This is a genomic window from Streptomyces sp. CNH189 (assembly GCF_000527195.1).
Genome location: NZ_AZUS01000005.1, coordinates 222,620 through 279,499, shown reverse-complemented (window position 1 = coordinate 279,499; position 56,880 = coordinate 222,620). Strand labels below are relative to the sequence as shown.

Genomic DNA, 56,880 nt, shown 5'->3' with positions numbered 1-56,880 from the left:
CCGGCGCTGTCCCTGGAGGACCTGGTCGGCACCCGGGTGCGGGCGCTGGCGGACCGGGGGCTGCCCCGTGACCTGGTGGACGTGCACGCGGCCGCGGACCGGTGGAGCCCGCCGGAGCTGGAGGAACTGGGCCGCCGTCACGCCCCCGACACCTTCGACCTGACCGAGCTGCAGTCCCGGCTGACCGGCACGGAGTGGCTGGACGCCCGTGAGTTCCGCGCGCACGGCCTCGACGCCCCGGCGATCGAGGACCTGCGGCGCTGGGCGCAGGCGTGGGCGGACGACATCGCGGAGCGGCTGGCGGAGGGCGAGGACCCGGAAGAACAGGGCGACGGCCCGGAGGGGTAGCGGGAGGCCTCGGGGCGACGGTTTCCCGTCGCCCCCCTCCGGTGGCGCCGGGCGCCGCGGCTAGGGTCGGCCCATGACGACTACCGAGAACAACAGCGCCGCGCCGCTCGACATCGAGATCGGCGCCCTGAACGGCGGTTCCGCCGACCTCTCGCAGTACGCGGGCCGTGCCGTGCTCGTCGTGAACGTGGCCTCCAAGTGCGGGCTGACCCCGCAGTACGCCGGTCTGGAGCGGCTGCACGAGCGGTACGCGGAGCAGGGCTTCACCGTGCTCGGCGTGCCCTGCAACCAGTTCCTCGGGCAGGAGCCGGGCTCCGCGGAGGAGATCGCCGAGTTCTGCTCGGCGACGTACGGGGTGACCTTCCCGATGACCGAGAAGGTCGAGGTGAACGGTGAGGGGCGGCACGCCCTCTACGAGCGCCTGGTCGGCGTCGCCGACGCCGAGGGGCACAGCGGGGACGTCCGCTGGAACTTCGAGAAGTTCCTGATCGGCCGGGACGGGTCGGTCGTGGCCCGCTTCTCGCCGCAGACCGAGCCGGAGTCGGCGGAGGTCGTGGCGGCCGTGGAGAAGGCGCTCGGCTGACCGTTGACCTTGCCCCTGGGTCAGGGGTCAGGGTCTGCGTCACCGGGCGGACGGACCGCCCGGTGACGGAGAATGCCGGCGTGGACGAGGAACTGCTCCCCATCGGGGTGTTCGCGGCCCGCACCCGGCTGTCGGCCAAGGCTCTGCGGTTGTACGACCGGCTGGGGCTGCTGGTGCCGGCCCGGGTCGACGTGGACACCGGCTACCGGTTCCACCGGGCCGCCCAGGTCGAACGGGCTCGTCTCGCGGACTGGGACGCCGCCGGGCCGCAGGACCCGGTGTGCGACGTCGCGTTCCCGGTGGCCGGCCCGGCGGACTGAGCGGGCCGGGCGGTCGAACGGGCCCTCCCGGCGACCGGGCGGGGGCCAGTCGGTCGGGCGGGCACCCCGGCGACGGCCGGGCCGGGGACGAACGGGGCTCCCGGCGACCGGGCGGGCCGAGAGTAGAGAGCCTCCCGGCGACGGGGCCGGTGGCCTCGGCCGTGGCCGTCGACCGGGTCGGGGGCCTCGACCACGGAAGTCGAGTGGGTCTTCCGGCGATCGGGCTGGGGCCTCGGCCCGTCGGACGGGCCTTCCGGCCGCTGAGCCGGAGGCGTCCACGGCTGATTCCGGGCGTTCCCGCCCCTGCGCCGGGCAGGTCCGCAGCTACGCCCGGGCCGCCGGCGGCCGAGCCCGGGGGCCTCTGCGGCTCTGCCCGGGTCTTGTGCGGCTGCGCCTGGAAGCCTCCGCGGCTGCGCCCAGAGCTTCTGCGGGCTGCACCGCAGTTGGTCGGCCGTCGTGCGGTGTCGCGCCGCCCGGCCGGGCGGGCCGGGCGTCCGCCGTCGGGGCCGACGGGCACGAGCCGAGCCCCCTCGGCAAGGACGGCGAACTCGTCGAGAGGGCCCTGTCGGTGGTGCGTGCGCCCGTGTGCCGGGTGTCAGGACCTGACCGAAGCCACGAAGGCACTCCACGCGTCCACCGGGAACGCCAGCTTCGGTCCCTCGGGGACCTTGGTGTCCCCGAGCTCCAGCGCTTCCTCGGTGGTCGACCTGACCATCACGCACGCGCCGTTGTTGTTGGTGTAGGAGGACGTCGTCCACGTTTCCGTGGCGCCCAGACGAATTGCCATGTTCGCTCCGTAGCCAGATGCTGAGTTGCTGTCACCGCCTGCGTGTTCCGGCGTGGACCCGCAGAACGGAATTGCGCCAACCTCCGCTGCTGGTTGGCGTGATCGACGCTACTCGCCACCCTCATCTTCCGGAGCGGTCGTTCACTCGACCGGATGGCATGTACCGGGTAGAGCTTCCAGTCGTACGTGTCGCCCGTGTATCATCCGGCCTCTTGCTGAACGGAGTTCAGCGTGCGTAGTCCTTGGCGAGGCGCTCCATGAGCTGCCGGGACTGTTCCACGTTCAGCGACTGGGCCCGCAGGTGCTCGTACATCACCGTGTACTTCTGCACGTCGTGCGGCTTCTCCAGGTACAGGTCGCTGGTGACGCCCTCGATGTACACCACGCTGGAGTCGGCCGCGTCGGCGAACTCCAGGATGGAGTACTGGCCGTTGATGCCCGCGTGCGCGCCCACCTCGAACGGCAGCACCTGCACGGTGACGTGCGGCAGCTGGCTGAGCTCCATGACGTGCTCGAGCTGTTCGCGCATCACCTGGCGGCTGCCGACCACCCGGTGCAGGGCGGCCTCGTCGAGCACCACCCACAGCCGCAGCGGGTCCTGTTCGGCGGTGATCCGGCTCTGCCGGCGCAACCGCACCTCCACCCGCTTGTCGTTCTCCTGCTCGCTGGACTCCGGCGAACCGCCCTGGACGATCGCCTCGGCGTAGGCGCGTGTCTGCAGCAGCCCGGTGATGATCTGCGGCTCGTACACCCGCAGCGACTCCGCGTCCGTCTCCAGGCCGATGTACACGCTGTACGGGATGTCGCCGAAGGCGTGCCACCAGCCCTGCTGGCGGGAGTCCTTGGCCATCTGCATCAGCGAGTCGACGATCCGCTGGTCCTCGACCTCGTACACCCCGCACAGGTCGCGGACGTCACGCTGGCTGATGCTGCGCCGGCCGTTCTCCAGCCGGCTGATCTTCGACTGCGACACCAGCAGTCGCTCCGCGACTTCCTCGGCCGTCATGCCCTTCAGCTCACGGAGCCTGCGCAGCTCCTGGCCGAGCCGGCGCCGCCGGACGGTGGGATTGACATTGGACGCCACGGGACGTGCACCTCCGGCTGCGTGCCTCGTACTTGCACTGTCTTGCACTGCGTAACTGCAGTGCGTACTTGCACTTCGTACGTGCCACTTCGTACTTGCCACTTTGTGTGTCTGCTCGATGAGCAGACTGCCACCAAGGCACGTACTGCCGCTGGGAAATGGTGGATATACGACGGGTACACAACTGTGCGGGACCCGGCGGCCGGGAGCGGTGCCGCGTCGGGCACGCCGAGCGGGGCGGAGAGAGCCCGTGCGTTCTCTCCGCCCCGCTCGGACAGCGGCTCCCGTGACCGGGTCTGCGGTGCCGTGGATCCGTGGTGCCGTGCCGAGCCTGGGGACGTACGGCTCAGTGGGCCACGGCGCGTGCCATGGATCCGTGGCGTGGTTGCGCCGGAACACCTCGGGCGGGTTCCGGCGCGCCCCTGCCGCCGGGGGCCTGCCGGCCCGCCGGTGCGGAGTTGCGGCGCGGCTGGGCCGCGGCGCCGTTCTGGACGTCCATCACCGCGTGCGCGACGAGTCCGCCCATCGGGTCGTGCCGGATCAGGTCCCGCAACCGGGAGCGCGAGGAGCGACCCTCGTTCCCCGGGTACAGGTGCTTGCCGAGGCCGACCGCGTGCGCCAGTGCGGCGAGCGCCGCGGTCCGCGGGTCCGGCGGGACGCCGGTGCGGATCGCGGAGTCCAGCCGGGCCCTGATCTCCCGGCTGATCTCGGTGTCCGTCGCCTGGTAGCGAGTCGTCGGCAGCACCCCGCACATCTGGCCGGCCACGGCGTGCACCATGCCGCACCGCTCCAGATGCGAGAGGTAGGTCTGGCGGAGCCCGAGACGCGGCCCGCCGATCCAGTGGACCGCCCGCACCGGAGCGCCGCGCCTTCGCAGCAACTCCAACGCGCAGTCCAGTGTTGGGTCTCCAGTCGGCCGTGGCACCACCACGGCGATACGATCCCCGTCTGGGGCTATCCGTCCGGCCAGCGCCAGCTCCACTAGCTGCGCTCCGGCCAGACCGAGGTCGAGCGACTGCGGCTGTGCGGTGGTACCCGTGGTCGGGTCCAGCGCCAGCAACAGAAGCTCCTCCGGAATTGTTCTGCGGCTCCTGCCCATCCATGCCTCCCCGCGTGGATGAATGACAGGGTGACCCCTCTCACATTGGTCTGTCGAGAGCGCGTGACCGGTTCGTAGTGGAACCAGTAGGTATGTCGTTCTCGTCTACCGCGTGGGGTAAGCCCGCACACAGGACACTGGTACATGGTTCGGACAGCGCTGCTCGGCGATGTCACGGGCGGGCGGTTCACGGTTCGGTTGGCGCACGCGGGGCGTGCGGCACATGGAGGAGGCATCGGTGGCGGGCGAGTCCCCCGACAGGTCGAAGCAGCGCGAGTCGTCGGCAGAACAGACGTCGGGGAGCGCCGGCCCGGTTCCCGAGAAGCAGGACCCCCGCCTGGCGGTGGCACGGGGGCCGGAGTCCTCCGCGAGTGAGAAGCGGGCCTCCGGTGAGGGGCGGGGCAGCGGGGACACGGCGACCCGTGTGCTGTCCGTGCGGGAGGAGTCCGCGGCCGCGGAGAAGTCCGCGGAGGACTCGGACGCCACGGACACCGCCGCGCCCGAGGACGCCGACGAGTCGTCGGCCTCCGAGGCGCCCGAGGCCACCGAGGCCCCCGAAGGCGGCTCCACGGCGACGGACGGCGACGGACGCCTGCGGGAGGCGGTCGCGGCCTGGGTCCGCTCGGCGGAGCCGGCCGAGAGCGCGGGCAAGGACGCCCCGGCGGCGGAGGCGAAGGATGCCTCGCCGGACGACGCTACGGCGGACGACGCGAAGGCCGACGCCGAGGACACCGACGACACCAAGGACACCGAGGCCGCTTCGGCGGACGACGACACGAAGGCCGACGCCGAGGAGGGTGACGGCCCGGCGGCCGGTACGACCGTGAAGGCCACCGAGGACGCCGAGGACGACGCGTCCGACGCCGACACGGGCGCCGGCGAGGCGGACGACGCCCCCAAGGGCGCCGACAGCGAGGCCGCTACGGCCGACAGGAAGCCCTCGGCCCCCCAAGCGGACGCCGACGGCCCCGAGGACGCCGAGGCGGCCCCTCGTGACACCGAAGCCGACACCGAGATCGGAGCCGACACCGACGCCCCGTCCGCCGACAACGAGGGCGCCACCGACGACTCCGCCGAAGGCGACGACGCCGACGAGGACCAGGGCAAGGGCGACGCCCCGACCCCCGGCACTCCCGGCTCCGCCAAGACCGGTGCCGCTGCCTCCGAGGACTCCGTCGACCAGCCCACCGCCGTCTTCCGGGCCCCGCGCCCCTCCGCACCGTCCGTCGACCAGCCCACCACCATGCTGAAGCTGGGTGACGCGGCGGCAGCACGCAAGAAGGCCGGCGCCGCCGCCGAGACCCGCGGCGCCGAGGCCGAGGCCGAGCGGACCAGCAAGTTCGTCGCGCTGAAGCAGCTCGACGACCCCGCCGTGCGGCAGCCCCCGCGCCAGGGCGGTCCCGCCCCGGCCGAGTCGACGACGTTCCTGCCCCAGGTCGGCCCGGAGCGGACGACCCAGCAACCGCTGCCGCCCAAGCCGCCGCTGGACCTGCTGGCCGAGCTGACCAACACCCCGCCGCCCCCGCAGACCCCGCTGCGGACGGCAGTGCGGCGGGTCAAGATCTGGACGCCGCTGGTCATCCTGCTGGTGATCGCCTTCGCGGTCGTGCAGAACGTCCGGCCGCTGCCGACGCCCACGCTCGTGCTGACCGCCGAGGACAGCTACACCTTCAAGGGCGGCAAGCCGGACATCCCGTGGCCGGAGAACGGCCAGGCCGCGCTGGACGTCGACGGCATCGGCACCTTCGGCTCCTCCGGTGAGCAGAAGCCCGTACCGATCGCCAGTGTGGCCAAGGTCATGACCGCGTACGTGATCCTGCGCGACCACCCGCTCAAGAGCGGCGCCGAGGGCCCGAAGATCCCGATCGACGCGCTCGCCGAGGAGCAGTCCGACGCCGGCCAGGAGTCCACCGTCAATGTCACCGAGGGCGACGAGATCTCCCAGCGGGAGGCGATCGAGGCCATCCTGATCGCGTCCGCGAACAACGTGGCGCGGCTGCTGGCCCGGTGGGACGCGGGGTCGGAGGAAGCGTTCGTCGAGAAGATGAACAAGGCCGCCGAGGACCTCGGCATGGCCGACACGACGTACACCGACCCCTCGGGTCTGAACAACACCACCGTGAGCACGGCCGTGGACCAGGTGAAGCTGGCCCGGGCCGCGATGCAGTTCCCCTCCTTCCGGGAGGTCGCCGCGATGATGTCGTACGTCGACTACAAGGGCGACAGGCACGACAACTGGAACCGGCTCGTCGGCCACGACGACGTCGTCGGCATCAAGACCGGCACCACCACCTCCGCGCTCGGCAACCTCAGCTTCGCGGCGAAGAAGGACATCGACGGCGAGGTGCAGCGGATCGTCGGCGCGGTGCTGCGCCAGCCCGAGGGCGGCGAGGACAACACCATCCTGTCCGGCGCCCTGGAGGCCGGCCGCAACCTCGTCCTGGCCGGTCAGGACGCACTCCGCGCCGAGACCATCCTGAGGAAGGGCGACGTCGTCGGGTACGCGGACGACGGTCTCGGCGGGCGGACGCCGGTCGCCGTGACGGAGGACGTCAAGGCCGTCGGCTGGGCGGGGCTCTCGGTGAAGCTGACGTTCGCCGGGACCGAACTGCCGCAGACGGCGAAGGCCGGGACCAAGGTCGGCACGCTCACCGTGGGTGACGGCAAGAACGGCGCCGTCAAGGTGCCGGTCGCCCTGCAGGAGGACCTCGTGGAGCCGGGCTTCACGGACAAGCTGACCCGTCTCACCTGATCCGGAGCCGGGACGCAGCCGGTTCGCCGGCGAACCGGCACGGCCGCACCCCGCGGACCGCCGCCCACCCGGGCGACGGTCCGCGGGGTGCGTGCTAGCGTCACGAAACGGGCAGGAAACGGGCCAGGAACGGGATACGGGGAGTGCCTTCAGGTGGCGACAGCGGAGCCGACACGCGCCGACGACGCAGACCCGGGTCCGGGGGCAGACCCGCGAATACCCGCACCCGAAGCGGAACGCTCTTCGGGGACCGCGGACGTGGTCCCGGGACCCGCTGACGGGCCCGCCGGACGTACCGAGGACGCCCCGGAGGCCGGACACGCCCCGCGGTCGCCCGGCGCCGGTGACGGCGGAGCGGGAGATTCGGGCCGCGCCAAGGCCGCCGTGTTCGCCGTGCGTGCCCGCATGCTGCGCCACCCGGTGCTGTCCGTCACCGCGCTCGCCGGTCTGCTGCACGTCGTCTGGTTCTTCACCTTCGCGAACAGCGGCGGCGACCTCGCCGCGCAGGACGCGTGGGCCGAGTTCGTCGGCCGGCACCCCGCCTCCGCGTACAACCTCGCCTGGTACGGCGGGATGCACCCGGTGTCGTACAGCGTGGTGTCGCCGTACCTGATGTCGCTGCTCGGCGTGCGGACCACGATGATGATCGCGGGCACCGTCTCGGCCGGTCTGCTGACGCTGGTGCTGATGCGCAGCAGGTCCGTGCGCAATCCCCTGTGGGCGGCGCTCGCGGGCGTGTTCGCGCTGCTGTGCAACGCCGCCTCGGGCCGGGTGACGTACGGGCTGGGCACGATGTTCGCGCTCGGTGCCGTCGCGGTCGTCTTCTGCTGGCCCTACCGCTGGCGCTACAAGCGGTGGGCGAAGGCCCTGTGCGCGGCCCCGCTGGCCGCCCTGGCGACCATGGCCTCGCCGGTCGCGGGCCTGTTCGTGGGGCTGGTGGCGGTGGCGCTGTTCCTGCAGAAGCGCCGGCCGGGCGCGTGGGCGCTGGGGCTCGCGCCCAGCGCGGTGGTCTCGGTGTCGGCCTGGCTGTTCCCGTTCTCGGGCACCCAGCCGATGGGCTTCGGCTCGGTGATCCTGCCGCTGGTGTACTCGGTCCTGGTGTACCTGCTGGTGCCCGAGGACTGGAAGACGGTCCGCATCACGGCCGCGGTGTACGGGCTCGGGGTGGTGCTGGTCTGGCTGATCAGCTCGCAGATCGGCTCCAACATGACGCGGCTGGCGATGCTGTTCGGCGGTGTGGTGCTGGTGGCGGCGCTGCCGTTCGCCGTGCCCCGGACCCTCAAGTGGTACGCGCTGGTCGTCGCCGTGGTCGGCTTCAACTGCTGGGTCGGCTTCAAGTCGGTGGACGACGTCGTGCACACCACGCCCACCGCGTCCTGGGCGCGCGAGCTGGCGCCGCTGGTGAACGAGCTCCAGGAGGTGGGCGCCGAGCGTGGCCGCGTCGAGGTCGTCCCGGCCCGCTCGCACCGCGAGGCGTCCGCTCTGGCGCCGTACGTGAACCTGGCGCGGGGCTGGAACCGGCAGGCCGACATGGAGCGCAACCCGCTCTTCTACGACGACACCCTCAACTCGGCGAACTACCACGAGTGGCTGAAGCGCTGGGGCGTGCACTTCGTGGTGCTGCCGAAGGACGAACCGGACGGTGACGGCGGCCAGCGGGAGCGGGACCTGGTGCAGGGCGGGCTGCCGTACCTGAAGCAGATCTGGGGCGACGCGAACTGGCAGCTGTTCGAGGTGCAGGGTCCGACCCCGCTGGCCGAGCCGAACACGGTCGTGGAGCGCGCCGAGCAGGGCGAGTGGACGCTGCGGGTGGAGAAGCCGGGGCGGATCCTGATCCGGGTGCCGTACTCACCGTGGCTGGGCCTCGTCGACGCCGAGGGCAAGGCGCTGGACCCGCCGCGGGAGACGGAGGAGTCCGAGAACCGTCCGGAGGGCGAGCCGGCGACGTTCGAGAACGTCCACGGGTGCCTGATGGAGACGGAGGAGGACACCAACGGCGACCAGTGGACGGTGCTGCTGGCGCCGGAGGCGGGGACCTACCGCCTGGCGGCTCCGTACAAGTGGGGTGAGCGGGGGACGCCCTGCCCGGACGAGCTGCGCTGAGTCAGGCCCCGGGGAAGGTTCCCCGGGGCATTCTCTTGTATGCGATGCGTTCAAATGAGTGAACGTCGGTCAGCGCGACGAACGTTTTTGCGTGGTCTTGACTTTCCGCTTTCTTGTCGTGCTCCCGCCATAGCGCCCACGATGAGCGGGCACTTCGCGCCCTGCCCCGTCCCTACCCCGCCCAGGCGAAGTGCCAACCAGCTGAGCGGAGTTCACAAGACGGACCCTGGAAGGGGGGACATGAACGGTCTCGACTGGGCGGTCCTCATCGGCTACTTCGCCGTGATGGTCGGCATCGGTGTCTGGTCGCACAAGCGGGTGGACAACGTCAGCGACTTCTTCACGGCCGGCGGCAAGATGCCCTGGTGGCTCTCCGGCATCTCCCACCACATGTCGGGCTACAGCGCGGTGATGTTCACCGGGTACGCCGGCATCGCCTACACCTACGGCGTGACGTCGTTCGTCACCTGGTCCTTCCCCATCGCCCTCGGCATCGCCATCGGGTCCAGGCTGTTCGCCCCGCGGATCAACCGGCTGCGCTCGCGGCTGCATGTGGCCTCACCGCTCGAGTACCTCAAGAACCGTTACGACCTGCGCACCCAGCAGGCGCTGGCCTGGTCCGGGATGCTGCTGAAGATCGTGGACGTGGGAGCCAAGTGGGCGGCCATCGCCACCCTGCTGTCGGTGTTCACCGGGGTCTCGCTGAACCAGGGCATCCTCATCACCGGCGCGGTCACCGCGGTCTACTGCACCATCGGCGGCCTGTGGGCGGACGCGCTGACGGAGCTCGGGCAGTTCGTCATCCAGCTGCTGGCCGGCATCGCCATGTTCGTCGCGGTGGTGCTGGAGCTCGGCGACCACGGCGGCTTCCTCGGCGCGTGGGACCAGCCGGAGCTCAAGGGGCACGGGGAGCCGCTGGTCGGGCCGTACGGCACGGTGTTCCTGCTGGCGTTCCTCTTCATCAAGCTGTTCGAGTACAACGGCGGGATGCTCAACCAGGCCCAGCGCTACATGGCCACCCGCGACGCCCGCGAGGCTGCGCGCTCGGCGCGGCTGTCGGCGGTGCTGTGGCTGGTCTGGCCGCTGGTCCTGTTCTTCCCGATGTGGATGTCCCCGCTGCTGGTGGAGTCCCAGAAGGCGGACGGGTCCGACTCCTACGCCCTGATGACCGAGCAGCTGCTGCCGCACGGGCTGCTGGGGCTCGTCATCGTCGGGTTCTTCTCCCACACGATGGCCATGTGTTCCTCGGACGCCAACGCCATCGCGGCGGTGTTCACCCGGGACGTGGCGCCGGTGCTGTCCGCGCGGGCGCGGGCGTGGGGAGAGCGGTCGGGGCTGGTGGCGGCGCGGGTCACGACGGTGGTGTTCCTGGGGCTGTCCATGGCCGTGGCCACGCAGGTCGACTCGCCGACGTTCAAGGACATCATCACGGTCGTCATCAAGTGGGTGGCCGGGCTGATGGGGCCGATCGCCATTCCGATGATGCTGGGGCTGCTGCGGCCGTTCCGGCGGTCCGGGCCGACGGCGGCGCTGACCAGCTGGGGGCTGGGGCTGGTGGCGTTCTGGCTGGTGAACTATCCGGTCAACTGGGCGGTCGAGGGCGGGGTGCCGCTGGAGTACCAGGTGTCCATTCCGCTGGCCGTGTCGCTGGTGCTGTACGTGGTGATCGGGTTCGTGAAGCCGGAGGACACGGAGGAGCGGGTGGCGGTCATCGAGCGGGTGAACACGGATGGGGACGGGGTGGGGCTTGCCGTGCCGGCGGCTGTGGATGCGGAGGAGGGGGACGGGGCTCGGGCGTCTGTGAAGGACTAGGTGGGTCTCCGGGGGGAGCGGGGGTGGGTGCACCCGAGGGGTCTCGCCCCCGCCGCCCCTTCCCTTCCCGTCCTCGGGGGCTTCGCCCCCGGACCCCCTTTGCGCAGTTCCCCGCGCCCCTCAGGGGCGGGTCCTTAAGACGTGGCTCTTGGGTAGCGGGTCAGCCAGGCCGGGGAGGAGGTTGTGGGGGTGTGGAGGGCGGGGCCCTGGGTCATTTCCATGGCGAAGTCGTCGGCCAGTTCCAGGACCGTGGGGCGGCCCTCCAGTTCCGCCAACCAGGCCGGCGGGAGGGCCGTCTCGCCGTGCAGGGCGCCCAGCAGGCCGCCGGTCAGCGCTCCGGCCGCCGCGCTGGGGCCGCTGTGGTTGACGGCCAGGCACAGCCCGTGCCGTACGTCCTCCCCCACCAGCGCGCAGTACACGGCGGCGGAGAGCAGCCCCTCGGCGGTGGCGTTGCCGAGCAGTTCCGTGACCCGCTCCGGGCCGGGCATCCCCTGCCGTACGGCGCCCAGCGCGCGCTGCAGGGCGTCCGTCACCGGCTGGTGGCCGGGCCGGGCGGCCAGCAGGGCGAGGGTGCGCTGCACCCCGGCGTCCAGGTTGTCGCCCCGGGCCAGCGCGTGCACCAGCACCGCGTACGCGCCCGCCGCGAGGAAGGCGACCGGGTGGCCGTGGGTCTGCGCCGCGCATTCCACGGCGAGCTGCGCGACGAGCTGCGGGTCCCAGCCGACCAGCAGCCCGAACGGCGCGGACCGGGCGGCGGCCTCCGGACCGGCCTCGCCGGGGTTCTTCGGGGCGTCGAGCGTGCCCATGGTGGCGTCGCCGAGCCCGATCAGCAGGGTGCGGGCGGGGTCGCGGCGGGCGTAGAGCCACTCCTCCCGCGCCAGCCAGCCGTCCTCCTTGCGACGCTCGTCCGGGCCCCAGTCGCGCTGGGTGGTGGCCCAGCGCAGGTACGCCCGGTGCAGGTCGGTCGGCGGGTGCCAGGCGCCGGTGTCGCGCCGGACCTGGGCGCGGATCAGGCCGTCCACGGTGAACAGGGTGAGCTGGGTGTGGTGGGTGACGGCGCCACGCCGGCCGTAGGCGGGGGCGAGGTCGGTCAGGCCCTCCGCGCCGTGGGTCCGGCGGACGGCGTCGAGGTCCAGTGCGTCCACGGGCGCGCCCAGCGCGTCGCCGACGGCCACCCCGAGCAGCGTGCCGCGCACCCGGCTGCGGAAGTCCTGCTGCTCACGGCGCCCCCACACGGGCCCGGCAGTGCCAGCCACCTAGACCTCCCGGGGACCGTCCGTACGTACGACGCCCAGCACTGTAATCGAACGTGGCCGGTCGGCTGAGGAGCCGGATCGGTATACGGAGTGTGACCCGAGCCGGTCGGAAGTGGCCGGAAGTGACCGAAAGTGGCCGGAATTCAGCCGTCGCGGCCCTGTACGACCTCGTCGCGCCGCTCCCGCGCCCAGGCGTAGGACGGGTTCAGCTCCAGGGCGCGGTCCAGGTCGGCAAGGGCCTGGTCGAGGTGGCCCAGGCGGTGGTGCGCCACGCCCCGGCTCGCGTACGCCGACGCGTACCCGGGGTCGAGGGCGAGCGCCCGGTCGTAGGCGTCCACGGCCTCCCGGTCGCGGTTGGCGGCCCGAAGGGCGTCCCCGCGCTCGCAGTGCGCCCACGCGGAGTCCGGCTCCACGGCGACGGCGCGGTCGAGGGCGGCGAGACGGCCCTCCGCGTCACCCAGTTCCCGGGCCACCCGGGCCCGGCGGACCAGCGCCCAGGAGTAGTCGGGGCGCAGCGCGAGGGCCCGGTCCAGGGCGGTGCCGGCCTCCTGCGGACGTCCGAGGGCGAGGCGGGTGGCGCCGAGGGAGGCGTGGGCGTAGGCGTCGGCGGGGTCGAGCGCGGTGGCCCGCTCCAGGTCGGCGGCCGCCTCCTGGTGCCGCCCGAGGACGCGGAGGTACTCCCCGCGCAGGGCGAGGGTGCCGGCGTCGTCCGGGGTGAGGGTGAGGGCCCAGCTCAGCGCGGTGACGGCGGCGAAGTGCTCGGCCCGCGCGGCGTGGGCGAGGGCGCGGTCGCGGTGGATGCGGGCGACGAGGGCCGGGGGGAGCGTGACGTCCGAGGGAGTGATCTCGCGGGCCTGCTCCTCCATCATCCAGTCCAGGGCGCCGTCGTCCTCGGGGCCGAGGTCGGCCGTCACCGGGTCCCCGCCGACGTCGGGACTGCCTCCCCACCCGCCACCGCCGTGCACGGCACCCCCCTGTTCGGGACTGCCTCCCCACCCGCCACCGCCGTGCACGGCACCGCCCGGGGTGGCCGCCGGCCCGAGGTCGCCGCCCCGGGGCAGCGCGCCGGCCGGGGCGGTCAGCGGTGCGTGTCCGGTTCCGGCGAGCAGGGCCTCCAGGACGGCCTGGGTGCCGCCGGAGCGGAGGGCTCTCGCCAGCCGCCCGCCCCACGCGATCACGCCGGGCGTCTCCGCGTCCCGCCCCGCGTCCTCCAGCACCCGGATCCAGCGTCCGGCGAGCGCCTCGCCCTGGTCGCACGCCTCCACCAGGTCGCGCAGGACGTCGGAGACCGCCACGTGGTCGGAGGCGCACAGGCGGTGGTACAGCTCCGCGAGCCGCAGTTCGCACCAGTCGTCGTCCAGCAGGAGCGTGCCCGCGTCCCGTCCGCCCTCCGCGGTCTCGCGCCACCGCCGGAAGGCGTCGGCGAGCCGCCGGTGACCGGCGAACCAGCCCTGCGGGGAGCGCCCACGCTGGAGCCGCAGCATGGGGGCGCGCACGATGTCGTGGTAGCGGATCCGGCCGCCGAGCCGGTCGGCGAACGGCAGGGTGGCCACCCAGCCGTACAGCACGTCGGCCCGCTCCGGGTCGCAGTCGGCGGCGACCGCGAAGACGTCCGCGTCCAGCAGGCGCGGCAGCGCGCCCGCGAGGGCGGCGGCGCGGCGGGCGGGGTCCGGCTCCCATTTCAGGAAGCGTTCCACGGCGGTGGCGCTCGGGTCGGTGACGTCCTCGGGGCCGGCGGGGCGGGTGCCGGCGACGGTGGACAGCAGCACCGGGAGGCCGCCGGTGAGGCGGAGCGCCTCGGCGACGACGGATTCGGCGGTGACGCCCCGCTCGGCGAGCAGGCCGCGCGCTTCCGCCTCGGTGAACGGCTGGAGCGGCAGGGACGTCATGAAGTCGGCGAAGGTGCCCCAGCGGGCCGGGTCGGCGGGGCGCTGGCCCGCGGTGACGACGACGACCGTGGCGGGCAGGGCGCCGTGGCGGTCGGTGGTGAGCAGGTCGTGCAGCCAGGTGTCGAGGAAGGGGCCGGTGCGCTCGTAGGTGTCGAAGAACAGGGCGATCCAGGGCACGTCGGAGGCGGCGGCGTTCAGCTCGTCCGTGAGGACGGGGGTGAGGACGCTCGCCGGGTCGAGGACCAGCGTCACGTCCTCGTGACTGCGGAAGCGTGCCGAGAGCGTCGAGCGGAGCCGGTCGGCGCCGTGCGCGAGCTGCGCGGGGTCGAGGACGGCGGCGAACGGGGCGACGCCCGGGACGAGTCCGAGTCCGGCCAGTCCGGCGCGGGCGAGTGCCATGCCGCCCGCCGAGGGGCCGCCGTCCGGCACGGGTTCGAGGGCGGTGAGGGCGGCCGTCTCCGCCTCGTGACGCCGCTCGCGGTGGCTGGTCAGCAGCCGCTCCAGGTCCTTGAGCCGGTGTCCCTGCGCGGCGAACTGACGGCACATCGCCTCGAGCACCTCGGGGACACCGCCCGCGCTCTCGTCGACGTACGCGGTCAACGCGCCCTGCTCACGGGCGAGATGCTCGAACTCCTTGACCAGCCTGGTCTTGCCGACGCCGGCGGTGCCGTGGACGTGGAACAGGAAGCGGTGCCGCCCGTCCTCAGGCGCGGTGGCGAAGTTGGCCCGGAACAGCTCCCGTTCGGCACTGCGCGCCACCAGCCCGGCCCGCGTACGGATCCGGACGAGCTCCTGCAACGACAACCGCGCCCGCGCCACCCGAACGTCCTCTCCCCCGCGTCCCGTCCGCCCCATTGTGACGCACCTCGCGACCGCGGACACGTGGCTCCGGACCGTTCCAGGAGACGGCGGACATCACCGCCCGGCTCCTCGGCGCCCTCGTCCGCAGCGACGCCGGTGAGCGGGCCATACTGCACGCGCTCCCTTCGGTCTTCCCCTGGGTGGGTCACCTGTCCGCGGACGAGGCGAAGGAGTTCGTGGTGGATCTCATCGACGCCACGAACGACGCCGCACACCTGGACGTCCACGGGAACCTGCATCGTCTCGTCACCGAATGGCGCGCCACGGCACGCATCCTCGCGGATGCGGAACTGACGGCGAAGCTCACGCGGCGACTGCCCGACGAGGATCACGGCGAGGTGACGCCGCCGTGAGCCCGAAGCGCGGTGACGACGTCGCTCCGCCACCGGTGGGAGGCGAATGGCGCCTGCGGTTCGCGACGAACGAGGCGGCGAAGGGGTGGGGTGAGCTGGGTGCGGAAGCGCCGGGCAACACCCGCCGCTGGTTCGAGGCCCTGCGCCGTGACCCGACCTCCCGGTCCGACCCGGACCGTCAGCACCGGCTCCGCGGCAGACTGGCCAAGGGCAACCCGGGCGGCCGTGACTACCCACAGCGGGAGTACGAAGTCACAGCGGGCGGACGCGTGCGCCACCTCGTCGACGAGGCCCGGCGCACGGTTCACTTCGTGTACGCGTCCCCGCGTCACCCGAAGGACACCGAGTAGCCGCACGCACTCCCGCGGCCTCCGGCCCGGCGACTACCCGACCACGCGGACCGTGGTGCCCGGGGCGCCGAAGGTCCACAGGGCCTTGCCGTCCTGCTTGGCGACGCGGATGCCGCCGGTCTTGGCGCCGGGGTCGGCGGGCGGGGGCGAGGAGCCGTCGACCGCGTTGGAGAAGGCGACGAAGACGCCGGACTTCTGGGCGAAGTACATGATGTGCTCCACCGGGACGCCGTCGCTGCCGGTGGTGGCCTCGTTGCGGGTGCCGATCGAGTAGGTGCCGGGGTCGGGGGCGACCGTGCCGGGCCACACCGGGAAGGAGCGGCGGGCGGCGTCGCTGGCGTCGACGAGCCAGACCCGCTTCTGGCCGAGGGAGTAGACGATGCGGCGGCCGGTGCCCGAGTCGGCCGGTACCGCCGCCGGCTTCTCCTTCCGCGGGGCGGAGGCCGACGGCTTCGGGTCGGCCGTCGCCGGGGCGCTCGGCGGGCTGGTGGCGGCGACGGGCTTCGTGCCCTGGTCCGCCTGGACGCCCAGGACCGCCACCACGGCTATCGCCCCCGTGGTCAGCCCGGTCACCCAGGCCCACGAAGGAAAACGGGCAGACACCGGTACGCACTCCTCAGCTACCGAAAGCGGGTCGGATCATCCTACTGCCAGCGTGGGCCTGGCCCGGCTCAGTCGAGGACAGGCAGCAGCTCCGGCAGATGGCCGTCCGACGTCTCGGCGGCACGGCGGCGCTCCTCGGGGACCTCGCCGTAGAGCGTGGTGCGGGGGCGGGCGGGACGGCCGGCCGCCTCGGCGACCGCGATCAGGTCCTTGACCGACTTGTAGGAGCCGTAGGAGGAGCCCGCCATGCGGGAGATGGTCTCCTCCATCAGCGTGCCGCCCAGGTCGTTCGCGCCGGAGCGCAGCATCTCCGCCGCGCCGTCCGCGCCCAGCTTCACCCAGCTCGTCTGGATGTTGGGGATCCAGGGGTGGAGCAGCAGGCGGGCCATCGCGGTCACCGCGCGGTTGTCGCGGACCGTCGGACCGGGACGGGCGATGCCGGCCAGGTAGACGGGGGCGTTGGTGTGCACGAACGGCAGCGTCACGAACTCGGTGAAGCCACCGGTCCGCCGCTGGATGGAGGCGAGGGTGCGCAGATGGCCGAGCCAGTGGCGGGGCTGGTCGACGTGGCCGTACATCATCGTGGACGAGGAGCGGATGCCCAGCTCGTGGGCCGTTTCGACGACCTCGATCCAGGTGGCCGCCGGCAGCTTGCCCTTGGTGAGGATCCAGCGGACCTCGTCGTCGAGGATCTCCGCCGCCGTGCCCGGGATGGTGTCCAGACCCGCTTCCTTCGCGGCGGTGAGCCACTCGCGGATGGACAGGCCGGTGCGGCTCGCGCCGTTGACCACCTCCATCGGGGAGAAGGCGTGGACGTGCATGCCGGGCACGCGTTCCTTCACCGCCCGCGCGATGTCGAAGTAGGCGGTGCCGGGCAGGTCGGGGTGGATGCCGCCCTGCATGCACACCTCCACCGCGCCGACGTCCCACGCCTGCTGGGCGCGGTCGGCGACCTGGTCCAGCGAGAGGGTGTACGCGTCGGCGTCGGTGCGGCGCTGGGCGAAGGCGCAGAAGCGGCAGCCGGTGTAGCAGACGTTGGTGAAGTTGATGTTGCGGGTGACGATGTACGTCACGTCGTCACCGACGGCCGACTTGCGCACGTCGTCGGCGACCTGGCAGAGGGCGTCGAGCGCGGGGCCGTCGGCGTGCAGCAGGGCGAGGGCCTCGGCGTGGGTCAGCTTCGTCGGGTCGGCGGCGGCGGTGCGCAGTGCCTCGCGCACGTCGGTGTCGATCCGCTCCGGGACCATGCCGGGGGCGGCGGCCTCGCGCAGGGCGTCCCAGTCGCCGTACACCTCGTCGAAGTCGGCGCGGCGGTCGCCGGTGCGGCCCTCGGTGTCGATGGTGCGGTGCAGGTCGGTGCGGCCGGTGCCGGTGAACGCCTCGTCCGGCTCCTGCCACGGCAGCCCCTGGGGCAGCGCGTCCGGGCGGGCGAGGCCCGTCTCCTGGTCGGCGAGCGCGGCGACGTGCGGGCGCAGCCGGGGGTCCAGCCAGGGCTCGCCGCGCCGCACGAACTCCGGGTAGACGCAGAGGCGTTCGCGCAGTTCGAAGCCGGCCGCGCGGGACTGCTCGGCCAGTTCCTCGATCTGCGGCCAGGGGCGCTCGGGGTTGACGTGGTCGATGGTGAGCGGGGAGACCCCGCCCCAGTCGTCGATGCCGGCCGCGATCAGCCGGCCGTACTCGGAGTCGACCAGGTTGGGCGGGGCCTGGAGGCAGGCGGTGGGGCCGAGGACGAGCCGGGCGACGGCGACGGTGGCGACGAGTTCGTCCAGCTCCGCGTCCGGCATGCCGCGCATCGCGGTGTCCGGCTTGGCGCGGAAGTTCTGGATGATCAGTTCCTGGACGCCGTGGTGGGCGCGGGCCACCTTCCGCAGCGCGAACAGCGACTCGGCGCGCTCCTCGTAGGTCTCGCCGATGCCGATGAGGATGCCGGAGGTGAAGGGCACGGAGGAGCGGCCGGCGTCCTCCAGGACCCGCAGCCGCACCGCGGGCTCCTTGTCCGGGGAGCCGTGGTGGGGGCCGCCGGGCTCGGACCACAGGCGGGTCGCGGTGGTCTCCAGCATCATGCCCATGGACGGCGCGACCGGCTTGAGGCGCTGGAAGTCCGTCCAGGACATCACGCCCGGGTTGAGGTGCGGGAGGAGGCCGGTCTCCTCAAGGATGCGGATGGAGATGGCGCGGACGTAGGCGAGGGTGTCGTCGTAGCCGTGCGCGTCGAGCCACTCGCGGGCCTCGGGCCAGCGGTCCTCGGGCTTGTCGCCGAGGGTGATGAGGGCTTCCTTGCAGCCGAGCGCGGCACCCTTGCGGGCGATGTCGAGGACCTCGTCCGGCGACATGAACATCCCGTGCCCGGCCCGGCGCAGCTTGCCGGGCACGGTGACGAAGGTGCAGTAGTGGCACTTGTCCCGGCACAGCCGCGTCAGCGGGATGAAGACGCTCTTGGAGTACGTGATGACGCCGGGCCGCCCCGCCGCCTCCAGGCCCGCGTCGCGGACCCGGGCGGCGGACGCGGAGAGGTCCGTCAGATGGTCACCGCGCGCCTGGAGCAGGACCGCGGCCTCGGAGACGTCCAGGGAGACGCCGTCCCGGGCGCGTCTGAGCGCACGGCGCAGGGAGTTCTCGGTCGGGCCGCCGGTTCCGGACGTCGCGGAAGTCGTCATTCTTTGAGCATACGTTCGGGGTGATCAGGACTTCCGCCCCCGCACGAACGGCTGGAGCGCGTCGAGCGCCCGCAGCGTCTCCGTCTCCCCCGCCGGGGGCAGCTGTGCCACGACCTCCTCGACGCCCAGCTCGGCGAAGTGCTCCAGCTTGCCCGCGCTGGGCCGGACCGCGTACGGCACGACCTCGAGGGCGCCCGGGTCGCGGCCGGCGTCGGCCCAGGCGGTCCGCAGCGCCGGCAGGGACTCGGTCAGGCCGCGCCCGCCGATCGGCAGCCAGCCGTCGGCGTAGGCGCAGATGTCCGCGAACAGCTTCGGCCCGGCCGCCCCGCCGACCAGCGTGCGCGGACCGGTCACCGGGCCGCGCGGCTTACGCACCGGCTTCGGGTACGCGGTGCTCGCCCGCACACTGCCGAACTCCCCGTCGAAAGCCGTGGGTTCGTCGGCCCACAGGGCGCGCATCAGGCCCATACGGTCCCGCACGAGCGCCCGCCGGGTGCGCCACTGCACCCCGTGGTCGGCGGCCTCCTCGACGTTCCAGCCGAAGCCGAGCCCGAGCGTGAACCGGCCGCCGGAGAGATGGTCCAGGGTCGCGATCTGCTTGGCCAGGTCGATCGGGTCGTGCTGCGCGGCGAGGGTGATGCCGGTGCCGAGCCCGAGCCGGTCGGTGACCGCCGCGGCCTGCCCGAGCGCCACGAAGGGGTCCAGGGTGCGGCCGTACTCGCGGGGCAGCTCGCCGCCCGCCGGGTAGGGGGTGGTCCGCTCGACGGGGATGTGCGTGTGCTCGGGCAGGTACAGCCCGGCGAAGCCCCGCTGTTCCAGCTCCCTCGCCAGCCGGACCGGGGTGATCGTCTCGTCGGTGAGGAAGATCGTGACGGCGATGCGCATGGGCGGCCTTTCGTACGCGGACGACGCCCCATCAATACCCGCGAACTCCGCCCCTGTCCATACCGACCGGTCGGGATCAGCCGGTGACCGAGGCCGCCGCCCGTGGCTTCGGCCGCTTCCACCAACTCCCCCTCCCACACCCACCTCCATTCCTCCGGCCGCCGGTAGGCTCGGCCGCACGATGACTTCTCGCGCCGAACGCAAGTACCGGGCCGCCACCGCCTTCCAGCGGCGCGTCGGCAACCCGCTGCTGCGCCGGATGCCGTTCCAGACGCTGCTGGAGACCACGGGCCGTGTCTCGGGGCTGCCCCGCACCACCCCGGTGGGCGGTCGGCGCGCCGGCGACACCTTCTGGCTGGTCTCGGAGTTCGGCGAACGCTCGCAGTACGTCCGCAACATCAAGGCCGACCCCCGGGTGCGGGTGCGCATCCGGGGCCGTTGGCACACCGGCACCGCCCACCCGATGCCGGAGGACGACCCGGTCGCCCGGCTGCGGCTGCTGCCCCGCCTCAACAGCGCCGCCGTAAGGGCCCTCGGGGCGGGGCTGCTGACGGTACGGGTGGATCTGGACGGATGAGGTCGCACATGTGGGGACTCCGTGGGGGCCCGCTGCTCGCCGTGTGATCGGTGTCTCGCACGGCTGACTCCTTCGTCAGGAGAAGGCAAACTGGCCTAGTTGCTCGCGATGCGTAGGGGGACTGCATGGACGGTGTGCCGCGAGGACCGGAGCAGCGGCGTCCCGGCTCCTCGGCGGAGCGTGAGGCGCTGCGGTTCGGCGTACTCGGCCCGATCCGCGCCTGGCGTGACGAGGAACCGGTCGCCACCGGAAGCCCGCAGCAACGCGCGCTGCTGGCCGCCCTGTTGCTGCGCGAGGGCCGCACGGCCACGGCCGCCGAGCTGATCGACGCCCTGTGGGGCGAGGAGCCGCCCTCCCAGGCGCTGGCCGCGGTGCGCACCTACGCCTCCCGGCTGCGGAAGGTGCTCGACCCCGGGGTCCTGGTCAGCGAGTCCGGGGGCTACGCGGTGCGCGGACTCGGCGAGGACGCGCTGGACCTCGCGGCGGCCCAGGAGCTGGCGGCGGACGCGGAGAAGGCCCGCACGAGCGGCGACCTGTGCCATGCGCGCGAGCTGCTCAGCCGGGCGCTGGCCCTGTGGGACGGCGAGACGCTGGCCGGTGTGCCGGGCCCGTACGCCGAGGCGCAGCGCGTGCGCCTGGAGGAATGGCGGCTGCAGCTCCTGGAGTCCCGGCTCGACATGGACCTGGAGCAGGGCTGCCACGCGGAGGCCGTCTCCGAACTGACCGCGCTCACCGCCGCCCACCCGCTGCGCGAACGCCTGCGCGAACTGCTGATGCTGGCCCTGTACCGCAGCGGCCGGCAGGCCGAGGCGCTCGCCGTCTACGCCGACACCCGCCGGCTGCTCGCCGACGAGCTGGGCGTGGACCCGCGCCCGGACCTGCGGGAGCTGCAGCAGCGCATCCTGGAGGCCGACCCGGCCCTCGCCCAGCCGTCCGCCCCGCTGCCCCGGCAGGCGCCCGCCCCGGTACGCCCGGCGCAACTTCCCGCGTCCGTGCCGGACTTCACCGGCCGCGCGGCCTTCGTACGGGAGCTGGGCGAGATCCTGTCGGGCGCGTCCGGTGGCGAGGGGCAGGTGATGGCGGTGTCCGCGCTGGCCGGGATCGGCGGCGTCGGCAAGACCACCCTCGCGGTGCACGTGGCGCACGCCGCCCGGTCCGCCTTCCCCGACGGCCAGCTCTACGTCGACCTGCAGGGCGCCGGGGTCCGGTCCGCGGAGCCCGAGACGGTCCTCGGCGCCTTCCTGCGCGCCCTCGGCACGGCCGACTCGGCCATCCCGGACTCCCTGGAGGAGCGGGCCGCGCTCTACCGCTCGCTGCTGGACGGCCGCCGGGTGCTGGTGCTGCTGGACAACGCGCGCGACGCGGCGCAGGTCCGGCCGCTGCTGCCGGGCACGGCGGGCTGCGCGGCCCTGGTGACGTCCCGGGTGCGGATGGTGGACCTGGCCGGGGCGCACCTGGTCGACCTGGACGTGATGTCGCCGGAGGAGGCGCTGGCACTCTTCACGAAGATCGTCGGTGCGGAACGGGTCCGCTCGGAGCGCGAGGCGGCCCTGGACGTGGTGGCCGCCTGCGGCTTCCTGCCGCTGGCCATCCGCATCGCCGCCTCCCGGCTGGCCTCCCGGCGCACCTGGACGGTCTCCTTCCTCGCGGAGAAGCTCGCCGACGAACGCCGCCGGCTGGACGAGCTCCAGGCCGGCGACCTGGCGGTCGCGGCCACCTTCGAGCTGGGCTACGGCGCCCTGGAGGCCACGCAGGCGCGCGCGTTCCGGCTGCTGGGCCTGGCCGACGGCCCGGACATCTCCGTGGCCGCCGCGGCGGCCCTGCTGGCCCTGCCGGTGGAGGAGACGGAGGACCTGCTGGAGTCCCTCGTCGACACCTCCCTCCTGGAGTCGGCGGCCCCCGGCCGCTACCGCTTCCACGATCTCGTACGGCTCTACGCGCGTGCGTGCGCCGAGCGCGACGAGCAGCCGCCCGCCGAACGGGACGCGGCCCGGTCCCGGCTGCTGGACCACTACCTGGCGACGGCGGTGGGGGTGTACGCCATCGAGCGGCCGGGCGACCGGACCGTCGCCCATCTGGAGAAGGGCCGGTACGCGGCCCGGGAGTTCGGCACCGCGGCGAAGGCGCTGGACTGGCTGCACACCGAGGCCGGGCCGCTGCTGGCATGCGTGCAGCAGTCCCTCGACGCGGCCATGGTGCGCCGTGCCGTCGACCTGCTGGTGGCCACCATCGACCTGGCGGAGTCCGGGGTGGACTCGCGCCAGTACCGCAAGACCGCGGTCGCCGCGTGCGAGGCGGCGGCCGCCCTGGAGGACGCCCGGGCCGAGGTACGCGCCCGCGTCACCCTCGCCCAGGTACTGAGCCAGGCGGGCCGGTTCGAGACGGCCGAGGAGGAGTCCCGGCGCGCCGACACCCTGCTGCGCGGCGCGGACGACCCGTGGGCGAACGGCACCGCACCCAACCAGCTGGGCATCATCGCGCTGTGCACGGCCCGGTACGCCGACGCCGAGGGGTACTTCCAGCGGGCGATCGACGCCTTCCGCGCCGACGGCAACCGCCCGGGCGAGGCCAGCGCGGTCTGCAACCTCTCCCGCACCCTCGCCTCCATGGGCCGCACCACCGAGGCCGTCCAACTGGCCCAGCGGGGCGTGGAGATCTACGGCGAGCTGGGGATGTCGGTGCGGCTGGCGAACGCGCGCTACGCCTCCGGCATCGTGCTCAGCCAGGCGGGGCGGCCGGCCGAGGCGCTCGGCCAGCTCGACGAGGCGCTGTGCATCTTCGCGGAGAACCGCCAGTCCCTGTGGGAGGGCACCACGCACTACCGCATCGCCGAGGTGCACCTGCGGGCCCGGCGCCCGGCCCGCGCCGCCCGCCACGCCGAACAGGCCCTGGCGATCGGCTGCATCGGCGGTGACTGGATGCGGGCCAACGCCCTGACCGTGCTCGGGCGGGCGCTGGACACGCTGGACCACGCGGACCGGGCACGTGCCTGCTGGCGCGAGGCACTGGCCCTCTACGACGAGGCGGGCTCCGCCGAGGCCGCCCAGGTGCGGCGCCTGCTCGCCCCGCTGTCCGCGGCCTGACCGGCCCCCCGCAGGCGGCGTTCATCGAACGTTTATGACGGGCTGTCACTCTCATGGAACGGATGCGTCGCGTCGGGGGGCAGGCGGATCCGAGGGGCTCATCTCTACTCTGAGACCCGCCAGAACGCCCGTTCGGCGGCCTTCGGGGGAGTCGCCGAACGGGCCGTTCAACCGCACGGCCCAGTCCACCTGTTGGGGGTAGCACACGTCATGAGCGAAGCCACGAACGAGCCGGAGTTCACCACTCAGGACCAGCACGCGCCGACGCCGCCGAGCAAGGACGACCCCGAGGTCACCACGCTCGACCAGCACGCGCCCGCCCCGCCGAGCATCGGCGAGGTCACCACGCTGGACCAGCACGCGCCGGCGCCGCCCGCCCTGGACCGGGACGGCAAGTAGACCTTTTCCCGCACGGGGACCGGCCGCGGCGGCGCGGAGGGGGAGCCACCGCGGCCGAGGCGTGAACGCGTCCGGTACCGGTGTCCGAGACGGACACCGGTACCGGACGCGTTCGTGTGAGACGTGCCGGGGGCCACGGGGTCCTGCGACCCCGGGCCCCCGGCATGTGCGCGCTCCCCGGTCAGACGGCCGGGGCGAAGTCGTCCATGTCGCACTCGTCGATCAGCGGGACGCTCTCCGCGTCGTCCACGGCGATCCGCGCCGGGGTGGTCCCGCCCGCCGGGACGGTGACCTCCTGGGAGCGGGAGACGAGCGTGTCGCCGCCGGCGTCCACGAAGTCCACCGTGACGGTGAAGGTGCCCTCCACCGCTGCGGAGTTGGCGACCTCGACGGTGGCGTAGGGGGTTTCCGGGGACGCGCAGTCCACCAGGGTCACCATGGCGGCGTCCGGGGAGGCCGTGGTGTCCACGCCGCCGGAACCGCCGCTGTCGCCGTAGTCGTCGTCATCGTCGTCGTAGTGATCGCGGTGCGAACCGCCGCCGGAGCTCGACGAGTCGTGGTTCTGGCTGGAGCTGCTGCAGCCGCCCCCGCCGTCGCCTCCGCCGCCGTGTCCGTGCCCGCGGCCGGTCGAGAAACCGGTGAGGGCGAGGACGACGAGCGCCGAGACGGCGGTGAGCCTGAGTGTCTTCCCCCGAGAAGTCATGGCCGTCAGCCTAGCGATCTTTCTGTCACGGCCATGTCACTGCCTGGCGACCGTCGCGTACCCGGCGTAGCGTCGGGCCCGTGGGCGGCGGACCGCGCCGCCGTCCGCCGCGGCGGCCGCCGTCCGGACCTCTTCCGTGCGCGCCGGCACGACGGCCGTCCCCCGGGGACGCGTGGGGCGCCGGAACGGCGTCAGGCCGTCCGCGCCGTGCCCGTGCCCTTCTCCGCGTCCAGCGCGTACACGCACCGGTCCTTGCTGCACGCGTACACCACGCCGTCCCGCACCACCGGGGAGCCGGTGATCTCGCCACCGGTGGCGAGCTTCCAGCGCAGCCGTCCGTCGTCGGCCTTCAGCGTGTACAGCAGGTGGTCGCTGGAGCCGAAGTGGATACGCCCCTCGGCGACCGCGGGCGCGCCGACGATCTCGCCGCCCGACTGGAAGCGCCACTTGGGCGTGCCGGTGACCGCGTCCAGCGTGTACAGGCCTTTGCCGCTGCCCACGTGCACGTGTCCGGCGGCGACCAGCACCGGTTCGACGGAGGAGCGGGACTCCGTGGCGATGCGCCAGCGGTCCCGGCCGTCGGTGGCGTCCAGGGCGTAGACCGTGCCGAGGTAGTCGGCGAGGTAGACCCCGCCGCCGGTCACCGCCGGGCCCGGCACGAAGGCCGGCGCACACAGGAAGACCGCCGGGGCCTCGAAGTGCCAGCGGACGTGCCCGGAGGCCGCCTCCAGGGCGAGCACCCGGGTGCCGGCGCAGACGTAGACGTAGCCGTCGGGGGCGGCGGTGAGGCGGACCGGGACGCCGCCGCAGGAGGCCGCGTCGCCGATCGGGTAGGACCAGCGCTCCTCGCCGGTGCGGGCGTCCAGGGCGCGCAGCCGGGCGTCCTGCCAGACGTAGGCGGTGCCGTCGTGCAGGGCGGGTCCGGCCTCCGGGGACTCGAAGTCGCTCTGGCAGCCGGTGACTTCCCACAGCTGCTGCCCGGTGGACGCCTCCCGGCCCTGGACGCCTCCGCCGCGGGTGCCGGTGACGACGGTGCCGCGCTCGGCCTTGAGGGAGTACACCCAGGCGTCCGTGTTCAGCCGCCACAGGTCGCCGCCCTCGCGGGCGTCGAGCGCGTAGAGGGTGGGTCCGTCGGAGGCGTGGATACGGCCGTCGGCGACCGCCATCGACCAGGCGACGTCCCGGGTCTTGAAGCGGCGCCGGCCGGTGGCCACGTCCAGGGCGTGCACCTCGAAGGAGGTGACGTACACCAGGTCGCCGGCGACGGCGGGCGTGCCCCACACGTCGTTGGACATGCGGAACCGCCACGGGCGCCAGCCGCCGGGCTGCTCCGGCGGCGCGGCGGGCGCCGTCGTCGCGGGCGCGGCGGGCTCGGCGCCGTTCACGCCGGGGCGGAGGCGGCCGGTGGCGCCTGCACGGCGGCCGCGCGCGTGTCGGCGACGCGCGGGCCGGGGCCGATGGGCACGCCGGCGCCCGCCAGCCGGACCGGGCCGGTGCCGGGCGGGCCCACCGGGACCGGCGGGGGCTGCGGCACGACCGGGTCGTGCGGCGGCGGAGGCGGTACGTGGGGGCGGGCGCCGCCCGCGCTGCGGCCGGCCGGCTGCGGCGGCTTGGCCGGGCGTCCGCCGCGGCGCGTCTCGATCAGGCCCACCGCCCGCTCGGGCAGCCACGCCGACGCCGTGCCGCTGTCGTCGGAGCCGGAGCCGAACAGGTGCGGGGCGAGCTGGGCCTGCAGGTCCGCGGGGTTGGGCCGGGCCGTGGGGTCCATCTGCATGCACGCCTCGATGAGCGGGCGCAGCTCGTCGGGCAGGCCCTCGAGGTCCGGGCCCTCGCGCAGCAGCATGAAGACGGTCTCGACGGGGTTGGCGCCATGGAACGGGGGGTGTCCGGTGGCGGCGAAGACCAGCATGGAGCCGAGGGAGAAGACGTCGCTCGCGCCGGTGACGCTGCGGGAGTCCTTGGCCTGCTCCGGGGACATGTAGGCGGGGGTGCCGACCGCGACGTTGGTCATCGTCAGGCGGGTGTTGGACACCCCGGAGGCGATGCCGAAGTCGATCACCCGGGGGCCGTCCTCCACGACCAGCACGTTGGAGGGCTTGAGGTCGCGGTGGACCAGACCCGCGCCGTGGATCGACTGCAGCGCCTCCGCGACGCCCGCGGCGAGCCAGCGCACCGCCTGCGCGGGCAGCGGCCCGCACTCGTTCACTATCTCCTCGAGGGAGGGGGCGGGGACGTACGCGGTGGCCAGCCACGGCACGGCGGCGCGCGGGTCGGCGTCCACGACGGCCGCCGTGTAGAAACCGGAGACCGCGCGGGCCGCCTCGACCTCGCGCGTGAAGCGGACCCGGAACAGCTGGTCCTCGGCCAGCTCGGTCCGGACCGTCTTGATCGCCACCCGCCGGCCGGACGCCGAGCGCGCGAGATAGACCAGCCCCATGCCGCCGGCTCCCAGCCGTCCCAGCACCTCGAACGGCCCGATACGCCGCGGATCGTGCTGCGTCAGCTGATCCACCACTTGCCTGCCACCTCCCCGTACGCGTCGCGCCACCACCTGTGCGCGACCGTAGTGCAGCGTCTCACCACGGCACCGCCGTGGCGGCACGCACCCCGATTCTTCCTGTCCGGGCCCCCGGTTGCGAACCGGCCGACAAATCGGGTGTCCAGGTTTACATATGACACGGAGGATCCGCGGACGGTGTACGGGGAACGGACCGGCGCCGCGGACCGCGACGGCGCACCGAGGGTACGGCTCAGCGGTGCAGCAGCGCGAAGGACGCCCCCTGATTGTCGGTGACCACGGCCGCCGTCCCGTACGACGTCCCGAAAGGCGGGACCTGCGTCCGCCCGCCGAGCCGGGTCACCTCGCCCAGCGCGGCCGCCAGGTCCCGCACGGCGAAGTGCACCAGGAGGTGGGGCGGCATCTGCGGGGCGAACACCTCGGTGACCGGCGCGCGGCCGAAGTCCGGGTCGGCGCCCGCGCCGAACAGCGCCTCGTGGAAGAGGTCGCCGTAGAAGGTGTTGGCGGTCTCCGTGTCCCGTGCGTACAGCTGGACCCAGGCGAAGGTGCCCGGCTCGTGCCGGCGTCCGAAGCCGGCCGCCGTGCCGGGCTGCCACAGCGAGAACACCGCGCCCTCGGGGTCGGTGACCAGGGCGGTGCGGCCGAGGTCGCCGAAGGGCGCCGGGGAGGCGACCACCTGCCCGCCGGCCGCCCGGATACGCCGGCACAGCGCCTCGGCGTCCGCGGTGGCGAAGGACACCGTCCACACCGTGGGCAGTCTTCCGTCCGTCTTGTGCGCGAGGGAGGCGACCGGCTCGCCGTCCTTGAGCGCCCGGACCGTCCCGGTGGGCTGGTCCTCGAAGGTCCAGCCGAACAGCTCACCGTAGAACCGCTTGCCCGCCTCCAGGTCGGGCAGCTGCGCGTCCACCCAGCAAGGGGTGCCCTCCGTGTATTCCGATGCCCCATTTTCGGCCATGCTCACAACGTATCCGGGCCGCCCGCACGCCGCCGACCAGGCACACCAGGGCTCCGGAGGGCGCGCACCCCATTTGCAGTCGGCCGAATCGCGCTCCGATCACCCGTCGGTAAGCTGACGGCATGACAGGACAAGTGCGTACCGTCGACGGCCGCGTGGCCGGCCGGCGTGGGCAGGAGACCCGGCAGAAGCTGCTCGACTGCCTCAGCGAGATGCTCAGCTCGTCCCCGTACCGGGATGTCAAGGTCATCGACGTCGCCCGCCGCGCGGGGACCTCGCCGGCCACCTTCTACCAGTACTTCCCGGACGTCGAGGGCGCCGTCCTGGAGCTGGCCGAGACCATGGCCGCCGAGAGCGGCTCCCTGACCGAACTGGTCGAGGGGCGCTCCTGGAGCGGGCGGGCCGGCTGGCAGACGGCGCAGGAACTGGTCGCCGGATTCCTGGACTTCTGGCGGCACAACGACGCGATCCTGCGTGTGGTGGATCTCGGCGCCGCCGAAGGGGACAAACGTTTCTCCAAGATTCGCGTGAAGGTCCTCAGCGCGGTGGAGTCCTCGCTCGCGGAGTCCGTCACCGAGCTCCAGGCCAAGGGACGGATCGACAAGGACGTCAACCCCGGCGCGGTCGCCGGGTCCCTGGTCGCCATGCTGGCGGCCGTCGCCTCGCACCAGAAAGGTTTCTCCTCGCGGGGCGTCAAGCAGGCCGACATCAAGCCGAACCTGGCGCTGCTGGTGCACCTGGGGGTCACCGGCCGCAAGCCGACCAAGTAGCCGCCCCACGGCCCGGCCCTCCACGCGACCTCGCACGTCCTGTCATCCGGGCGGTGGTTCACTCCGGTGGACCGCCGCCTGTCGCGTGTCCCGGGCCTGTCCGGTTCCGATGGTGGGGGTGCGGCGCGCGGAACACGACTCCGCGCGGCCGGTGTTGTACCGGCCGGCCGCAGACCCAGGTGACAGCGCACGTCCCGACGCCGCAGGAGGAACCCGCCATGGTCCTGACCCCCGAAGAGCGTGAGCAGTTCCTGTCCGAGCCGCGCGTGGCCGCCTTCGCGGTCGACGCGGGCCACGGGCGCGCCCCGCTCACCGTGCCCCTCTGGTACCAGTACGCGCCCGGCGGGGACGTGTGGATCCTCACCGGCCGGCACTCGCGCAAGAACCGGCTGCTGCAGGCCGCGGGACGGTTCTCCCTGCTGGTGGAGCGGGTCGAGCCGACGATCCGCTACGTGTCCGTCGAGGGCCCGGTCGTCGACACCTCCCCCGCCACGGTCGAGCTGCTGCGGGAGATCTCCGCCCGCTACCTGCCGGCCGAGAAGGTCGACGGCTACGTCGAGTTCGCGTGGAAGGACCACGGCGAGCAGGTCGTCGTACGGATGCGTCCCGAGCGGTGGGTGTCGTCGGACCTCGGCTCGATCTAGGCACGTCCGGGGTGTGGCCCTCGCGTCGGCCCGGGCGCCGGGGGCCGACAATCGCCGCATGGAACCTGATCTCCACGAGCTGCTGCGGTCCCTGCGGGTGTGGGACCCGGCGGTCACCGACCTGCGCCCCTTCGACCCGGAGGGCGCCCCCGCCGAGCCGCTGCCGCTGTTCGCGCGGTGGCTGGCGGAGGCCGCGGCGGCCGGGCAGCCGGAGCCGCACACCATGTCGCTGGCGACGGCGGACGCGGACGGCCTGCCGGACGTACGGATCGTGATGCTGCACGGCGCGGACGAGCGGGGCTGGTCGTTCGCGACGCACGCGCACAGCCGCAAGGGCGGGCAGCTCGCCGCCCGCCCGCAGGCCGCCCTCGCCTTCTACTGGCCGGTGCTGGGCCGTCAGGTGCGGGTGCGCGGGTCCGTCGGGACGGCGCCGGCCGAGGAGGCGCAGGCGGACCTGCACGCCCGCTCCACCGGGGCGCTGGCCTCCGCCCTGACCGGCAGGCAGAGCGAGGTCCTCGGCTCGGTCGAGGAGCTGACCGGGGCCTCGGAGGACGCCTGGGAGCGGGCGCGGCGGGAGCCGGGGACGCCGGCGCCGTCCTGGACGCTGTACCGGCTGCGCCCGGAGGAGGCCGAGTTCTTCCAGGGTGACCCGCGGCGCCGCCACACCCGCCTGCGCTACCGCCGCACCGCCGACGGCTGGACCAGGGAGCTGCTCTGGCCGTGAGCGGGCGCGCACGGCCGGATCGGGGAACCGCTCCGGGCGTGCGCGGCGCCGGTCAGGAGCCCTCCGCGGTTCCCGGCCCCGTGGGTCCCGTAGGTCCCGTCGGCCCCTCGGGGGGCGGGTCGGTGGCGAGGCGGGCGTGCAGGTGGACGTCGCGGAAGGCGTCGTGGCGGTCGGCGGCGAACATCGCCCCGCGCAACGTCCCCTCGTGCCGGAAACCGCACCGCTCCGCGATCCGGCAGGACGCCTCGTGCCCCACGGCGTGGCCCAGCTCCAGCCGGTGCAGGCCGAGTCCGGTCAGCGCCCAGTGCGCGGTGAGCAGCAGCGCGCGGGTGGCCACGCCCCGGCCGCGGGCCTCGGGCAGCACCCAGTAGCCGACCCGGCCGACGCCCATGACCGGGCGTATGTCCTCGATGCCGATGTGCCCCAGCGGTGTGTTGCCGGCCTCGTCCGCGACGCGGAAGGAGACGGTGCCGCCCTCCGCGGCCAGGGCGGCCCGGGTGCGCAGCGACTCCCGGGCGCCGGTCAGGTCGGCAACCGGACGCAGTGGGGTGTTCCAGCGCCGGAACTCCGGGTCGGTGGTGCCGCGCAGCCACGTCCCGGCGTCGTCGTCGGACGCCGGGTCCCAGGGGCGCAGGAGCAGGCCGTGGCCGCGGAGTTCGGTCGGCAGGCGGGGTCGGGTGCGCTGTCGAGAAGCCATGAGGACATTCAAGCCCGCGATCGCGGTGAAACCATGTGATCATTCCGCAACCAATTCCGGTCTTGACCGAGACCCATCAAGCATGTGCCGGATTACGCTCGCGGTCATGGCCGACTCCACCACGTCCGCGCAGCCCACCGCGCCCCACCGGACTGACCGCCCCGTCTACGTCGTCGGCGGCGGCCCGGGCGGACTGTCCGTCGCGTACGCCCTGCGCGAGCGCGGGGTACGGGCCGTCGTGCTGGAGCGGTCCGGACGCGTCGGCGACTCCTGGCGCCGCCACTACGACCGGCTGCACCTGCACACCACCCGGCGGCTGTCGGCCCTGCCCGGCCTGGCGATGCCCCGCCGTTTCGGGCGCTGGCCGTCCCGCGACGACGTGGTCCGCTACCTGGAGAAGTACGCCGAGCACCACGGTCTGGAGATCGTCACCGGCGTCGAGGTGTCCCGGGTCGAGCGCACCCCCGACGGCGGTGGCTGGCTGCTGCACGCCACGGGCGGGCGGGAGCTGACCGGCGCGGCGGTCGTCGTCGCCACGGGCTTCAACCACACCCCGCGCGTCCCCGACTGGCCCGGCCGGGGCACGTACACCGGCGAGTTCCTGCACGCGTCGGCCTATCGCAACGCGAAGCCCTTCGCCGGGCGGGACGTGCTGGTGGTGGGCGTCGGCAACACGGGCGCCGAGATCGCCGTGGACCTGGTGGAGGGGGGCGCCTCCCGGGTGCGGCTCGCGGTGCGCACCCCGCCGCACATCGTGCGCCGTTCGACCGCGGGCTGGCCCGCGCAGTACTCCGGGGTGCTGGTGCGCCGGCTGCCGGTGGGCCTGGTGGACCGGATCAGCCGGGTCCAGGCACGGATCGCACTGCCGGACCTGTCCGACCGGGGCCTGCCCCGCCCGGAGGCCGGCCTCTACACGCGGGTGCGGGAGGGTGCCATCCCGGTGCAGGACGTCGGCCTGATCGACGCCGTGCGCGAGGGGACGGTGGAGGTGGTGGCCGCCGTCGAGGGCTTCGAGGAGGACCGGGTGCTGCTCGCCGACGGCGAGCGGATCACACCGGACGCGGTCGTCGCGGCCACCGGTTACGAACGCGGCCTGGAGGGCCTGGTGGGCGGCCTCGGCGTGCTCGACGACCGGGGCAGACCCGTGGTCCACGGCGCCCGCACCCCGGACGGCGCCCCGGGCCTCTACTTCACCGGCTTCACCAACCCGATCAGCGGCAACCTCAGAGAACTGTCCCTCGACGCCCACCGCATCGCCCGCGCGATAGCCCGCACCGGACGGGCGTCCCGGCTGCCGGGGGCGTGACCACGGCGGACGGACCCCCCTCAGCGGGCCGCCGCGAACCCGCCGCGCTGGTACGAGCCCACCTGGCCGGCACGGCCCCCCGCCCCCGTGCTGCCCGCACGGCGCGGCTGCCCACGCGGGCCCGTGCGGGTGCCACCCGTCAGTACCGGCGTACCGCAGGCGCCTCCGTCACGCGGCCGGCCGCTTGCGGATGACCAGGGCCATCAGGGCCGCCGCCGCGCACAGGGCGCCCGAGCCCAGCCACATCACGTCGTACGAGCCGAACGCGTCCCGGGCGAGGCCGCCGACGAAGGCCACGACGGCGGCCCCCACCTGGTGGGACGCCAGCACCCAGCCGAACACGATGGGGCTGTCGTCGCCGTAGTGCTCGCGGCACAGCGCGAGGGTGGGCGGCACGGTGGCGACCCAGTCGAGGCCGTAGAAGACGATGAACAGCAGCATCGGCGGGTGCACGGACGGCGCGAGCAGCAGCGGCAGGAAGAGCAGGGAGATGCCGCGCAGCGCGTAGTAGACGGCCAGCAGGCGCCGCGCGTCGAAGCGGTCGGTGAACCAGCCGGAGGCCACCGTGCCGACCACGTCGAAGACGCCGATGACGGCGAGCAGGGACGCGGCGGTGGTGATCGGCATGCCGTGGTCGTGCGAGGCGGGCACGAAGTGGGTCTGGATCAGCCCGTTGGTGGAGGCGCCGCAGATCGCGAACGTGCCGGCGAGCAGCCAGAAGGGGCCGGTGCGGGCGGCGGTGGCCAGCACGGTCAGCGTGCGCCGGGCGGCACCGGGCACCGGCGCCGGCTTGGGCACGAACTCCTTGGCGCCGTACGGCTTCTGGCCCACGTCGGCCGGGTGGTCGTGCAGCAGCAGCCAGACGAACGGCACCACCGCGAGCGCGGCGAGCGCCACCGTCACGGCCGCCGGCCGCCAGGAGTACCGGTCGACGATCCAGGACAGCAGGGGCAGGAAGATCAGCTGTCCGGAGGCGGACGCGGCGGTGAGGATGCCGCTGACCAGACCGCGCCGCTCGGTGAACCAGCGGTTGGTGACGGTGGCGGCGAAGGCGAGCGCCATGGAGCCGGAGCCGAGGCCCACCAGCAGGCCCCAGCAGAGCATCAGCTGCCAGGCGGCGCTCATCCACACGGTGGTGCCGGAGCCCACCGCGATCACCGTCAGGGCGACCGCGACGACCCGGCGGATGCCGTAGCGGTCCATCAGCGCCGCCGCGAACGGGGCGGTGAGCCCGTACAGCGCCAGGTTGACGGAGACCGCGGCGCCGATGGTGCCGCGCGACCAGCCGAACTCCTCGTTCAGCGGGTCGATGAACAGGCCCGGTACGGCGCGGAAGGCGGCGGCACCGATGATCGTCACGAAGGTGACGGCGGCGACGAACCAGGCGCGGTGCACCCGGAGGCGGGTCGGCTTGCGGCCGCTCGCGGGCGGCCCGACGGCGGCGGTCTTGCTGGTCGAGGTCACGCGGTACAGCTTCGGGGAAGCATGTCCCCTTCAACGAGTGGCCCGGAAGACAGCATTCGCTAGGATCGGGCCATGCGCACGGAACCCGTCGAGCCGCCGCCCCACCCCGCCGGACGCGGGCCGCACCGCGTGGTCGTCCTCGCCCTCGACGGCCTGCTGCCGTTCGAACTGGGCATCCCGCACCGCGTCTTCGGCCGCCCCCGGGACGAGCGGGGGCGCCCCCTGTACGAGGTGGTCACCTGCTCGGTCCGGCCGCCCGGCCCGGTCGAGACGGACGCCGACTTCACGTTTCACGTGCCGCACGGCCCCGAGGTCCTGGCCACCGCCGACACGGTGATCATCCCCGCCTGCTACGAGCGGGGTCCGGTCTTCGAGCGGGGCGAGCTGACGGACGAACTGGCCGCCGCGCTCGGCCGCATCCCGCCGTCCGCCCGCATCGCCTCCATCTGCACCGGGGTGTACGTCCTCGCCGCCGCCGGCCGTCTGGACGGGCGCCGCGCCACCACCCACTGGGCCGACGCGGAGCGCCTGCAGCGGCTGTTCCCGCGCATCGACGTCGACCCGGACGTGCTGTTCGTCGACGACGGCGACATCCTGACCTCGGCGGGCGTCGCGGCCGGGATCGACCTGTGTCTGCACATGGTGCGGTGCGACCACGGCGCCGCCGTCGCCAACGACGTGGCCCGGCGCACGGTGGTGCCGCCGCACCGCGACGGCGGGCAGGCGCAGTACATCCAGCGGCCGGTCCCCGATCCGCAGCAGGCGTCCACCAGCGGCGCCCGCGCCTGGGCGCTGGGCCGGCTGCACGAGCCGATCCAGCTGCGCGACATGGCCGAGCGGGAGTCGATGTCGGTGCGCACCTTCACCCGCCGCTTCCGCGAGGAGACCGGGGTCAGTCCGGGGCAGTGGCTGACCCGTCAACGGGTGGAACGGGCACGCCACTTGTTGGAAACCACCGACCTGACGGTGGACCAGGTGGCCCGCGAGTCGGGCTTCGGCACGGCGCAGTCGATGCGGGCCCATCTCCAGGCGGCGCTCGGCGTGACGCCCACGGCCTACCGCCGCACCTTCCACGCGGCCGCGGAACACCAGGAGGAAGCGTCGGCGGTCCGCGTCGGAGCCTGAGCCACGCGGACCCGCCCGCTTGTCCACAGGCTGTGGACAAGCGGGCGGACGACGGCGGTGGCGGTGCGGCGCTGTGCGCCCCGAGCACGGCAGCGCCGCACCGCTCTTCGGTTCCGGCGCTCCCGCGGATCCCCCGGCCCCGGGAGCAGACGCCGGATCACGACCCGCACTCGTCGAGGACTCCCGTCAGGGCCCTCGCCGTCCCCTCGCTGCGCATCGCTGACGCCCAGCGTGATCACCTCGTCACGACACGTCAACACCGTTTCGGGTAGCCATGCTCGACTCGCCGTAATTGCCCTGTTCGTCGGCTCGGCGCACGGGAGCACACCCGGCGCACCGGATCACACACGGCACCGCGCGGCAGTCGCCCTGTGCCCCCGTGCTCTCCCGGCGGCGCGGCAACCCCGGGCCGGGGGCGCTCTCAGACCGCCTCGTACGCCAGCCCGCCGTACGTCGCCGCGCTGCCCCCGCAGGGCGTGCCGGGCCCGGACGCCGTGCCGCAGCGGTCCAGTTCGCACCAGATGCGCTTGCCGGTGCCCTCGGTGCTCCAGCCCCAGCGGTCGGCGAGGCCGTCGACGAGGGCCAGTCCACGCCCGCCGGTCGCGTCGCCGTCCACGCAGCGCGGCACCGGCGCCCGGCCGCTGCGGTCGGCGACCTCCAGCCGGACGGTGACCTCCTCGGCCGCGTCCTGCCCGGGCAGGGACAGCCTCAGGACGGCCGGACAGCCGGTGTGCACCACGGCGTTGGTGACCAGCTCGGAGACGAGCAGGATCAGCGTCTCGGCCAGCGGCTCGTCCACCCCTATGCCGGACCCGGCCAGCCGTGAACGGGCCCAGCGCCGGGCCCGCCCCACCTCAGCGGGGTCGGGCCGGATCTCCAGCTGCACTTGAAGCACCTGCACCGCTCACACCATCCGAACCGGCGGACACTTGGACTCGCGCCTCACGAGGGCCACGATCCTAGCCATTTTCTGCATGCCCAGAACAACGGCCAGGAAAGGGATCACAGTGGGTGACTCCCCTACGGCACAGCATGGTTGACGTTGAGTCACCTCAACAAGCGCTTCGGGCATATTCCAGCGCGAAGGAGTACCCGTGCGGCATACTGTGCGACGCTCGCCACGGGGAGTCGAACGGACGGCCACGGACGGCCCGGTCACCCGGCGGGCACCCGCGAGAACCGGCCGGAGGGCCGCCGCCCACGGGGCGGCCCGGCCGCGATGCGCGCTCACAACGACTCGCATCCCACACAAGCTACCGGAGCCGGCCTCCGACTCCGGGCGGTGACGGGGAACCCGTCGGACGGACTCCGCTCCCGACGCTCCGTGATCAGGAGAATGCCACGATCCGTGACACGGATGTCCGGTGCGTCACTCGGGCACGGTGAAGTAGCGGGCGAACGCGGAGACGATCTCCTCCTCGCCGATCCGGCCGTCCCCGTCCCTGTCCAGCGCGCCGGCGACCTGCCCGGCGAGGTTCCCGGCGACCCCCAGCACCGTGAGCACGCGCGCGGTGTTGTCCACGCCGACCGTGCCGTCCCCGGCGCTGTCGGCGACGGCGAGCGCCGCGTGCAGGAAGGGGCGGGCGATCTCGGCGAAGCGCTCGGGGTTGTCGCGCAGCCGTTTGACCGCGCCGTTCACGAACTCCTCGCGGGTGATGCGCTGGTCGCCGTCCCGGTCGGCGATGCCGGCCATGCCCTGCCAGAACGCCTCGGCCCCGACGTACAGGGCCTGGCCCCGGTCGGAACGGGCCGCGGTGTCGAACTCGGCGAGCAGCGCCTTGGCCGCGGAGCTGAAGTCCTCGCGGTCGATGTAGCCGTTGCCGTCCTGGTCGAAGCCGGCGAAGCGGGCCGCGATCCTGCGCTCGTACTCGCTGGTGACCATGTCTTCTTCAGGCCGCCTTAGGTCGGAGGGTCGTCTCGCTGGGAGCGTACGTGGTGAGGGGGCAGGGGGGAGCCGGAAAGCGGTGCTTGGACCAAGACCGGGGGAACAACGGGACACGCGTGTGACACATGTGAGGGGGACCACGCGCGGGCGGGGTGAACGGCGGGCGGCTCAGGCCGAGAGCGGGCGGGCGTCCTCGTCGACGGCGGAGGAGACGTCCGGGTGGATCTCGAACAGGCGGCGCACACCCAGCGCGCCGAGCACCTTGTTGACGTGGCTGCCGTCGGCGGCGCCCCGCGCCGGGAGGATCAGCCGCAGCCGGCCCTGGCAGGAGCGCAGCAGCCGGCGGGAGGCTATGAGCACGCCCACCCCGCTGGAATCGCAGAACCACACCTCGGAGAGGTCGAGGACGAGCGCGTGCCGCCCCTCGGCCACCACGTCGTGCACCCGCTGCCGCAGCACCGGGGAGGTCACCAGGTCGAGCTCGCCGGAGACCCGGAGGACGGCCCATGAGCCGTTCTCCTGGTCGGTCACTTTGAAGGTCACCACCACGCCCCTCGCTCGCCGAAACGGAAGCAATACCTACGCTTCCTTGCAGCGCGGCTGCCCACCGGCCGTTCCCTGAAACACGGCCCCAGAAACGGTTACCGAACAGAAAGGGCTTGTTTTGGTCGCCTTCGATCTGATTCGGTCGGTTCCGATCGACTCACGGGAGGGAAGGTGTGATCCGTACGGCAACCGACCTGCACCGGCGGCCTCTTACCACGGAGGGCTTCGCGAGGGGCGCACATTGCCACAAAGGGGCGTGCACGCGCGTCCGTGGCGACTACATTCGTGGCGTCGCCGGTCACACACCGGACCCGGGCACCGACCACCCCGGGGGCCCGGGGGACGAACAGGGGGTGAGGGGCCGCATGCCGAAAAGGGACGCACCGCCCCGCTGGGACCGCAAGATGCAGCAGCGGCTCGCCCGTGGGGAGGCGGCCGCCCTCGGCGAGCTCTACGACCGCTTCGCCTCCCTGGTGCACGGTCTCGCCCACCGCGTCCTCGGTGACGAACACGCCGCCGACGGCGTCACCCGCGACGTCTTCGCGCACGTCTGGCAGCACCCCGACTCCTACGATCCCCGGCAAGGCCCCCTGCGCAGCTGGCTCGCCGCCCTGACCAACCGGCTGGCCGTGCAGCGGCTGCGCACCGCCGGGACCGCCGCGCTCGCCCGGGGCGGCCCCGGCACCACCGAGGACCTGGAGCGCAAGGTGCGGCACGCCACGGTGGCCGCCCGCGCCGACTACATCGTCCAGTCCATGCCCGCACCGCTGCGGGCCGCGCTGGAACTGGCGTACTTCCAGCGCCGCGACTACCGGCAGACCGCCGCCGACCTGGGCGTCACCGACGAGGAGGCGCGCCGCCGGCTGCGCCTGGGCCTGCAGTTGCTGGCCACCGCCCACGACACCGAGGCGCCGGGCGCCCCGCCCGGTATCGGAGGTGCCGCGTGAGCGGGCGCCGCCCCGAGCCGTACGACGACCGCGGGCCCCTCGCCTCCGGGACGGGCGGTCCGCCCCCGGGGCCGGAGCACCATGTGCTGAAGTCGCTGCTGGGCGCCTGGGCGCTGGCCGCCTGCGCACCGGCCGAGGCGGAGGCCGTCGAGGAGCACCTCGGCGACTGCGGGCCCTGCGCGGACGAGGCGCTGCGGCTGCGCGAGGCGGTCGGCCTGCTCCACCGGCCCGAAAGCCTCGACCTGGACCCGGCGCTGCGCGCCCGCGTCCTGGAGACCTGCCTGGAGCGGCGCCCGCCGCGCATCCCGGTCCCCGAGTGGGCCACCGCCTACGACGCCGAGACGGCCCGGCTCGACGCGCTGCTCCAGGACTTCGGGGACTCCGAGTGGCACGCGCCGGTCCGGCTGCGCTGGTACGAGGGCGACGAGGCGAGCACCCGCCGCACCACGGTCGCCGGGGTCATCGCCCATCTGCTGACCGTCGACGGGCTGGTCGCGGTCGCCCTGGGCCTGGAGGACCCGCTCGGCGACGTCCGGCCCGCCCGCCCCACGCCGTCGGACCGCACCGAGGCCTACTGGCACGCCGCACGCTTCCCGCCCACCCGGGCCGTCCGCGGCCCCTGGCGGGAGCAGAGCCACCGGCTGATCCGCACGGTCTCCTTCACCGGCAGCGACACCGGCCGCATGACGGTCCCCTACGGCGACTTCGCGCTGCCGCTGCACGACGCCATGCTGGACCGGGCCTTCGAGTGCTGGGTGCACGCGGAGGACATCGCCGAGGCGGTGGACTACCCCTACGACCCGCCCTCCGGACGGCACCTGCACACCATGGTGGACCTCGCGGCCCGGCTGCTGCCGGTGGTCCTGGAGAACCGCCGCCACCACGGGCTGGCCGCTCCTGTGGAACGCCGGCTCGTGTCGGCCGGGGAGCCGGGACGCAGCCTGCGCCTGGAGATCGAGGGTTCCGGCGGCGGGGAGTGGCTGATCCCGCTGGACTCGCCGGCGGCGAAGGGGTCGGCGGAGCACGAGGTTGCGCATGTCGCGCTGGACGGGGCGGAGTTCTGCCGGCTGGCGGCGGGGCATGTGCCTCCGCCTGAGGCTGCCGCCGGGCAGGAGGGGGACCGCGAGGCGATCAGGGATGTCCTGTTCGCCGCGGCGAGCCTGAGCCGTATGTAAGGACGCCTTGTGCTTCGTCGGCGGCTGCGGGCCGTCGTGGGCCGTTCGCGCCCGCAGCCGCCGACGGCAAGAGTGACCGTGCCCCGAAGAGGCGCGGGGAACTGCGCGAGCCACCACGCCGCACCAGCGGCCGCCGACGGCGAGAAGGGGCCGCCTCCTAGGCGAACACCACGGTCCGGCGGCCGTTCAGCAGGATCCTCCGCTCGGCGTGCCACTTCACCGCCCGCGCCAGCGCCTGGCACTCCACGTCCCGCCCGACGGCGACCAGCTGATCGGGCGTGACGTCGTGCGACACCCGCTCGACCTCCTGCTCGATGATCGGCCCCTCGTCCAGATCCGCGGTGACGTAATGAGCGGTCGCCCCGATCAGCTTCACACCCCGCGCGTGCGCCTGGTGATACGGCTTCGCACCCTTGAAGCTCGGCAGGAAGGAGTGGTGGATGTTGATGATCCGCCCCGACAACTGCTTGCACAGGTCGTCGGAGAGCACCTGCATGTAGCGGGCGAGGACGACGAGTTCGACCTCGTCCTCGCGCACGATCTCCAGCAGCCGTGCCTCCGCCTCCTGCTTGGTGTCCCTCGTCACCGGGATGTGGTGGAAGGGGATGTTGTAGGAGGCCACCAGCTCGGCGAAGTCGGTGTGATTGGACACCACACCGGCGATCTCCACCGGCAGAGCGCCGGTCCGCGCGCGGAACAGCAGGTCGTTCAGGCAGTGCCCGAACCTGCTGACCATGAGCAGGATGCGCATCTTCTCGTCGGCCCGGTTGATCCGCCAGTCCATCTGGAAGGAGTCACCGATGGCCGCGAAGCTCGCCCGCAGCTTCTCCACGGTGACCGGCGCCTCGGCGGAGAAGTGGACGCGCATGAAGAACAGACCCGTGTCGTGGTCGCCGAACTGCTGGCTGTCCTCGATGTTGCAGCCGGTCATGAACAGGTAGCTGGACACGGCGTGCACGATGCCCTGCTTGTCGGGACAGAACAGCGTGAGGACGTACTGGTCGGCCGGGGCCGCGGCTCGGGTGGACTGCTCGCTCATGGGGGAAAGGGTCGCACACCCGGGCCCGCGCCCGGCCTGCCGTTCCGCTACGCGGACCGGGTCAGGATGCGCAGCACCTCGAGCGTGCTGGGCGGCGCGTCCGGGTCGTCGCCGTCGCTCGCTGCCATCCGTACGTGCGCGTCGCGCGCCGCGCGGACCGCCTCCGGCCAGCCCTCGTGCTCCAGGTACGCGGTCACCTGGGCGTCCGGGCCGACCTGGTGCATGATCCGCAGCACGCGCAGCACCGCGGTGTCGACGAGCGCGGCCTCCTGCGAGTCGCGGAAGATCGTGCCGACGTACTTCTCCGCGGACCAGTTGTCCAGCCAGGTGTCCTCGACCAGCCGGTACACGGCGTCGGTGACGTCGCCGTAGCCGGGCACGCCGGCCAGCCAGACGTCCCGCTGGAAGCCGGGGTCGGAGAGCATGTGCAGCGCGGAGCGCACATTGCTGCGCCAGCGCCACCACGGCATGTCGTTGAGTGGCATGCCGCCCATGGTGGAGGAGCGACGGCCGCGACGGGAAGAGTTCTCCGAACCTTGCACGGTCGTCGATCGTACGTTTCCCTCCCGCACCGGTCGGACGGGACCCCGCAATTCACCTCCGCGTCACCGTCCGTCGACCGAGGGTCACTCCCGGGTTCGCCGTGTGAGGGAATCGTGCGGGGGCATGACCGGCAGGCGACGCACCCGCAGCACCGTCCTCCCCCTCCCCCTCGCCCGGACCGCCCGTGCCGGCGCCCTCGCCGCGGGGGCCCTGGCGGCGTGCGCCGCGCTGGTCGCGGGGTGCGGGATCGTCCCCGGGGTCACGGGGGGCTCCGGGGACGACACGATCACCGTGATGACGTGGGCGCCCGAGGACACCGGCGGACTCGGGGCCACCGACAAGGCCGGCATGCCCGCGTTCGCCGAGGCCTACGGCCGCTGGGTCAACGCCCGGGGCGGCATCAACGGCCGCCGGCTGGAGGTGCTGACCTGCGACGAGGGTGACGACCCGCTGGCCGCCGCGCGCTGCGCCCGGCGCGCGGTCGCGGAGAACGCCGTCGCTGTGGTCGGCTCCTACAGCCGGCACGGCGACGCCTTCCTGCCCACGCTGGAGACCGCCGGCATCCCGTACATCGGCGGCTACGGCATCACCCACGACGAGTTCACCAGCCCGCTGTCCTATCCCGTCAACGGCGGTCAGCCCGCCCTGCTGGCCGGTCTCGGCCGCACCCTCGCCGACGTGTGCGGGCCGGTCGCCCTGGTCCGGCCCGACACCATCGCGGGCGACCAGCTGCCCCCGCTGCTGGACTCGGGCCTGACGGCGGGCGGGCACGCCCCGGCCGGTGACCTGCGCGCCGCCGAGGCCGCGACCTCCTACGGCGACACCGCCGAGCAGGCGCTGGAGCACGCCGCCGCCGGTTCCGGGGAGAGGGGCTGCGTGGTGCCGGCGCTCGGGGACCGCACCGGCACCTTCATGGACTCCTTCCGGCGCGCCCGCGCCGGGCACCCCGACGTGCGCACCGCGACCGTGCTGGGCAGCGTCGACCAGACGGTGCTGGACGCATCCGGCGGGGCGTCGGGACCGTACGAGGGGGCGTACGTCACCGGCTGGTACCCGGAGGCGGGCGACGCCCGCTGGAACCCGATGAAGGAGGTGATCCGGGCGGAGGCGTTCGGCGACAACAGCATCGACCCGGCGGACGCCGGGGTGCAGACCACGTGGATCGCCTACACCGTCCTCCGGCAGGCCGTGGAGTCGCTCGGGGACGGCGAGGTCAGCGCGGACACGGTGAGCGGGGCGCTGGACGGCGGTCTGAAGGTCTCCACCGGCGACCTCACGCCGACGCTGCGCTGGCGGTTCCAGGACAAGCTGGCCGCGGTCGGCCTCCCCCGCCTGGTCAACGCGAACGTGACCCTCCAGATGGTCGACCAGGGCCGCCTGGTCTCCGCCGCGAAGGGCTTCACCGACGTCACCGCCACCCTCCGCAACGCCCCCCTGTGAAGCACCGCAACGCCCTCACGGGACGCGGGGAAGCGCGCGATCAGCCCCGACACACCGGCACCCGCCCCCGACCGGAGCCCCGCACCCCATAGGCGCGCCCCGCCGCCCCAGCCCTACAGCTGGGTCGGCGCCCGCTCGGTCAGCCCGTACTGACGAGCGATCTCGTTCCACAACTGGGAAGCCTTCTTCTTCTGCTCCGTGGCCGTCCCGCTCGCCCGGTTCCCCTCCTCCGTCTCACGGGTCGACCGCGCCTGCCCCTTCTTGCACCCCTTCTTGCCCGCCGTCTGTTCCGCCCAGCGCGCGTAGTGGTCGTCGGCCGAGGCCGACGCCTTCCACGCCTTCCGCAGGGCCTCCGTCAGCGTCTGGTGCTCGGGCAGCTTGTCCACGGACAGCTGGGACAGGTCGGTCACCAGCTGGTTCCGCTGCTTCGCGGCCTCCCGCAGGTCGGACGCCGCCTTGCCGAGGTCGCGGCACGACTTCACGTCCTCCACCGCGCTGATCACGGTGCTGCGGCTGTCGCCGCTGTGCGCCAGCAGCTTGTCCAGCTCGACGGCCTGCTCCCGGCCCGGGTCGGCGGACGGTGAGGCCGAGGCCTCCTCGCTCGCGGGCGCGGTGGCGGACACCGGCTGGTTCTTCCCGGAGTCGTCGTCCCCGCCGCCGCTGCCGAGCAGGGCGCCGGCGCCGACACCGACGACGGCGATGCCGACCCCGACCGCGGCGATCAGCGGCCACCGCGGGCCGCCGCCACCGCCACTGCCACCACCGCCGCCGCGTCCGCCACGGCCCGGCGGGGGCGGCGCGGGAGGTCCGGGCGGGGTGCGGTCGGCCCGGGCGGGACGTCCGTACTCCATGCGCGGAAGCTGCTGGGTGGACCCCGCGGCGCCGCCGTCGTCGTTGCGGAAGAGGTTGTCGAACTCGGCCGGCGGCTGCCGGCTGCCGTCGTCGGGCGCGGCGCCGTAGGGCTGCGTCGGTCCCTGGTCGGTGATCGGGGCGATGAACTGGGTGGGCTCGGCGTCCGGGTTGCCGTGCTGCGGCAGCGGGCCGGGGCCGGGCGCGGGCTGCGGGGGCATGCCGAGGTTGCGGGTGGCCTCCGCGTCGTGCGCGGCGGGCATCTCGGGCGGCAGCGCGCCCGGGGCGACCGGGGGTATGTACTGGGTGGCGCCCTCGTCGAAACCGCCCGCGGCGACCGGCGGGAGGAACTGCGTGGCGCCCTCGGCCCCGTCCGGGGCGGGCGGCAGGGGGGCGCCCTGGGCGGCCGGGTAGCCGTAGCCTGCGCCGTCCGGCGTGCCGTAACCCGCGCCGTGCCCGCCGTACGCCGCCGCGCCGCCGGTGCCGTAGCCGTCCGTGCCGGTGTGTCCGTAGCCGGCGCCCTGCTGCCCGGCCTGCGCGCCGTGGCCGTAGGCGTCCGGGGTGCCGTTGGCGGCCGGGTAGCCGCCCTGGGGCTGGGTTCCCTCGGGGGGCAGCGGGCCGGGTCCCTGTCCGGCCGGGGCCTGGCCGCCGGCGTCCCAGGAGGGCTGCTGCTGCGGCTGCTGCTGCTGCCAGGAGCCGTCGCCCGCGGCGGGCCACTCCTGCCCCGCCGCCGGGGCGGGTGCCTGCTGCTCGGGGCCCCAGGGGGTCCCCCAGGTCTGGCCGCCGGGCGGCGCGGAGGCGGGGAACCCGCCGGCGGGCGGCCGGCCGTCCGTGCCGCCGGGCGCCACGGGACCGGACGTCATGCCCGGCAGCAGGGGTTCACCACCGTCGGAGGGCAGCACGATGCCTTCGCGCGCGGGGCGCGCCGAGGGCTCCTCGCCCTGTCCACTCTGCGTCACCGGGACTCCTACCAATGGGGGACCTTGTGAATCGTCGGCTCACGCTACCGGGTCCCCGGAGCCCGGTGCCACGCAGCACAGAACCTGACCTCTTGCCCTGTGAGCGCGGTAACAAAACCAGGTCACCGCACGCTGCTTACGTCCCCTCCCTCCCGTCCGCCTCCCGCGTCGCACGGGGTGTCACGTACGTCACGCCGCCGCCTGGAGCTCCATGCGCGCCCCGAACTCCCGTACCACCGGCTCCTCGCGGTACGGCTCCAGGCGCTGCTGGAGGTCCTCCAGGTACTCGGCGCCCCGGTTGGAGCGCAGCCCGCCCAGCAGGTCCGCCGCCTTCAGGCCGGTGCTGCAGGCCTGTTCGATCTCCCGCTGCTGCACCTGGGCCGTGGCCAGCAGCACATAGCCGATCGCCCGGCGCCGCGCCCGCGAGGGCGGGTGGCCGTCCAGCGACTCCTGGGCGTACCGCGCGGCGGCCTCCGGCCGGCCGAGGTCACGGTGGCAGTGCGCCAACTCGTCGGCCAGATACGCCGCGTCGAAGTGCGCGATCCACGGCGGGTCGTCCCCGGAGTCCGGCGCGGCGGCCTCCAGGGCGCTCACCGCGCGGCCCGCGGCGGCCTCCGCGGCCTGGGCGTCGCCCATCAGCGCGTGCCCCCGGGCCTCCGCCGCGAGGAACATCGCCTCCGCACGGGGTGTCACGCGCCCCCGCGCGCCCTCCTGCGCCGCCCGCGCCAACTGGGCGATCTCGCGCGGGTTCCCGAGCTGCGCGGCGAGGTGGCTCATGGACGCGGCGAGCACGTATCCGCCGTAGCCGCGGTCCCCGGCCGCCTGCGCCAGCCGCAGCGCCTGGATGTAGTAGCGCTGCGCCAGGCCCGGTTGGCCGGTGTCGACGGCCATGTACCCGGCCAGTTCCGTGAGTCGGGCGACCGCGGCGAACAGGTCGCGCCCCACCGCCTCGCGGTACGACCCGGCCAGCATCCCCGAGACGACGCTGTTGAGGTAGTGCACCACGACCGGGCGGACGTGCCCGCTGCCGTACTGGTGGTCCAGGGCGACCAGCGCCTCCGTCATGGACCGCACCGCCGCCACGTCGGACTGGCCCACGCGCGGGCCGGTGGAGCGCGCGACCTGCCCGTCGGGCGCGGAGATCAGCCAGTCCCGGCTGGGCTCCACCAGCGCCGAGGCGGCGACCGAGGACCCGGACAGGAAGTCCCGCCGCCCCACGTCGCTGCGCCACAGCTCGCAGACCTGCTCGATGGCTCCCAGCACCGTCGGCGAGAACTGGAGGCCGACCCCCGACGCGAGGTTCTTGCCGTTGGCCATGCCGATCTCGTCGATCGTGACCGTACGGCCCAGCTTGCGGCCCAGCGCCTCCGCGATGATCGCCGGCGCCCGGCCCCGCGGCTGCTGGCCCCGCAGCCAGCGCGCCACCGACGTCTTGTCGTAGCGCAGGTCGAGGCCGTGCTCCGCGCCGCACATGTTGACCCTGCGGGCCAGTCCGGCGTTGGAGCATCCGGCTTCCTGGATGAGTGCCTGCAGCCGTTCGTTCGGCTGCCGGGCGACGAGCGGCCTTGCGGCCATGGCGTACCCCCTGAGGCTGCGGTGCCTGCCCACGCACCGGGTTGACGTGTTGTCCGCGGCCGTACGTCTCACGTCGTCCCGGCGAGACGTCCGGCCGGGAGGATCAATGCCCCGTCGACATACCGACAATGCGGGACATGTGAGAATTGCCGGGGTAACGGCGGTTGCCGGCCCCCCTCCTGGTTACCCCGTCGCGGTGGCGGATCCCCCCGCGCGCCCCCACGGATGCACCCATGCGCCCCGGACACGGACCCGGTGCCCCTCCCCCGCGCACGGGGGCGGGCGTAACCCCTGGTGACGGCTGTAGTTGTGTTCATCGTGGAAGAGACGATCGCGGGCGCCGACGCCGTACAGATCCCGACGCAGCGCGGGGAATCGCTGCTGGACACCGCCGTGCGCTATGCCGAGGAGCGGCACTGGGACGTGGTGCCGGGCACCTGGACCGAGGTCGTCGACGGGGTGCACGTCTGCTCGTGCGGTGACCTCGCGTGCTCCGCGCCGGGCGCGCACCCGGGCCGCCCCGACTGGGCGGCGCAGTCCACCGGCAGCGCCACCGTCGCGCGCCGGATGTGGCAGCAGTGGCCCGACGCCTCGATCCTGCTGCCCACCGGGCGCACCTTCGACGCGATCTCCGTGCCGGAGACGGCCGGACTCCTGGCGCTGGCGCGGATGGAGCGGATGGGGCTCACGCCGGGCCCGGTGACCCGGACACCGCACCGGCGCACGGAGTTCTTCGTGCTCCCGGGGGCGGCGGCGAAACTCCCGGAGCTGGTGCGCGACCTGGGGTGGGCGCTGCCGTCGCTCGACCTGGCCGTCCTGGGCGAGGGGTCGTACGTGGCCGCGCCGCCGACCCGGGTCGGATGCCGCGGGGCCGTGCAGTGGGTCCGCCGGCCGACCCGGGAGAACCGCTGGCTGCCGGACGCGGAGGAGCTGGCGTCCGCGCTGGCCTACGCCTGCGGCCGGGACCGGTGACCGGAGCACCGCCCGCCCCCGCACCGTGATCCCGCGGTCCGTTCCCCTTAGGCTCGGGGGCCGACGGAGGGAGACGTGGTGGGGACTGTTGCCGTACGCGTGCGGGGTCTGTGGAAGCGGTTCGGGGAGCAGGTCGCCGTCGGCGGGATCGACCTCGAGCTGCCCGCGGGGCGGTTCATCGGGCTGGTCGGGCCGAACGGCGCCGGGAAGACCACCACGCTGTCCATGGTGACCGGGCTGTTGCGCCCGGACCAGGGCACCGTCGAGGTCGTCGGGCACGACGTGTGGCGGGACCCGGTCGAGGTCAAGGCCCGGATCGGCGTCCTGCCGGAGGGACTTCGCCTCTTCGAGCGGCTCTCCGGGCGCGAACTGCTCGCCTACAGCGGCCGGTTGCGCGGGCTGCCCGGCGAGGAGGTCGACAGGCGCGCCACGCAGCTGCTCGACGTGCTCGACCTGGCAGGCGCCCAGCACAAGCTCGTCGTCGACTACTCCACCGGCATGCGCAAGAAGATCGGCCTGGCCGCCGCCCTGCTGCACAATCCGGAAGTCCTGTTCCTGGACGAGCCGTTCGAGGGCGTGGACCCGGTGTCCGCGCAGACCATCCGGGGCGTCCTGGAGCGCTACACGGCGTCCGGCGCCACGGTGGTGTTCTCCTCGCACGTGATGGAGCTCGTGGAGTCGCTGTGCGACTGGGTGGCGGTGATGGCCGCGGGCCGCATCCGTGCCCACGGCCCGCTCGCCGAGGTGCGCGGCGACGCCCCCACCCTCCAGCGGGCGTTCCTCGAACTGGTCGGCGCCGACAGCCGCGACACCGCTTCCGACCTCGACTGGCTGGGCGGCGGGGCCCGGTGAGCGCGCCCGCGATCACCCCCGTCGTCGTACGGCTGAAGCTGTCGCTGCTGCGCAACGGCCTGCGCCAGTCCGGCGGCCGCCGCGCCGCGTACATCGCCTCCGCCGTCTTCGCTCTGCTGTTCGCCGCGCTCCAGGTGCTCGGACTCGTCGCGCTGCGCGGCTTCGGCCACGTCGAGTCGCTGGTCGTGCTGCTGGTGGCGGTGCTGGCCGTGGGCTGGGCGGTGATGCCGCTGTTCTTCCCCGGCGGCGACGAGACCCTCGACCCGACCCGCCTGGTGATGCTGCCGCTGCGCCCGCGGCCCCTGGTGCGGGCTCTGCTGGCGGCCTCCCTGGTGGGCATCGGGCCGCTGTTCTCGCTGTGCCTGCTGACCGGTTCGGTGATCGCCGTCGCGCACGGCGCGGCGGCCTTCGCGGTGGGCGTCCTCGCCGTCCCGCTGGCGCTGCTGGTGTGCGTGGCCCTGGCGCGGGCCGTGGCCGCGGCGAACGTACGGCTGCTCACCAGCCGCAAGGGCCGCGACCTCGCGGTGCTCAGCGGTCTGGTCATCGCGATCGGCGCGCAGGTGGTCAACTTCGGTGTGCAGCGGCTCGGTTCGTCCGGTCTGGAGCAGCTGGACCCGGTGGCGGACGTGCTGCGCTGGCTCCCGGCCGCGTCGGCGGTCGGCGCCGTGCACACGGCCGGCGAGGGGTCGTACGGCGTCGCGGCGGCGCAGCTGGCGGTGAGCGCGGCGGCACTGGCGGCGCTGCTGGTGCTGTGGTCGCGTTCCTTGACCCGGCTGATGACCTCGCCGGACGGCTCCACGCTGCAGGCGGGCGACTCCGCGGTGCGCGACCGCCCGTCGGCCGGACTCGGGCGCCTGCTGCCGCAGGGCAGGACCGGCACGGTGATGGAGCGCAGCCTGCGCTACATCTGGCGCGACCCGAAGACGAAGGCGGCGTGGGTGACATCGCTGGCGATCGGCCTGATCGTGCCGGTGTTCAACGCCTGGCAGGGCACCGGCTCGGTGTACTTCGCCTGTTTCGCCGCCGGGATGCTCGGCATCCAGATGTACAACCAGTTCGGGCAGGACACCTCGGCGTTCTGGATGGTCGCGACGACCATCTCCTCCACCCGTGACGCCTACGTCGAACTGCGCGCCCGCGCCCTGGCGCTGCTGCTGATCACCCTGCCGTACGCCACGCTCGTCACCGTGCTGACGACGGCGATGCTGGACGACTGGACGCGACTGCCGGAGGCGCTGGGCCTGTCCTTCGCGCTGCTCGGCGCGATGCTCGCGACCGGCGCGTGGACCTCGGCCCGCTTCCCGTACTCCGTTCCGCAGGAGGGCTACAAGAACGTCGCCCCCGGCCAGGTCGGGCTCGCCTGGATCTCGATCTTCGGCGGCATGATCGCGGCGGCCCTGCTGTGCCTCCCGGTGATCGCCGCCACCATCTGGCTGAACCTCGACGAGAGCGGCCAGGACCTCCGGTGGCTCTTGCTCCCCGTGGGCACGGTCTACGGGGCGCTGCTGGCCCTGGGCGGTCTGCGTCTCGCCGCGCCCCGGACGGCCGGCCGGCTCCCGGAGATCATCGCCGCGGTCAGCAAGGGCTGAGCGCCCTTCCGCCGCCGCGTGGGAAAACCGGTTGGCGGCCGGGGTGGCCGCTGCTACGGTCCGGGAGGCCGTGCGAGAGAGCGAGGAGGTGGTACCCGTGAACGCCGTACTGACATGGGTGCTCCCCTCCGGGGTCACGGTCGGGCGATAGGCAGGTCGTCCGGGAGCGCCGTTTCCGCGCACTCCCGAAAGGCACCACCATGCGTGTCATCTCCGAGAACCACCTCGACGACGGTCTCCTGGAACGCGAGTTCACCCTCGGCGAGATTCCCGGCCTGCTGTGGACGCCGCCGGCGGCGTCCGCTGCCGCGCCGGCGCCGCTGATCCTGCTCGGCCATCCCCCGCTGGGCCTGCGCGCGATGTATCCCCGGCTGGTGGCCCGGGCCCGCCGGGCCGCGGCGGACGGTTTCGCCACCGCCACCGTCGAGCTCCCCGGCAGCGGCGACCGGCCCGCGTGGCCGGCCCTGGACCAGGCCCGCGCCGATCTCCGGCAGGCGATGCGGGCGGGCGGTCCGGTCGGCGACGAGATCGTCGACGCGCTCGTCCTCCCGCTGGTCGAGCGGGCGGTCCCCGAATGGCGCGCCGCCCTTGACGCCCTGCTGGGGCTGCCCGGGATCGGCGGTCCGGTCGGCTACTCGGGCGGGCTGATCTCCGTCGGCATCGGCCTGGCGGTGGCCGACCCGCGCGTCGAGGCCGCCGTCCTGTTCGCGGGGAGCCTGGTGCCCCGGGTCATGTTCGAGGAGGCCCGGCGGGTGACCGTTCCGCTGCACGTCCTGCTCCAGTGGGACGACGAGGGGAACGAGCGGCAGGCGGCCCTGGACCTGTTCGACGCCTTCGGTTCCGGGGAGAAGTCGCTGCACGCCCATCTGGGCGGCCACACCGGCGTCCCGGAGCACGCGGGGGACGCCGCGGCGCGGTTCTTCGCCCGGCATCTGAAAGGCGCCTGACGCCGGCCTCCCGGGGGCTCGGGCCGCGCGGGACACGGCTCGGGCTCCCCGGAGCCCTCACGTCTCGTCGAGGGTCTCCAGGAACGGTTCGATGGCGGAGAACCAGGCGTCGGGCTGGTCGTAGTGGACCAGGTGGCCGGCGTCGGCGACCTCGGCGTACCGGCCGCGGGGCAGGACCCGGACCATCTCCTGGGCCTCCGCGCGGCCCAGTTCGCCGTCCAGGCCGCGCACCACCAGGGCGGGGCAGCGGACCTGGGCCAGTTCCTCCCAGTGCGCGTCGTACACCCAGGTCTCGCGGGAGCGGAGCATCTGGTCCGGGTCGAAGACGGGGCGCCAGCCGTCGGGGGACTCGGCCATCACCTCGGCGTAGAACTCGCCGCGGGCCGGGTTGGGCCGCTCCACCCAGGGGTCGTCCTCGCCGAACCACTTGCGCACGTCGGCGAGGGCCGCGAACGGCACGGGCCAGGAGGCGAACCACTCCGCCCACTCGCGCTGCGAGGCGCCCCCGAGGGCGGAGGCCCGCATGTCGCAGATGATCAGGCCGCGGACCAGGTCGGGGCGCCTGGCGGCCAGCTGCCAGGCGGTCAGGGCGCCCATCGCGTGGCCGATGAGGACGGCGGGGCCGAGGCCGAGCTGTTCGAGGGCGGCCTCCGCGTCGTCGACGTAGGCGCCGCGGGTGAAGGAGGCGTCCGAGGGCTTCTCGCTGCGGCCGTGGCCGCGCTGGTCGAGGGCGATCGCACGGTGGCGCGCGGAGAGCCGGCGGGCGGTGGACGCCCAGTGCGAGGCGCGGCCCATCAGGCCGTGCAGTAACAGCACGCCGGGGGCGTCCGCGGCGGCGTCCGCCACCGGGCCGGGCCCGTTCTTGGCCGGGTCGCCGAACTCCCAGGCGGCCAGACGTACGCCGTCCGCCCCTGTCACGTCGATGCGTCGCGCCATGGTCTGGCACCCCCCAAGCTCGCTGCCTGCCCACTGCCTGCCGCCGGTCCACCGGACCCGTCGGTCCGCCGGCTCCTGCCTGTCACCACAGCCGCACGTTATCGAATGAGCATTCGAAAATGCCCGTCTGCCCGGCAACACCCCTCGTTCGAGTGACCCCGTTCGGGGATTGACCGCCGTGGCCCGGGGGAGATCTTCAGCGGGAGGCGGACCGCTCGGGGAAAACGGTCCGAGGGGAATGACCCTGGGAGCTCGGGGCTCCGGGTCAGCACAGGGGAGGACAGGCCCCGGCGCCGCAGGGCGCCGGGGCTCCTCACGTGGTCACGGCACATCGTCCCGCCCCTCCCCGGCCGGGCGTCCACGTCGTCCGGCCAAGAACCCCTCAGGTCATATGCCTCGTCCGACAGCCTCGCACGCCGGGCGGGGAGGCGCTGCGATTCGGCGCAACGGATCCCGGACCGGCGCGTTCGTACCGGCGGGCGTGAAGCCTTCGCCCCCGCGGGGCCGCGGGTCAGGGCTTGGCGACGAAGACGTGCGAGGCGACCTCCGACTCCAGCTCGGCCGCCTCGCCGCTGCTGCCCACCAGCACCCCGCCCGCCGACTCCGTCACGCTCACCACCGAGCCGGGCTGCACACCCGCCCGGCGCAGCGAGTACATCAGCTGCGCGTCCGTCTGGATCGGCTCGCCGATCCGGCGCACGACGACCGTCTTGCCCTCGGCGCCCGGGTCCAGGTCGGCCAGCGACACCATGCCCTCGTCGAGGAAGGGGTCGGCGCCGTCCGTCTCGCCCAGCTCCTCCAGGCCCGGGATCGGGTTGCCGTACGGCGACTCGGTGGGGTGCCGCAGCAGCTCCAGGACGCGGCGCTCGACGGCCTCGCTCATCACGTGCTCCCAGCGGCACGCCTCGGCGTGCACCTGCTCCCACTCCAGGCCGATCACGTCGACCAGCAGACACTCGGCGAGGCGGTGCTTGCGCATCACACGGGTGGCCAGCCGACGGCCCTCCTCCGTGAGCTCCAGATGACGGTCCGGGGCGACGGACACCAGACCGTCGCGCTCCATCCGGGCCACCGTCTGGCTGACCGTCGGCCCGCTCTGGTCGAGCCGCTCGGCGATCCGGGCGCGCATGGGGACCACACCTTCCTCCTCCAGCTCGAGGATGGTGCGGAGATACATCTCCGTGGTGTCGATCAGTCCGGACATACGTGCCCCTCGATGAGATCTGCGGATTGGCTCTGCCGGAGGCTGGACTGCTCACCGGCGTGTGCGCTGGCCCGAGCCTCAATTCTTACGCATACGGCCGACAACCGGGCCGCGCCCAGGAAACGAGCGGGCCCGGCCGACGGAAACCGGCCCGCGCCACCACCGTATTGACACGGCACTGGTCCAGACCGCACGGTGATCGGCGACGTGTCCGCCCCGAAGGGAAGCCGCATGAGCGACCGCACGCCCGCCGGTCAGTTCCTCGACGCCGCGATCGGGCTGCTGCGGCGGCTGCGCGACGAGGAGGCCGAGCCGATCGCGGCCGCGGGCACCCTGCTCGCCGACGCGGTCGCCGACGGCGGACGGCTCTTCGCCTTCGGCGCGGGCCACTCCTCGCTCGCCGCGCAGGACCTCGTCTACCGGGCGGGCGGCCTCGCCCTGATGAACCTGCTCACCGTCCCGGGCATGGTGGGCGTCGACGTGATGCCGGCGACCCTGGGCTCCGCGCTGGAGCGGGTGGACGGGCTGGCGAGCGTGGTGCTGGAGTCCTCGCCGCTGCGGGAGGGCGACGTCCTGGTGATCATCTCCCTGTCCGGGCGCAACGCGCTGCCGGTGGAGATGGCGATGAAGGCCCGCACGATGGGCGTTCGGGTGATCGGCGTGACGTCGGTGGCCTACGCGTCCGAGACCTCCTCGCGGCACTCCTCGGGCACGTTCCTCAAGGACCACTGCGATCTGGTGCTCGACTCGGGCATCGCGGTCGGCGACGCGGAGCTCACCTGGGACGGCGTGCCCGCGCCGTTCGCGCCCGCGTCCACGGTCGTCACCTCGGCCCTGCTCCAGGCGGTCATGGCCACCGCCGCGGCCACCCTCGCCGACCGCGGGACCGAGCCGCCGCTGCTGCGCTCGGGGAACGTGGACGGCGGCCACGACTGGAACGCCCGCGTCATGTCCGAGTACGGCGACCGCATCTTCTACCACCACTGACGCCCGTACGCCCTGGGCGCTCGTACGCCCAGGGCGTGCGTACTCCCTGGGCGCTCGTACGTGCCGGTCAGTGGTCCTCGGGCAGCAGGGCCGCCAGGTCCAGGGCCGTGGCGATGTGGGCGGCGACGTCCTCCGCGTACATGGCGTCGGAGCGTTCGAACGTCGTGCGGTTCGCGGTCCGCAGAAACGTCACGGCACCGAGCGTGCGTCCCCTGCTGCGCAGCACCGTGCACAGCGCGTGCACCGCGTCCTCGGGCCACTGCCGCGCCAGCGCCCACTCGCGGGCCGCCTCCGCCGGCAGCGAGCCCGCGCCGGCCCGCACCGACCCGGCCCGCTCCACGCACTGCAGCGCCGGATGCCCCTCGGCGTAGCGCGTCGGCAGCCCCGCCCGGCCGTCCAGCCTGCTGGGCCCCGGCACCCCGGAGGGCGTGGCCGCGATGCGCACCAGACGCACCCGGTCGGTGTCCTCGCCGCCGCCCGCCACGCGGTCGATGAGGGCGTGGTCGGCGAATCCGGCGAGCGCGAAGTCCAGGTGGACCGTCGCCGCCTCCGCCGGGTCCTCGCACTCGGCCGCCGCACGCGCCGCGCGGTGCAGCTGCTGCGCGCGGAACCGCAGCAGCGACGCCTCCTGCTCGCCCTGCCGCGAGTCGGTCACGTCCTGGAACAGCCAGCCGACCCCCAGCGGCACCGGCTCCTCGGCGAGCGGCGACGCCAGCCGCACGAACCCGCTGCGCCAGCACCGCCGGCGCTCCCCCTCCGGTGTGCGCACGCTCACCCACAGCTCGGCCGGCGCGGGCGGCGCGCCCTCGGCCAGCACATGCGTCAGGGCGCTCTCCAGCTCCTCCACGCCCTGCGTCAGCAGCTCGCCCAGCGGGCGCCCCAGCACGGACGTACGCCCGGCGCCCAGCGCCCGTGCGGCGTGCGCGTTCACCACGGCGGGCCGCAGGTCGGCGTCGACCAGGACGACACCCCAGCTCGCGTCCTCCAGCAGCGCCTCGCTCAGCGCGATCGAGCGCTCCAGGTCGATCTGCGCGTGCACCTCGCTGAACGCGCAGTACACCCCGGCGGGCTTGCCGTCCGGACCGCGTACGGCCGCGGACTGGGTGCGCACCAGCACCCGGCCGCCGTCCTTGGTCAGCAGCGCGAACTCGTTCACCTGGCGGCCCGGCGCGTCCATGGCCGACATCAGCCGCGCCTCGACCTCCTCGGCGTCCGCGCTGCGCACGGCCCACCCGGCGAATCCTGCCCGGCCCACGGCCTCGGCGGCGGTCCAGCCGAGGACGCGCTCGGCCTCGCGGTTCCAGTGCGTCACCACACCGTCCGCGTCGAAGGCGCACAGGGCCGCGTCCATGCCGTCGAGCAGCGCCGCGAGCAGATCGGAGCCGGACGGCCCCTCCCGCTCGGGCTCGGGCCCTTCCGGCCCGAGCTCGTCGGTGGCCCCACTACGCCGGGATGCACTCACCTGGACCCCCTGCAGGCTGTGTCCGCCCGTACGGCACGACGGTTCGCTCACTTGCAATCATTCAACTTGAACGTGACTCAGCGCACATCGAGTTCTCGACAAGATTGTGGGAATTGTTGCCCGCCGACCTCGTACCCACGCTTTCACGAGGGAAAAGTCCTCAGCCGCAACGTCAGCCAGACATCGGTCTCCCCTGGCAGGACGTACCGCTCGGTCTCGTCGAATCCCCGCGCGCGGGCGAACCGGACGCCGTCCTCGTTCGCGGCGAGCACCACCGTCTCGACGGCTCCGGCGCCCGCCGCCCGCGCGTGCTCCAGCCCGGCCTCGTAGAGCGCGGACCCGAAGCCCTTGCGCCGGTGGCCGGGCAGCACCCGGGCGATGACGGTGGCGACGGCCTCGGCGCCGGTGGGGGGCCGCACCGTCGAGCAGCCGACCAGCGCGTCGCCGTCGTAGGCGTTCTCCAGCCGGTACCCGCGGGCGAGGCGCTCACGGGCCTCCCCGGGCGACATGGCGGCCGGCGGGACGATCACGTTGTGGACGTGCCGCCACTGCTCCAGCATGGTCGCGCCGTCCACGGCCCGGATACGGAGATCACTCATCCGCGAAGCCAACCGTGCCCCGCCCCGGAGGTCAACGGAAATCCGGGCCGCGCGCACCGGGGTGTAGGTGTCGCGCGGGGCGCCCGGGACACGGCTTCGCGGACGGTCCGGAAAAAAGTGGTTGATCCTGCGGCGAGCGGTTCTTATGGTGGCGGTACTTCGGAAAGGAGGTGGTTCGGCAGATGTATGACAACCGGACGGAAGAGGTGGCTGCGGGCTAGTGGCCCGCCGCCGTACTCGGTTCGGCGCCGGACCGGCGTGCGAGTGATGCACGCAACCGGCCCAATCCAACGCAGTCACCCGACCCGCGAGTCGCCGGTATCGTCCGGCCGGCTCCCCCGAGGGGGAACCGGACTCGCGGGTCGCCTGCGTTCTCCGGGGAATCCTCCGGAGGACTCCCGGAGAATTCCCGGCGCGCGGTCAGCGCGCGATGGACCCGTAGCCCTCGATCTCCCGCGGGTCGCGCGAAGGCGGACCCACGTAGCGGGCCGACGGGCGGACCAGACGGCCCGTGCGCTTCTGCTCCAGGATGTGCGCCGACCAGCCGGCGGTCCGGGCGCAGGTGAACATCGATGTGAACATGTGCGCGGGCACCTCGGCGAAGTCCAGCACGATCGCGGCCCAGAACTCCACGTTCGTCGCCAGCACCCGGTCCGGGCGGCGGGCGTGCAGCTCGGCCAGCGCGGCCTTCTCCAGCGCCTCGGCGACCTCGAAGCGCGGCGCCCCCAGCTCGCGGGCGGTGCGGCGCAGGACGCGGGCGCGCGGGTCCTCCGCGCGGTAGACGCGGTGGCCGAATCCCATCAGGCGCTCGCCCTTGTCGAGGGCCTGCTTGACGTACGCCTCGGCGTCCCCGGTGCGCTCGATCTCCTCGATCATGCCCAGCACGCGCGAGGGCGCGCCGCCGTGCAGCGGTCCTGACATGGCGCCGACGGCCCCGGAGAGGGCGGCCGCGACGTCCGCGCCGGTGGAGGCTATGACGCGGGCGGTGAACGTGGAGGCGTTCATCCCGTGCTCGGCGGCCGACGTCCAGTACGCGTCGACGGCGGCGACGTGCTTGGGGTCGGGCTCGCCGCGCCAGCGGATCATGAAGCGCTCGACGACCGACTCGGCCTTGTCGATCTCGCTCTGCGGCACCATCGGCAGCCCCTGGCCGCGCGCCGACTGGGCGACGTACGACAGGGCCATCACGGCGGCGCGGGCGAGGTCGTCGCGGGCCTGCGCGGCATCGATGTCGAGGAGCGGTTTCAGGCCCCAGACGGGGGCCAGCATGGCGAGCGCCGACTGCACGTCGACGCGGATGTCACCGGAGTGCACGGGGATGGGGAACGGCTCGGCCGGCGGCAGCCCGGGGGCGAACGCCCCGTCGACGAGCAGTCCCCAGACGTTGCCGAAGGAGACGTGACCGACCAGATCCTCGATGTCGACGCCCCGGTAGCGCAGGGCGCCGCCCTCCTTGTCCGGTTCGGCGATCTCCGTCTCGAACGCGACGACTCCTTCGAGCCCGGGTACGAAGTCGGACATCAGGCGGCTCCTTCTGAGGTGGGTGACAGATGGTGTTGTGGGGTGGGACGACCATGTGTCGTGGCGCGGTCGGCGTGGTCCGTGGGATCCGCGGTCGGCTCGGGAGGACTCGCGGTCGTGGACGTCACCCCTGTGATGCCCGGCTG

Annotated in this window: 47 protein-coding genes and 2 pseudogenes (1 of these 49 running past the window's edge); 24 read left to right on the top strand and 25 right to left on the bottom strand. The window is 73.7% G+C overall.

Going from position 1 to position 56,880, the window contains the following annotated elements; genetic code table 11:
- The 3 genes and pseudogenes from B100_RS0109920 to B100_RS0109910 all read left to right on the top strand — a co-directional run.
- Window positions 1–348, top strand: partial view of a nucleotidyl transferase AbiEii/AbiGii toxin family protein gene (locus B100_RS0109920; RefSeq protein WP_024884286.1) — the 3' portion only. The gene continues 360 nt to the left of window position 1, outside the view; only the last 348 of its 708 coding nucleotides appear in the window; the start codon falls outside the window, past its left edge; it ends in the stop codon at window positions 346–348.
- 73 nt (window positions 349–421) lie between these two features.
- Entirely contained in the window at window positions 422–931 is a 510-nt protein-coding gene (locus B100_RS0109915; protein WP_024884285.1) for a glutathione peroxidase, read from the top strand.
- A 62-nt stretch (window positions 932–993) separates the two neighbouring features.
- Window positions 994–1,176: pseudogene (locus tag B100_RS0109910) on the top strand (MerR family DNA-binding transcriptional regulator); the annotation flags it as partial.
- A gap of 670 nt (window positions 1,177–1,846) precedes the next feature.
- Here B100_RS0109910 and B100_RS0109905 read toward each other — a convergent pair.
- From B100_RS0109905 to B100_RS0109895, 3 genes are all read right to left on the bottom strand, one after another.
- Window positions 1,847–2,038: a DUF397 domain-containing protein gene (locus tag B100_RS0109905; protein ID WP_024884283.1), complete on the bottom strand. Its 192-nt coding sequence runs from the start codon at window positions 2,036–2,038 to the stop codon at window positions 1,847–1,849.
- Between the two features lie 226 nt (window positions 2,039–2,264).
- The gene (locus B100_RS0109900) at window positions 2,265–3,122 is read right to left on the bottom strand and encodes a Scr1 family TA system antitoxin-like transcriptional regulator (protein WP_024884282.1); all 858 of its coding nucleotides are present in this window, start codon (window positions 3,120–3,122) and stop codon (window positions 2,265–2,267) included.
- Between the two features lie 346 nt (window positions 3,123–3,468).
- Window positions 3,469–4,221, bottom strand: a complete 753-nt coding sequence (locus B100_RS0109895; RefSeq protein WP_024884281.1) for a GOLPH3/VPS74 family protein — start codon at window positions 4,219–4,221, stop codon at window positions 3,469–3,471.
- Between the two features lie 223 nt (window positions 4,222–4,444).
- On the opposite strand from B100_RS0109895, the gene B100_RS0109890 reads away from it, so the two are divergent.
- The 3 genes from B100_RS0109890 (at window position 4,445) to B100_RS0109880 (ending at window position 10,888) form a co-directional block, all read left to right on the top strand.
- Window positions 4,445–6,973, top strand: a complete 2,529-nt coding sequence (locus tag B100_RS0109890) for a D-alanyl-D-alanine carboxypeptidase (protein ID WP_486585614.1) — start codon at window positions 4,445–4,447, stop codon at window positions 6,971–6,973.
- A gap of 153 nt (window positions 6,974–7,126) precedes the next feature.
- Window positions 7,127–9,076 carry a membrane protein gene (locus B100_RS0109885; protein ID WP_024884279.1) on the top strand — a complete coding sequence of 650 codons (1,950 nt, stop codon included), beginning with the start codon at window positions 7,127–7,129 and terminating at the stop codon, window positions 9,074–9,076.
- 240 nt (window positions 9,077–9,316) lie between these two features.
- Window positions 9,317–10,888, top strand: coding sequence for a sodium:solute symporter family protein (locus B100_RS0109880; RefSeq protein WP_024884278.1), 1,572 nt, complete (start codon window positions 9,317–9,319; stop codon window positions 10,886–10,888).
- 134 nt (window positions 10,889–11,022) lie between these two features.
- Here the strand turns inward: B100_RS0109880 and B100_RS0109875 are convergent, their stop codons facing one another.
- The gene (locus B100_RS0109875) at window positions 11,023–12,144 is read right to left on the bottom strand and encodes an ADP-ribosylglycohydrolase family protein (protein ID WP_024884277.1); all 1,122 of its coding nucleotides are present in this window, start codon (window positions 12,142–12,144) and stop codon (window positions 11,023–11,025) included.
- Window positions 12,145–12,287: 143 nt separating this feature from the next.
- Window positions 12,288–14,852 carry a tetratricopeptide repeat protein gene (locus tag B100_RS0109870; RefSeq protein WP_024884276.1) on the bottom strand — a complete coding sequence of 855 codons (2,565 nt, stop codon included), beginning with the start codon at window positions 14,850–14,852 and terminating at the stop codon, window positions 12,288–12,290.
- A 221-nt stretch (window positions 14,853–15,073) separates the two neighbouring features.
- Here B100_RS0109870 and B100_RS33835 point away from each other — a divergent pair, with 221 nt between their 5' ends.
- Together B100_RS33835 and B100_RS0109860 are read left to right on the top strand one after the other, a co-directional pair.
- Complete coding sequence (locus B100_RS33835; protein ID WP_158686708.1) at window positions 15,074–15,247, top strand: hypothetical protein; 174 nt, start codon at window positions 15,074–15,076, stop codon at window positions 15,245–15,247.
- Window positions 15,244–15,597, top strand: a complete 354-nt coding sequence (locus B100_RS0109860) for a hypothetical protein (protein ID WP_024884274.1) — start codon at window positions 15,244–15,246, stop codon at window positions 15,595–15,597. Before B100_RS33835 ends, B100_RS0109860 begins: the two co-directional genes overlap by 4 nt.
- Before the next feature lie 33 nt (window positions 15,598–15,630).
- Here B100_RS0109860 and B100_RS0109855 read toward each other — a convergent pair whose 3' ends face one another.
- The 3 genes from B100_RS0109855 to B100_RS0109845 form a co-directional block, all read right to left on the bottom strand.
- Window positions 15,631–16,200, bottom strand: coding sequence for a L,D-transpeptidase (locus tag B100_RS0109855; protein WP_037722543.1), 570 nt, complete (start codon window positions 16,198–16,200; stop codon window positions 15,631–15,633).
- A gap of 68 nt (window positions 16,201–16,268) precedes the next feature.
- Window positions 16,269–18,857 carry a bifunctional FO biosynthesis protein CofGH gene (locus B100_RS0109850; RefSeq protein WP_024884272.1) on the bottom strand — a complete coding sequence of 863 codons (2,589 nt, stop codon included), beginning with the start codon at window positions 18,855–18,857 and terminating at the stop codon, window positions 16,269–16,271.
- Window positions 18,858–18,881: 24 nt separating this feature from the next.
- A complete protein-coding gene (locus B100_RS0109845; protein ID WP_024884271.1) occupies window positions 18,882–19,742 on the bottom strand; it encodes an LLM class F420-dependent oxidoreductase in 861 nt (286 codons plus the stop codon).
- Between the two features lie 181 nt (window positions 19,743–19,923).
- On the opposite strand from B100_RS0109845, the gene B100_RS0109840 reads away from it, so the two are divergent.
- The 3 genes from B100_RS0109840 (at window position 19,924) to afsS (ending at window position 23,801) form a co-directional block, all read left to right on the top strand.
- The gene (locus B100_RS0109840; RefSeq protein ID WP_024884270.1) at window positions 19,924–20,319 is read left to right on the top strand and encodes a nitroreductase/quinone reductase family protein; all 396 of its coding nucleotides are present in this window, start codon (window positions 19,924–19,926) and stop codon (window positions 20,317–20,319) included.
- 125 nt (window positions 20,320–20,444) lie between these two features.
- Complete coding sequence (gene afsR / locus B100_RS0109835) at window positions 20,445–23,402, top strand: SARP-family global regulator AfsR (protein ID WP_024884269.1); 2,958 nt, start codon at window positions 20,445–20,447, stop codon at window positions 23,400–23,402.
- Between the two features lie 210 nt (window positions 23,403–23,612).
- On the top strand, window positions 23,613–23,801 hold the full coding sequence (afsS, locus tag B100_RS0109830; protein WP_024884268.1) for a regulatory protein AfsS: 189 nt from the start codon (window positions 23,613–23,615) through the stop codon (window positions 23,799–23,801).
- Window positions 23,802–23,982: 181 nt separating this feature from the next.
- Here afsS and B100_RS0109825 read toward each other — a convergent pair whose 3' ends face one another.
- From B100_RS0109825 to kbpA, 3 genes and pseudogenes are all read right to left on the bottom strand, one after another.
- Entirely contained in the window at window positions 23,983–24,504 is a 522-nt protein-coding gene (locus B100_RS0109825) for a hypothetical protein (protein WP_024884267.1), read from the bottom strand.
- A gap of 191 nt (window positions 24,505–24,695) precedes the next feature.
- Window positions 24,696–27,019: pseudogene (gene afsK, locus B100_RS33830) on the bottom strand (protein serine/threonine kinase AfsK).
- 235 nt (window positions 27,020–27,254) lie between these two features.
- Window positions 27,255–27,977, bottom strand: coding sequence for an AfsK-binding protein KbpA (gene kbpA, locus B100_RS0109815; protein ID WP_199785225.1), 723 nt, complete (start codon window positions 27,975–27,977; stop codon window positions 27,255–27,257).
- 134 nt (window positions 27,978–28,111) lie between these two features.
- Between kbpA and B100_RS0109810 the strand changes: the two genes are divergently transcribed.
- The 3 genes from B100_RS0109810 (at window position 28,112) to B100_RS0109800 (ending at window position 30,115) form a co-directional block, all read left to right on the top strand.
- Window positions 28,112–28,747: a TetR/AcrR family transcriptional regulator gene (locus tag B100_RS0109810; protein ID WP_024884265.1), complete on the top strand. Its 636-nt coding sequence runs from the start codon at window positions 28,112–28,114 to the stop codon at window positions 28,745–28,747.
- Between the two features lie 218 nt (window positions 28,748–28,965).
- Window positions 28,966–29,391: a pyridoxamine 5'-phosphate oxidase family protein gene (locus B100_RS0109805; protein WP_024884264.1), complete on the top strand. Its 426-nt coding sequence runs from the start codon at window positions 28,966–28,968 to the stop codon at window positions 29,389–29,391.
- A 58-nt stretch (window positions 29,392–29,449) separates the two neighbouring features.
- Window positions 29,450–30,115, top strand: a complete 666-nt coding sequence (locus B100_RS0109800) for a pyridoxal 5'-phosphate synthase (protein WP_024884263.1) — start codon at window positions 29,450–29,452, stop codon at window positions 30,113–30,115.
- Between the two features lie 52 nt (window positions 30,116–30,167).
- Here B100_RS0109800 and B100_RS0109795 read toward each other — a convergent pair whose 3' ends face one another.
- Window positions 30,168–30,812, bottom strand: coding sequence for a GNAT family N-acetyltransferase (locus tag B100_RS0109795; protein ID WP_024884262.1), 645 nt, complete (start codon window positions 30,810–30,812; stop codon window positions 30,168–30,170).
- A 106-nt stretch (window positions 30,813–30,918) separates the two neighbouring features.
- On the opposite strand from B100_RS0109795, the gene B100_RS0109790 reads away from it, so the two are divergent.
- Entirely contained in the window at window positions 30,919–32,118 is a 1,200-nt protein-coding gene (locus tag B100_RS0109790) for a flavin-containing monooxygenase (protein ID WP_024884261.1), read from the top strand.
- Between the two features lie 168 nt (window positions 32,119–32,286).
- Here the strand turns inward: B100_RS0109790 and B100_RS0109785 are convergent, their stop codons facing one another.
- The gene (locus B100_RS0109785) at window positions 32,287–33,582 is read right to left on the bottom strand and encodes an MFS transporter (protein ID WP_024884260.1); all 1,296 of its coding nucleotides are present in this window, start codon (window positions 33,580–33,582) and stop codon (window positions 32,287–32,289) included.
- Window positions 33,583–33,654: 72 nt separating this feature from the next.
- Here B100_RS0109785 and B100_RS0109780 point away from each other — a divergent pair, with 72 nt between their 5' ends.
- Window positions 33,655–34,707: a helix-turn-helix domain-containing protein gene (locus B100_RS0109780; protein ID WP_024884259.1), complete on the top strand. Its 1,053-nt coding sequence runs from the start codon at window positions 33,655–33,657 to the stop codon at window positions 34,705–34,707.
- A 421-nt stretch (window positions 34,708–35,128) separates the two neighbouring features.
- Here the strand turns inward: B100_RS0109780 and B100_RS0109775 are convergent, their stop codons facing one another.
- From B100_RS0109775 to B100_RS0109765, 3 genes are all read right to left on the bottom strand, one after another.
- Entirely contained in the window at window positions 35,129–35,593 is a 465-nt protein-coding gene (locus tag B100_RS0109775; RefSeq protein WP_024884258.1) for an ATP-binding protein, read from the bottom strand.
- Window positions 35,594–36,076: 483 nt separating this feature from the next.
- Window positions 36,077–36,589, bottom strand: coding sequence for an EF-hand domain-containing protein (locus B100_RS0109770; protein ID WP_024884257.1), 513 nt, complete (start codon window positions 36,587–36,589; stop codon window positions 36,077–36,079).
- Window positions 36,590–36,760: 171 nt separating this feature from the next.
- A complete protein-coding gene (locus B100_RS0109765) occupies window positions 36,761–37,141 on the bottom strand; it encodes an STAS domain-containing protein (protein ID WP_024884256.1) in 381 nt (126 codons plus the stop codon).
- A gap of 362 nt (window positions 37,142–37,503) precedes the next feature.
- On the opposite strand from B100_RS0109765, the gene B100_RS0109760 reads away from it, so the two are divergent.
- Together B100_RS0109760 and B100_RS0109755 are read left to right on the top strand one after the other, a co-directional pair.
- On the top strand, window positions 37,504–38,085 hold the full coding sequence (locus tag B100_RS0109760) for a sigma-70 family RNA polymerase sigma factor (protein WP_024884255.1): 582 nt from the start codon (window positions 37,504–37,506) through the stop codon (window positions 38,083–38,085).
- On the top strand, window positions 38,082–39,260 hold the full coding sequence (locus B100_RS0109755; RefSeq protein ID WP_024884254.1) for a maleylpyruvate isomerase N-terminal domain-containing protein: 1,179 nt from the start codon (window positions 38,082–38,084) through the stop codon (window positions 39,258–39,260). Before B100_RS0109760 ends, B100_RS0109755 begins: the two co-directional genes overlap by 4 nt.
- A 157-nt stretch (window positions 39,261–39,417) precedes the next feature.
- Here B100_RS0109755 and purU read toward each other — a convergent pair whose 3' ends face one another.
- The gene (gene purU, locus B100_RS0109750) at window positions 39,418–40,299 is read right to left on the bottom strand and encodes a formyltetrahydrofolate deformylase (RefSeq protein WP_024884253.1); all 882 of its coding nucleotides are present in this window, start codon (window positions 40,297–40,299) and stop codon (window positions 39,418–39,420) included.
- A 47-nt stretch (window positions 40,300–40,346) separates the two neighbouring features.
- The gene (locus B100_RS0109745; protein ID WP_024884252.1) at window positions 40,347–40,793 is read right to left on the bottom strand and encodes an SCO4402 family protein; all 447 of its coding nucleotides are present in this window, start codon (window positions 40,791–40,793) and stop codon (window positions 40,347–40,349) included.
- Between the two features lie 172 nt (window positions 40,794–40,965).
- Here B100_RS0109745 and B100_RS0109740 point away from each other — a divergent pair, with 172 nt between their 5' ends.
- Entirely contained in the window at window positions 40,966–42,282 is a 1,317-nt protein-coding gene (locus tag B100_RS0109740; RefSeq protein WP_024884251.1) for an ABC transporter substrate-binding protein, read from the top strand.
- A gap of 113 nt (window positions 42,283–42,395) precedes the next feature.
- Here the strand turns inward: B100_RS0109740 and B100_RS0109735 are convergent, their stop codons facing one another.
- On the bottom strand, window positions 42,396–44,090 hold the full coding sequence (locus B100_RS0109735; RefSeq protein ID WP_024884250.1) for a hypothetical protein: 1,695 nt from the start codon (window positions 44,088–44,090) through the stop codon (window positions 42,396–42,398).
- Window positions 44,091–44,279: 189 nt separating this feature from the next.
- Entirely contained in the window at window positions 44,280–45,665 is a 1,386-nt protein-coding gene (locus B100_RS0109730) for an NsdA family TPR-like regulatory protein (RefSeq protein WP_024884249.1), read from the bottom strand.
- Window positions 45,666–45,974: 309 nt separating this feature from the next.
- Here B100_RS0109730 and B100_RS0109725 point away from each other — a divergent pair, with 309 nt between their 5' ends.
- The 4 genes from B100_RS0109725 to B100_RS0109710 all read left to right on the top strand — a co-directional run bounded on the left by B100_RS0109725 (window position 45,975) and on the right by B100_RS0109710 (window position 50,025).
- Complete coding sequence (locus B100_RS0109725; RefSeq protein ID WP_024884248.1) at window positions 45,975–46,637, top strand: bifunctional DNA primase/polymerase; 663 nt, start codon at window positions 45,975–45,977, stop codon at window positions 46,635–46,637.
- 75 nt (window positions 46,638–46,712) lie between these two features.
- Window positions 46,713–47,489 (top strand): ABC transporter ATP-binding protein, encoded by a 777-nt coding sequence (locus B100_RS0109720; RefSeq protein WP_078540780.1) that lies wholly within the window; start codon window positions 46,713–46,715, stop codon window positions 47,487–47,489.
- Entirely contained in the window at window positions 47,486–49,078 is a 1,593-nt protein-coding gene (locus tag B100_RS0109715) for a hypothetical protein (protein ID WP_024884246.1), read from the top strand. The genes B100_RS0109720 and B100_RS0109715 overlap by 4 nt, the downstream gene beginning before the upstream one ends.
- Window positions 49,079–49,278: 200 nt before the next feature.
- Window positions 49,279–50,025, top strand: coding sequence for a hypothetical protein (locus B100_RS0109710; RefSeq protein ID WP_024884245.1), 747 nt, complete (start codon window positions 49,279–49,281; stop codon window positions 50,023–50,025).
- Between the two features lie 57 nt (window positions 50,026–50,082).
- Here B100_RS0109710 and B100_RS0109705 read toward each other — a convergent pair whose 3' ends face one another.
- Complete coding sequence (locus B100_RS0109705) at window positions 50,083–50,961, bottom strand: alpha/beta fold hydrolase (RefSeq protein ID WP_024884244.1); 879 nt, start codon at window positions 50,959–50,961, stop codon at window positions 50,083–50,085.
- Between the two features lie 511 nt (window positions 50,962–51,472).
- A complete protein-coding gene (locus B100_RS0109700) occupies window positions 51,473–52,165 on the bottom strand; it encodes an iron-dependent transcriptional repressor DtxR (protein WP_024884243.1) in 693 nt (230 codons plus the stop codon).
- Between the two features lie 231 nt (window positions 52,166–52,396).
- On the opposite strand from B100_RS0109700, the gene B100_RS0109695 reads away from it, so the two are divergent.
- A complete protein-coding gene (locus B100_RS0109695) occupies window positions 52,397–53,152 on the top strand; it encodes an SIS domain-containing protein (RefSeq protein WP_024884242.1) in 756 nt (251 codons plus the stop codon).
- A 67-nt stretch (window positions 53,153–53,219) separates the two neighbouring features.
- Here B100_RS0109695 and B100_RS0109690 read toward each other — a convergent pair whose 3' ends face one another.
- The 3 genes from B100_RS0109690 to B100_RS0109680 form a co-directional block, all read right to left on the bottom strand.
- Window positions 53,220–54,614 carry a PAS domain-containing protein gene (locus B100_RS0109690; RefSeq protein WP_024884241.1) on the bottom strand — a complete coding sequence of 465 codons (1,395 nt, stop codon included), beginning with the start codon at window positions 54,612–54,614 and terminating at the stop codon, window positions 53,220–53,222.
- 143 nt (window positions 54,615–54,757) lie between these two features.
- Complete coding sequence (locus B100_RS0109685; protein ID WP_037722541.1) at window positions 54,758–55,213, bottom strand: GNAT family N-acetyltransferase; 456 nt, start codon at window positions 55,211–55,213, stop codon at window positions 54,758–54,760.
- A gap of 420 nt (window positions 55,214–55,633) precedes the next feature.
- Complete coding sequence (locus B100_RS0109680) at window positions 55,634–56,734, bottom strand: citrate synthase 2 (protein WP_024884239.1); 1,101 nt, start codon at window positions 56,732–56,734, stop codon at window positions 55,634–55,636.
- Window positions 56,735–56,880 lie beyond the last annotated feature (146 nt).

Excerpts from the sequence above, each read along its gene's own strand:
- B100_RS0109790 (WP_024884261.1), top strand. The coding sequence starts at position 30,919 with ATGGCCGACTCCACCACGTCCGCGCAGCCCACCGCGCCCCACCGGACT.
- kbpA (WP_199785225.1), bottom strand. The coding sequence starts at position 27,977 with ATGGCCGAAAATGGGGCATCGGAATACACGGAGGGCACCCCTTGCTGG.
- B100_RS0109780 (WP_024884259.1), top strand. The coding sequence starts at position 33,655 with ATGCGCACGGAACCCGTCGAGCCGCCGCCCCACCCCGCCGGACGCGGG.
- B100_RS0109905 (WP_024884283.1), bottom strand. The coding sequence starts at position 2,038 with ATGGCAATTCGTCTGGGCGCCACGGAAACGTGGACGACGTCCTCCTAC.
- B100_RS0109685 (WP_037722541.1), bottom strand. The coding sequence starts at position 55,213 with ATGAGTGATCTCCGTATCCGGGCCGTGGACGGCGCGACCATGCTGGAG.
- B100_RS0109705 (WP_024884244.1), bottom strand. The coding sequence starts at position 50,961 with ATGGCGCGACGCATCGACGTGACAGGGGCGGACGGCGTACGTCTGGCC.
- B100_RS0109880 (WP_024884278.1), top strand. The coding sequence starts at position 9,317 with ATGAACGGTCTCGACTGGGCGGTCCTCATCGGCTACTTCGCCGTGATG.
- B100_RS0109695 (WP_024884242.1), top strand. The coding sequence starts at position 52,397 with ATGAGCGACCGCACGCCCGCCGGTCAGTTCCTCGACGCCGCGATCGGG.
- B100_RS0109890 (WP_486585614.1), top strand. The coding sequence starts at position 4,445 with ATGGAGGAGGCATCGGTGGCGGGCGAGTCCCCCGACAGGTCGAAGCAG.
- B100_RS0109760 (WP_024884255.1), top strand. The coding sequence starts at position 37,504 with ATGCCGAAAAGGGACGCACCGCCCCGCTGGGACCGCAAGATGCAGCAG.
- afsS (WP_024884268.1), top strand. The coding sequence starts at position 23,613 with ATGAGCGAAGCCACGAACGAGCCGGAGTTCACCACTCAGGACCAGCAC.
- B100_RS0109745 (WP_024884252.1), bottom strand. The coding sequence starts at position 40,793 with ATGGGCGGCATGCCACTCAACGACATGCCGTGGTGGCGCTGGCGCAGC.
- B100_RS0109730 (WP_024884249.1), bottom strand. The coding sequence starts at position 45,665 with ATGGCCGCAAGGCCGCTCGTCGCCCGGCAGCCGAACGAACGGCTGCAG.
- B100_RS0109795 (WP_024884262.1), bottom strand. The coding sequence starts at position 30,812 with ATGGCTTCTCGACAGCGCACCCGACCCCGCCTGCCGACCGAACTCCGC.
- B100_RS0109800 (WP_024884263.1), top strand. The coding sequence starts at position 29,450 with ATGGAACCTGATCTCCACGAGCTGCTGCGGTCCCTGCGGGTGTGGGAC.
- B100_RS0109770 (WP_024884257.1), bottom strand. The coding sequence starts at position 36,589 with ATGGTCACCAGCGAGTACGAGCGCAGGATCGCGGCCCGCTTCGCCGGC.
- B100_RS0109740 (WP_024884251.1), top strand. The coding sequence starts at position 40,966 with ATGACCGGCAGGCGACGCACCCGCAGCACCGTCCTCCCCCTCCCCCTC.
- B100_RS0109805 (WP_024884264.1), top strand. The coding sequence starts at position 28,966 with ATGGTCCTGACCCCCGAAGAGCGTGAGCAGTTCCTGTCCGAGCCGCGC.
- B100_RS0109845 (WP_024884271.1), bottom strand. The coding sequence starts at position 19,742 with ATGCGCATCGCCGTCACGATCTTCCTCACCGACGAGACGATCACCCCG.
- afsR (WP_024884269.1), top strand. The coding sequence starts at position 20,445 with ATGGACGGTGTGCCGCGAGGACCGGAGCAGCGGCGTCCCGGCTCCTCG.
- B100_RS0109895 (WP_024884281.1), bottom strand. The coding sequence starts at position 4,221 with ATGGGCAGGAGCCGCAGAACAATTCCGGAGGAGCTTCTGTTGCTGGCG.
- B100_RS0109680 (WP_024884239.1), bottom strand. The coding sequence starts at position 56,734 with ATGTCCGACTTCGTACCCGGGCTCGAAGGAGTCGTCGCGTTCGAGACG.
- B100_RS0109915 (WP_024884285.1), top strand. The coding sequence starts at position 422 with ATGACGACTACCGAGAACAACAGCGCCGCGCCGCTCGACATCGAGATC.
- B100_RS0109840 (WP_024884270.1), top strand. The coding sequence starts at position 19,924 with ATGACTTCTCGCGCCGAACGCAAGTACCGGGCCGCCACCGCCTTCCAG.
- B100_RS0109825 (WP_024884267.1), bottom strand. The coding sequence starts at position 24,504 with ATGACTTCTCGGGGGAAGACACTCAGGCTCACCGCCGTCTCGGCGCTC.
- purU (WP_024884253.1), bottom strand. The coding sequence starts at position 40,299 with ATGAGCGAGCAGTCCACCCGAGCCGCGGCCCCGGCCGACCAGTACGTC.
- B100_RS0109700 (WP_024884243.1), bottom strand. The coding sequence starts at position 52,165 with ATGTCCGGACTGATCGACACCACGGAGATGTATCTCCGCACCATCCTC.
- B100_RS0109710 (WP_024884245.1), top strand. The coding sequence starts at position 49,279 with ATGCGTGTCATCTCCGAGAACCACCTCGACGACGGTCTCCTGGAACGC.
- B100_RS0109850 (WP_024884272.1), bottom strand. The coding sequence starts at position 18,857 with ATGACGACTTCCGCGACGTCCGGAACCGGCGGCCCGACCGAGAACTCC.